The 56,626-nt window shown below is 48.3% G+C and carries 61 protein-coding genes, 3 tRNA genes and 1 pseudogene (2 of these 65 only partly in view); 46 read left to right on the forward strand and 19 right to left on the reverse strand.

All coding sequences use genetic code 11. From position 1 onward, the window contains the following. Together leuD and leuC are read right to left on the reverse strand one after the other, a co-directional pair. A protein-coding gene (gene leuD / locus FO446_RS13205) for a 3-isopropylmalate dehydratase small subunit (protein ID WP_173609455.1) crosses the window boundary here: on the reverse strand, positions 1–168 show its beginning. 417 nt of this gene lie to the left of the window's left edge; the window shows 168 of its 585 coding nt (coding positions 1–168); its start codon is at positions 166–168; its stop codon lies off the left edge, out of view. Then, a complete protein-coding gene (leuC, locus tag FO446_RS13210; RefSeq protein ID WP_173609828.1) occupies positions 165–1,595 on the reverse strand; it encodes a 3-isopropylmalate dehydratase large subunit in 1,431 nt (476 codons plus the stop codon). The genes leuD and leuC overlap by 4 nt, the downstream gene beginning before the upstream one ends. Positions 1,596–1,709: 114 nt before the next feature. On the opposite strand from leuC, the gene FO446_RS13215 reads away from it, so the two are divergent. After that, entirely contained in the window at positions 1,710–2,597 is an 888-nt protein-coding gene (locus FO446_RS13215; RefSeq protein ID WP_173609454.1) for a LysR family transcriptional regulator, read from the forward strand. 28 nt (positions 2,598–2,625) lie between these two features. Here FO446_RS13215 and FO446_RS13220 read toward each other — a convergent pair whose 3' ends face one another. Together FO446_RS13220 and FO446_RS13225 are read right to left on the reverse strand one after the other, a co-directional pair. Beyond that, positions 2,626–3,315, reverse strand: coding sequence for a class F sortase (locus FO446_RS13220; protein WP_232773257.1), 690 nt, complete (start codon positions 3,313–3,315; stop codon positions 2,626–2,628). 31 nt (positions 3,316–3,346) lie between these two features. Continuing rightward, positions 3,347–3,565, reverse strand: coding sequence for a hypothetical protein (locus tag FO446_RS13225; RefSeq protein WP_173609453.1), 219 nt, complete (start codon positions 3,563–3,565; stop codon positions 3,347–3,349). A gap of 150 nt (positions 3,566–3,715) precedes the next feature. On the opposite strand from FO446_RS13225, the gene FO446_RS13230 reads away from it, so the two are divergent. Genes FO446_RS13230 through FO446_RS13240 form a run of 3 tightly spaced genes read left to right on the forward strand, consistent with a single transcriptional unit; the run spans position 3,716 to position 6,183 of the window. Continuing rightward, positions 3,716–4,063: a thioredoxin family protein gene (locus FO446_RS13230; protein ID WP_173609452.1), complete on the forward strand. Its 348-nt coding sequence runs from the start codon at positions 3,716–3,718 to the stop codon at positions 4,061–4,063. Positions 4,064–4,096: 33 nt separating this feature from the next. Beyond that, entirely contained in the window at positions 4,097–5,005 is a 909-nt protein-coding gene (locus tag FO446_RS13235; RefSeq protein ID WP_221867081.1) for an RluA family pseudouridine synthase, read from the forward strand. 59 nt (positions 5,006–5,064) lie between these two features. Next, complete coding sequence (locus FO446_RS13240) at positions 5,065–6,183, forward strand: YheC/YheD family endospore coat-associated protein (RefSeq protein WP_173609450.1); 1,119 nt, start codon at positions 5,065–5,067, stop codon at positions 6,181–6,183. A gap of 66 nt (positions 6,184–6,249) precedes the next feature. Here FO446_RS13240 and FO446_RS13245 read toward each other — a convergent pair whose 3' ends face one another. From FO446_RS13245 to FO446_RS13255, 3 genes are all read right to left on the reverse strand, one after another. Beyond that, positions 6,250–7,050 carry a VOC family protein gene (locus FO446_RS13245; RefSeq protein WP_173609449.1) on the reverse strand — a complete coding sequence of 267 codons (801 nt, stop codon included), beginning with the start codon at positions 7,048–7,050 and terminating at the stop codon, positions 6,250–6,252. 84 nt (positions 7,051–7,134) lie between these two features. Further along, complete coding sequence (locus tag FO446_RS13250) at positions 7,135–7,587, reverse strand: GNAT family N-acetyltransferase (protein WP_173609448.1); 453 nt, start codon at positions 7,585–7,587, stop codon at positions 7,135–7,137. A gap of 18 nt (positions 7,588–7,605) precedes the next feature. Continuing rightward, positions 7,606–8,097 (reverse strand): NUDIX hydrolase, encoded by a 492-nt coding sequence (locus FO446_RS13255; protein WP_173609447.1) that lies wholly within the window; start codon positions 8,095–8,097, stop codon positions 7,606–7,608. Between the two features lie 163 nt (positions 8,098–8,260). On the opposite strand from FO446_RS13255, the gene FO446_RS13260 reads away from it, so the two are divergent. Next, positions 8,261–9,622: a D-serine ammonia-lyase gene (locus FO446_RS13260; protein WP_173609446.1), complete on the forward strand. Its 1,362-nt coding sequence runs from the start codon at positions 8,261–8,263 to the stop codon at positions 9,620–9,622. A 124-nt stretch (positions 9,623–9,746) separates the two neighbouring features. Here the strand turns inward: FO446_RS13260 and FO446_RS13265 are convergent, their stop codons facing one another. Further along, positions 9,747–10,493, reverse strand: coding sequence for a class I SAM-dependent methyltransferase (locus tag FO446_RS13265; RefSeq protein WP_173609445.1), 747 nt, complete (start codon positions 10,491–10,493; stop codon positions 9,747–9,749). 239 nt (positions 10,494–10,732) lie between these two features. On the opposite strand from FO446_RS13265, the gene FO446_RS13270 reads away from it, so the two are divergent. Next, the gene (locus FO446_RS13270) at positions 10,733–11,182 is read left to right on the forward strand and encodes a hypothetical protein (RefSeq protein ID WP_017248186.1); all 450 of its coding nucleotides are present in this window, start codon (positions 10,733–10,735) and stop codon (positions 11,180–11,182) included. A 66-nt stretch (positions 11,183–11,248) separates the two neighbouring features. On the opposite strand, the gene FO446_RS13275 is transcribed toward FO446_RS13270, so the two are convergent. Both FO446_RS13275 and FO446_RS13280 read right to left on the reverse strand, forming a co-directional pair. After that, a complete protein-coding gene (locus tag FO446_RS13275; RefSeq protein WP_173609444.1) occupies positions 11,249–12,700 on the reverse strand; it encodes an amidase family protein in 1,452 nt (483 codons plus the stop codon). A 139-nt stretch (positions 12,701–12,839) separates the two neighbouring features. Continuing rightward, positions 12,840–13,784: an oxygen-dependent tRNA uridine(34) hydroxylase TrhO gene (locus tag FO446_RS13280; protein WP_173609443.1), complete on the reverse strand. Its 945-nt coding sequence runs from the start codon at positions 13,782–13,784 to the stop codon at positions 12,840–12,842. 196 nt (positions 13,785–13,980) lie between these two features. Between FO446_RS13280 and dut the strand changes: the two genes are divergently transcribed. Further along, positions 13,981–14,517: a dUTP diphosphatase gene (gene dut / locus FO446_RS13285; RefSeq protein WP_173609442.1), complete on the forward strand. Its 537-nt coding sequence runs from the start codon at positions 13,981–13,983 to the stop codon at positions 14,515–14,517. Positions 14,518–14,608: 91 nt separating this feature from the next. On the opposite strand, the gene FO446_RS13290 is transcribed toward dut, so the two are convergent. Further along, positions 14,609–14,902: a DUF3846 domain-containing protein gene (locus FO446_RS13290; protein WP_229088217.1), complete on the reverse strand. Its 294-nt coding sequence runs from the start codon at positions 14,900–14,902 to the stop codon at positions 14,609–14,611. Positions 14,903–15,060: 158 nt separating this feature from the next. Between FO446_RS13290 and FO446_RS13295 the strand changes: the two genes are divergently transcribed. Then, positions 15,061–16,287 carry an NAD(P)/FAD-dependent oxidoreductase gene (locus tag FO446_RS13295; RefSeq protein WP_237900819.1) on the forward strand — a complete coding sequence of 409 codons (1,227 nt, stop codon included), beginning with the start codon at positions 15,061–15,063 and terminating at the stop codon, positions 16,285–16,287. A 151-nt stretch (positions 16,288–16,438) separates the two neighbouring features. Here the strand turns inward: FO446_RS13295 and FO446_RS13300 are convergent, their stop codons facing one another. After that, entirely contained in the window at positions 16,439–16,891 is a 453-nt protein-coding gene (locus FO446_RS13300; protein WP_221867075.1) for a VOC family protein, read from the reverse strand. Positions 16,892–16,985: 94 nt separating this feature from the next. Next, positions 16,986–17,121 (reverse strand): annotated as a pseudogene (locus FO446_RS13305) (IS1595 family transposase); the annotation flags it as partial. A gap of 261 nt (positions 17,122–17,382) precedes the next feature. Here FO446_RS13305 and FO446_RS13310 point away from each other — a divergent pair. The 5 genes from FO446_RS13310 to FO446_RS13330 all read left to right on the forward strand — a co-directional run bounded on the left by FO446_RS13310 (position 17,383) and on the right by FO446_RS13330 (position 23,272). After that, the gene (locus FO446_RS13310) at positions 17,383–18,444 is read left to right on the forward strand and encodes a sulfate ABC transporter substrate-binding protein (protein ID WP_173609438.1); all 1,062 of its coding nucleotides are present in this window, start codon (positions 17,383–17,385) and stop codon (positions 18,442–18,444) included. A 30-nt stretch (positions 18,445–18,474) separates the two neighbouring features. Beyond that, positions 18,475–19,311, forward strand: a complete 837-nt coding sequence (gene cysT, locus FO446_RS13315; RefSeq protein WP_173609437.1) for a sulfate ABC transporter permease subunit CysT — start codon at positions 18,475–18,477, stop codon at positions 19,309–19,311. 12 nt (positions 19,312–19,323) lie between these two features. Continuing rightward, positions 19,324–20,190, forward strand: a complete 867-nt coding sequence (cysW, locus tag FO446_RS13320; protein ID WP_173609436.1) for a sulfate ABC transporter permease subunit CysW — start codon at positions 19,324–19,326, stop codon at positions 20,188–20,190. Continuing rightward, the gene (locus FO446_RS13325; protein WP_173609435.1) at positions 20,187–21,308 is read left to right on the forward strand and encodes a sulfate/molybdate ABC transporter ATP-binding protein; all 1,122 of its coding nucleotides are present in this window, start codon (positions 20,187–20,189) and stop codon (positions 21,306–21,308) included. Before cysW ends, FO446_RS13325 begins: the two co-directional genes overlap by 4 nt. A gap of 350 nt (positions 21,309–21,658) precedes the next feature. Beyond that, entirely contained in the window at positions 21,659–23,272 is a 1,614-nt protein-coding gene (locus FO446_RS13330) for an ABC-F family ATP-binding cassette domain-containing protein (RefSeq protein WP_047069488.1), read from the forward strand. A 65-nt stretch (positions 23,273–23,337) separates the two neighbouring features. On the opposite strand, the gene FO446_RS13335 is transcribed toward FO446_RS13330, so the two are convergent. Together FO446_RS13335 and FO446_RS13340 are read right to left on the reverse strand one after the other, a co-directional pair. Next, the gene (locus tag FO446_RS13335) at positions 23,338–23,523 is read right to left on the reverse strand and encodes a hypothetical protein (RefSeq protein WP_048032716.1); all 186 of its coding nucleotides are present in this window, start codon (positions 23,521–23,523) and stop codon (positions 23,338–23,340) included. Between the two features lie 43 nt (positions 23,524–23,566). Then, complete coding sequence (locus FO446_RS13340; RefSeq protein ID WP_237900821.1) at positions 23,567–25,210, reverse strand: PucR family transcriptional regulator; 1,644 nt, start codon at positions 25,208–25,210, stop codon at positions 23,567–23,569. Between the two features lie 153 nt (positions 25,211–25,363). Between FO446_RS13340 and FO446_RS13345 the strand changes: the two genes are divergently transcribed. From FO446_RS13345 to FO446_RS13430, 18 genes are all read left to right on the forward strand, one after another. Continuing rightward, on the forward strand, positions 25,364–25,561 hold the full coding sequence (locus FO446_RS13345; protein ID WP_026043050.1) for a DUF3311 domain-containing protein: 198 nt from the start codon (positions 25,364–25,366) through the stop codon (positions 25,559–25,561). Further along, complete coding sequence (locus FO446_RS13350) at positions 25,558–27,048, forward strand: sodium:solute symporter family protein (RefSeq protein ID WP_237900823.1); 1,491 nt, start codon at positions 25,558–25,560, stop codon at positions 27,046–27,048. The genes FO446_RS13345 and FO446_RS13350 overlap by 4 nt, the downstream gene beginning before the upstream one ends. 27 nt (positions 27,049–27,075) lie before the next feature. Continuing rightward, positions 27,076–28,698 (forward strand): amidohydrolase, encoded by a 1,623-nt coding sequence (locus FO446_RS13355; RefSeq protein WP_221867070.1) that lies wholly within the window; start codon positions 27,076–27,078, stop codon positions 28,696–28,698. Further along, on the forward strand, positions 28,695–29,954 hold the full coding sequence (locus tag FO446_RS13360; RefSeq protein ID WP_237900826.1) for a M20 family metallo-hydrolase: 1,260 nt from the start codon (positions 28,695–28,697) through the stop codon (positions 29,952–29,954). Before FO446_RS13355 ends, FO446_RS13360 begins: the two co-directional genes overlap by 4 nt. A 128-nt stretch (positions 29,955–30,082) precedes the next feature. Continuing rightward, positions 30,083–30,940: a carbon-nitrogen hydrolase family protein gene (locus tag FO446_RS13365; protein WP_237900828.1), complete on the forward strand. Its 858-nt coding sequence runs from the start codon at positions 30,083–30,085 to the stop codon at positions 30,938–30,940. A 36-nt stretch (positions 30,941–30,976) separates the two neighbouring features. After that, complete coding sequence (locus FO446_RS13370) at positions 30,977–31,648, forward strand: GNAT family N-acetyltransferase (protein WP_237900830.1); 672 nt, start codon at positions 30,977–30,979, stop codon at positions 31,646–31,648. Between the two features lie 41 nt (positions 31,649–31,689). Next, entirely contained in the window at positions 31,690–32,361 is a 672-nt protein-coding gene (locus tag FO446_RS13375; protein WP_237900832.1) for a GNAT family N-acetyltransferase, read from the forward strand. A gap of 119 nt (positions 32,362–32,480) precedes the next feature. Next, positions 32,481–32,816, forward strand: coding sequence for a DUF4406 domain-containing protein (locus FO446_RS13380; protein WP_173609427.1), 336 nt, complete (start codon positions 32,481–32,483; stop codon positions 32,814–32,816). A 24-nt stretch (positions 32,817–32,840) separates the two neighbouring features. After that, positions 32,841–33,083, forward strand: coding sequence for a hypothetical protein (locus FO446_RS13385; protein WP_173609426.1), 243 nt, complete (start codon positions 32,841–32,843; stop codon positions 33,081–33,083). Next, positions 33,080–34,378, forward strand: coding sequence for a sigma-54 interaction domain-containing protein (locus FO446_RS13390; RefSeq protein ID WP_173609425.1), 1,299 nt, complete (start codon positions 33,080–33,082; stop codon positions 34,376–34,378). Before FO446_RS13385 ends, FO446_RS13390 begins: the two co-directional genes overlap by 4 nt. 162 nt (positions 34,379–34,540) lie before the next feature. Next, complete coding sequence (locus FO446_RS13395) at positions 34,541–35,410, forward strand: energy-coupling factor transporter ATPase (protein WP_237900834.1); 870 nt, start codon at positions 34,541–34,543, stop codon at positions 35,408–35,410. Next, positions 35,407–36,267, forward strand: a complete 861-nt coding sequence (locus FO446_RS13400) for an energy-coupling factor transporter ATPase (RefSeq protein ID WP_237900836.1) — start codon at positions 35,407–35,409, stop codon at positions 36,265–36,267. The genes FO446_RS13395 and FO446_RS13400 overlap by 4 nt, the downstream gene beginning before the upstream one ends. A gap of 13 nt (positions 36,268–36,280) precedes the next feature. Beyond that, positions 36,281–37,117, forward strand: a complete 837-nt coding sequence (locus FO446_RS13405; RefSeq protein ID WP_173609422.1) for an energy-coupling factor transporter transmembrane component T family protein — start codon at positions 36,281–36,283, stop codon at positions 37,115–37,117. 66 nt (positions 37,118–37,183) lie between these two features. Further along, on the forward strand, positions 37,184–37,741 hold the full coding sequence (locus FO446_RS13410) for an ECF transporter S component (RefSeq protein ID WP_056493023.1): 558 nt from the start codon (positions 37,184–37,186) through the stop codon (positions 37,739–37,741). Beyond that, positions 37,741–38,703, forward strand: coding sequence for a P1 family peptidase (locus tag FO446_RS13415; RefSeq protein WP_221867066.1), 963 nt, complete (start codon positions 37,741–37,743; stop codon positions 38,701–38,703). The genes FO446_RS13410 and FO446_RS13415 overlap by 1 nt, the downstream gene beginning before the upstream one ends. Before the next feature lie 37 nt (positions 38,704–38,740). Next, positions 38,741–39,958 (forward strand): M20 family metallopeptidase, encoded by a 1,218-nt coding sequence (locus tag FO446_RS13420; RefSeq protein ID WP_173609420.1) that lies wholly within the window; start codon positions 38,741–38,743, stop codon positions 39,956–39,958. A 144-nt stretch (positions 39,959–40,102) separates the two neighbouring features. Continuing rightward, on the forward strand, positions 40,103–41,890 hold the full coding sequence (locus FO446_RS13425; RefSeq protein WP_237900838.1) for a M3 family oligoendopeptidase: 1,788 nt from the start codon (positions 40,103–40,105) through the stop codon (positions 41,888–41,890). A 120-nt stretch (positions 41,891–42,010) separates the two neighbouring features. After that, positions 42,011–42,253 carry a hypothetical protein gene (locus FO446_RS13430; protein WP_173609418.1) on the forward strand — a complete coding sequence of 81 codons (243 nt, stop codon included), beginning with the start codon at positions 42,011–42,013 and terminating at the stop codon, positions 42,251–42,253. Between the two features lie 77 nt (positions 42,254–42,330). Here FO446_RS13430 and FO446_RS13435 read toward each other — a convergent pair whose 3' ends face one another. Then, positions 42,331–43,239 (reverse strand): C40 family peptidase, encoded by a 909-nt coding sequence (locus FO446_RS13435; RefSeq protein ID WP_173609417.1) that lies wholly within the window; start codon positions 43,237–43,239, stop codon positions 42,331–42,333. Between the two features lie 177 nt (positions 43,240–43,416). Here FO446_RS13435 and FO446_RS13440 point away from each other — a divergent pair. The 10 genes from FO446_RS13440 (at position 43,417) to FO446_RS13485 (ending at position 51,021) form a co-directional block, all read left to right on the forward strand. Next, positions 43,417–43,493 (forward strand) — tRNA-Asp (locus FO446_RS13440). 42 nt (positions 43,494–43,535) lie between these two features. Beyond that, positions 43,536–43,611, forward strand: a tRNA-Thr gene (locus FO446_RS13445). Between the two features lie 7 nt (positions 43,612–43,618). Then, positions 43,619–43,705, forward strand: a tRNA-Leu gene (locus tag FO446_RS13450). A gap of 179 nt (positions 43,706–43,884) precedes the next feature. Next, complete coding sequence (locus tag FO446_RS13455) at positions 43,885–44,931, forward strand: NAD(P)/FAD-dependent oxidoreductase (RefSeq protein ID WP_173609416.1); 1,047 nt, start codon at positions 43,885–43,887, stop codon at positions 44,929–44,931. A 158-nt stretch (positions 44,932–45,089) separates the two neighbouring features. Beyond that, a complete protein-coding gene (locus tag FO446_RS13460; RefSeq protein WP_237900840.1) occupies positions 45,090–45,719 on the forward strand; it encodes a VanW family protein in 630 nt (209 codons plus the stop codon). A 133-nt stretch (positions 45,720–45,852) separates the two neighbouring features. Continuing rightward, positions 45,853–46,398 carry a hypothetical protein gene (locus FO446_RS13465; protein WP_173609414.1) on the forward strand — a complete coding sequence of 182 codons (546 nt, stop codon included), beginning with the start codon at positions 45,853–45,855 and terminating at the stop codon, positions 46,396–46,398. A gap of 58 nt (positions 46,399–46,456) precedes the next feature. Further along, on the forward strand, positions 46,457–47,083 hold the full coding sequence (locus FO446_RS13470) for a fumarylacetoacetate hydrolase family protein (RefSeq protein ID WP_173609413.1): 627 nt from the start codon (positions 46,457–46,459) through the stop codon (positions 47,081–47,083). Between the two features lie 301 nt (positions 47,084–47,384). Then, on the forward strand, positions 47,385–48,287 hold the full coding sequence (locus FO446_RS13475; protein WP_173609412.1) for a C40 family peptidase: 903 nt from the start codon (positions 47,385–47,387) through the stop codon (positions 48,285–48,287). A gap of 225 nt (positions 48,288–48,512) precedes the next feature. Then, positions 48,513–50,096, forward strand: coding sequence for an acetate--CoA ligase (locus FO446_RS13480; protein WP_173609411.1), 1,584 nt, complete (start codon positions 48,513–48,515; stop codon positions 50,094–50,096). 109 nt (positions 50,097–50,205) lie between these two features. Next, positions 50,206–51,021: a transglycosylase domain-containing protein gene (locus FO446_RS13485; RefSeq protein ID WP_173609410.1), complete on the forward strand. Its 816-nt coding sequence runs from the start codon at positions 50,206–50,208 to the stop codon at positions 51,019–51,021. A 67-nt stretch (positions 51,022–51,088) separates the two neighbouring features. Here the strand turns inward: FO446_RS13485 and xerS are convergent, their stop codons facing one another. Next, positions 51,089–52,201, reverse strand: coding sequence for a tyrosine recombinase XerS (gene xerS / locus FO446_RS13490; RefSeq protein ID WP_173609409.1), 1,113 nt, complete (start codon positions 52,199–52,201; stop codon positions 51,089–51,091). 146 nt (positions 52,202–52,347) lie between these two features. Between xerS and FO446_RS13495 the strand changes: the two genes are divergently transcribed. The 5 genes from FO446_RS13495 to FO446_RS13515 all read left to right on the forward strand — a co-directional run bounded on the left by FO446_RS13495 (position 52,348) and on the right by FO446_RS13515 (position 55,835). Then, positions 52,348–52,725 carry a (2Fe-2S) ferredoxin domain-containing protein gene (locus tag FO446_RS13495; protein ID WP_237900842.1) on the forward strand — a complete coding sequence of 126 codons (378 nt, stop codon included), beginning with the start codon at positions 52,348–52,350 and terminating at the stop codon, positions 52,723–52,725. Between the two features lie 293 nt (positions 52,726–53,018). Continuing rightward, positions 53,019–54,212, forward strand: coding sequence for a glycine C-acetyltransferase (locus tag FO446_RS13500; protein ID WP_088907339.1), 1,194 nt, complete (start codon positions 53,019–53,021; stop codon positions 54,210–54,212). Beyond that, positions 54,209–55,171: an L-threonine 3-dehydrogenase gene (locus FO446_RS13505; RefSeq protein WP_048032750.1), complete on the forward strand. Its 963-nt coding sequence runs from the start codon at positions 54,209–54,211 to the stop codon at positions 55,169–55,171. The genes FO446_RS13500 and FO446_RS13505 overlap by 4 nt, the downstream gene beginning before the upstream one ends. 133 nt (positions 55,172–55,304) lie before the next feature. Then, the gene (locus FO446_RS13510) at positions 55,305–55,640 is read left to right on the forward strand and encodes a hypothetical protein (protein ID WP_173609406.1); all 336 of its coding nucleotides are present in this window, start codon (positions 55,305–55,307) and stop codon (positions 55,638–55,640) included. 36 nt (positions 55,641–55,676) lie between these two features. Next, positions 55,677–55,835, forward strand: coding sequence for a hypothetical protein (locus FO446_RS13515; protein WP_173609405.1), 159 nt, complete (start codon positions 55,677–55,679; stop codon positions 55,833–55,835). A 107-nt stretch (positions 55,836–55,942) separates the two neighbouring features. Here FO446_RS13515 and FO446_RS13520 read toward each other — a convergent pair whose 3' ends face one another. Both FO446_RS13520 and FO446_RS13525 read right to left on the reverse strand, forming a co-directional pair. After that, on the reverse strand, positions 55,943–56,497 hold the full coding sequence (locus FO446_RS13520) for a spore coat protein (protein WP_173609404.1): 555 nt from the start codon (positions 56,495–56,497) through the stop codon (positions 55,943–55,945). A 107-nt stretch (positions 56,498–56,604) separates the two neighbouring features. Beyond that, positions 56,605–56,626: the 3' portion of a YozQ family protein gene (locus FO446_RS13525; RefSeq protein ID WP_173609403.1), read on the reverse strand. Its footprint extends 206 nt past the window's final position; only the last 22 of its 228 coding nucleotides appear in the window; its start codon lies beyond the right edge, outside the window — the gene reads right to left on this strand; the stop codon is at positions 56,605–56,607.

Genomic DNA, 56,626 nt, shown 5'->3' on the forward strand with positions numbered 1-56,626 from the left:
ATCGATGGGCGCACCATCGACAGTAAAGCGCCATTCATAGAACAGGAATTGACCAAAACCGCTGCGTTCAATGCGCTTCAAGAACTGCTTAGGGATAATTGCATCCGTATCTACGTTTACACGATCGAGTGGGGCTACCACTCCGGTGTGGATGACAAATGGATTCATTGGAAGACCTCCTTGCTAGCGTTCTCGTTTTTCCATTCACGAACATCTACGAAGTGACCTGCGATAGCTGCTGCTGCCGCCATTTCCGGGCTGACCAGATGTGTCCGTCCGCCGCGTCCTTGACGTCCTTCGAAGTTCCGGTTTGAGGTAGAAGCACAACGCTCACCCTCGGACAGGATATCCGGGTTCATTGCCAGACACATGGAGCAACCAGATTCGCGCCAGTCAAAGCCAGCTTCTTGAAAAATGAGGTGCAAGCCTTCTTGCTCAGCGAGCTGCTTAACTGCCTGAGAGCCAGGAACGACCATCGCGTGTACGGAAGGGGAGACCTTGCGTCCTTTTGCCACTTCGGCTGCCTTGCGCAAGTCTTCGATCCGACCGTTTGTACAGGAGCCGATAAAGACGCGATCGATTTTGATTTCGCTCATAGGAGTGCCAGGGGCAAGGTCCATGTACGCCAGAGCATCCTGGGCCGCTTTGCGCTGTGCGGCTGTCTCGAATGACTCAGGACTTGGAACAGTGCTCGTAATGTTCGTCCCCATACCAGGGCTCGTTCCCCATGTCACTTGCGGTGCGATCTCAGCTGCCTCGATTTCTACACAGGCATCAAACACAGCGCCTTCGTCCGTGCACAGCTCTTTCCAAGCCTCAACAGCTGCAAGGAAATCTTCCCCTTGCGGAACATAACGCTTGCCTTTCAGGTAATCAAACGTAGTCTGGTCAGGAGCGATTAAGCCAGCACGAGCGCCACCTTCAATCGTCATGTTGCATACCGTCATGCGTTCTTCCATGGTCAGGTTGCGGATCGCAGCACCTGTGTATTCTACGACGTAGCCAGTTGCAAAGTCAGTTCCGTATTTTGCGATAATCGCCAAAATTAAATCTTTTGCACTGACACCGAATGGCAGGTCGCCGTTTACGCGCACTTCCATCGTTTTTGGTTTGGATTGCTGCAAGCATTGTGTTGCGAGTACATGCTCCACCTCACTGGTACCAATACCGAAGGCGAGGGCACCAAATGCTCCGTGAGTGGAGGTGTGGCTATCACCGCAGACAATTGTTTTGCCTGGATGTGTGAGTCCGAGCTCAGGACCAATGACGTGGACGATCCCTTGATCCGGGCTATTCAGATCCGCGAGTGTAATCCCGAACTCCGCACAGTTCGCCGTCAAGGTTTCCATTTGTTGACGAGAAATTGGATCCTTGACATTAAAACGGTCAGCAGTCGGTACGTTGTGGTCCATGGTTGCGAAGGTAAGCTCTGGACGACGTACTTTGCGGCCAGCCAAGCGGAGTCCTTCAAAGGCTTGCGGCGAAGTCACCTCGTGAACCAGGTGCAGGTCGATATACAAAAGGCTCGGCTTGCCTGCCTCTTCGTGAATAACGTGATTGTCCCAAATCTTTTCAAACATCGTACGGGCTGTCATCATGTTTTCCTCCTTCGTTCAAAAACTCTTAACAAGGTTGTAACATGGCAAAGAGAATAGTTCAAAGATATAATAATTATAAGAAGGATAGTTTTTGCCTATCGGGAGGTCTATATGGAGTTACGACAAATTCGTTATGTACTTGCTGTTGCGGAAGAACGCAGTTTCTCCCGTGCAGCCAATCGATTACATTTGGCCCAACCGTCGTTGAGTCAACAAATTGCGAAGCTGGAGAAAATACTCGGTGTCAGCTTGTTCCATCGCTTGCCGCAGCACGTAGAACTGACTGATGCGGGCCAACGCTTCATACAGGTGGCGCAAACGCTCGTCGACATGTCAGAGGGGCTAGAGAGGGAAATGCGCGCTTATGCCGTAGGTGAAAGTGGCAAATTGTTAGTCGGAAGTTTACCGATCACAGGGGCGTACGTGCTTCCAAGGGTGTTGCCTACGTTTACACAGCAATTTCCAGGTGTCGAGCTGCAATTGATGGAGGAAACGTCGAGTCATTTGGAGCAGCTACTTGTGCGGGGGAAAATTGATGTCAGCCTACTAACCATGCCCATTAGTGATCCGTCTCTGGAAATCATCCCCGCAATCAACGAAGAAATCTTTTTGGCGGTACCAGCCAATCATCCGCTCGCGAAACGAAAAGAAGTCGATCTCGCGGAGGTAGCCGATCAGCCTTTTATCCTGTTAAAAGAGGGGCAAGGCTTCCGCACGATCTCGCTTCGGCTCTGTGAGCAGGCGGGATTCCGACCGCGAATCGTGTTTGAGAGCTCAAACATCCAGACGGCTCAGTCACTTGTTGCAGCAGGCATGGGGTTGTCGTTTGCACCGAAAATGATTACACTCGCACCCGGAACGATCGAACCGCCAACTTATGTTCGGATAAAAACAAAACCTTCACGCACACTCGTCGTGGCGTATCGTAAGGACAAACCGCTGTCACGCCCGGCTGAAGCGTTTGTACGATGTCTCATTGAGCAGGGTGGAAAAATATAAAGGCAAACAAGAAACCCAGTCGCCGCAGTCATTTGCGAACACTGGGTTTTTCATCTTGCGGTTTTGTATCTTGAACAAGTTCGGAAAAGACGACGAGCCTTTGAGCGTGTTCCTGTGTTTTCTTGTTAAATTTGCCGGAGCAGGTAATCAAATTCAGATGGGAGCTCTCAGCCTTCCCAAAAATCTGATCGATGGGGGCCTCGGCTGTCTGGAAGCTATCTACTTTGCGAACCTGGAAGGTTAGCGTCCTTCCTTTTGCTTCACGCACTCTGATTTTGTCGCCGGGCTTTAGTTTTTTCAGATGGTAAAAAACAGCTGGACCCGTATAATGATCAAAATGGCCGGCGATCACTGCATTCCCCTTCATCCCGGGCTTTGTCCATGGCGCCAAAATACCGACGCGATCAAAAGCCTTTGGGACGTCCATTTGCCCATTCGGTAAAACGCCAACCGGTTCTACACGAGTTTGAAGGTTCAGTTTTGGAATATGTAGAAGGGTTGGCATGATTCCGTCTGGAAGAGGAGGGGCAGGAAGGAACGTCGGTTGAGGGGGCAGCGAGGGACCATAAACGGTAACCGTTTGTTTGATATGAATGGGCCCTGCTGGTTTTTGTATGGTACTTGCAATTTTTGGAGCTTCGACAGGTTCTTTAGTTGTATGGCCGCAACCAATTGTAACCAAACTAATGAATAGTAGGGACCCGAGCAGTTTTTTCATAGGCTGCAAAGAAAAGGGGGAAGCTCCCCCTTTAATTGCTTGCTCCACCCATACCGGTTTTCGGCATAGCCTTGATATGCACTTTGCCTTTATGTGCCTTGGTTTTCATATGGTGAGCTTTGGTCTTCATATGATGCGCTTTTGTTTGTACCTTGTGGTGTTTCTTGTGACCGTCATGAGTCTCAGCAGATACAGGAATTGCAGTAGTTACCAAGCATGCAACCATCAACAAAGCAGCGAATTTCTTCATGAGTAGCACCTTCCTTAAAAATTATTGGCTTACAACCACTAGGATTTCCGTTTGCTCGTTTGTTAGTGATGGCAATTGTTTCTCCTAAACGTCCCAAACAGCCCACACCTGTGGTACACTATTTCCAAATCATTCTGGGAGGAAGATAACATGAGAGAAATTAAGACAGAAGCTGAGTTCGAGCAAGTAATCGCAGCAACCAAGCCAGTCATCGTCAAATTCTTCACGGATTGGTGCCCAGATTGTCATCGGATTGATCCATTCATGCCTGCCGTGGAGGAAAAATACAAAGAACAGCTGGATATGATCGAAGTCAACCGGGATACTCTCCCGGACCTGTCCGAAAAGTACGATGTCTTCGGGATTCCAAGCTTTATTGCGTTCCATAATGGAAAAGAACTGGTTCGCTTCGTAAGCAAGCTCGGAAAGAGTCGTGAGGAGATCGAGCATTTCCTGGACCGTGCTATTCAAGTCAGTAAAGGTCTCGAGCAAGCATAATTGCATGAACATCGAACAGGGAGATAGACAGAAATGTTATTCATGAAAAAAGAAGGGGAATGGCTCGTTGCTCATTTACGAGACAATGACGATGCTATCCCGATTGGGAACCTGCTGCGCGAAGTGTGGAAGCTGCCTCGCAAGCAGGTCCATCTTTTATTCCAAAACAAAGAAGTGCTGCTGGACGGTGCACCTGTTGCTCAGCATGTTGCTGGAAAAGCAGGGCAGGAAATTCGCCTGCGGATGTGCAAGCCTGAGCCATTGGGGCTCGATCCGGCCAGTGAAGCACCGGAGATCTTGTACGAGGATGATCATTTGCTCATCGTGAATAAGCCGGTTGGCCTTCTGTTGCATCCGACCGAACGCTATCATCATGTGACGTTGGATCATCTTGTGTCGGGGCACTTTTTCCGTACGGGTTTGGAGGCAAAGGTCCGTCATGTCCATCGACTGGATCAAGATACGTCAGGCGTCGTCCTGTACGCGAAGCATGCGTGGGCCTCTGCACTTTTAGATGAAATGCTGCGTGAACGCACAATCAAGCGTACATACGTCGCGTATGTTTCGGGGCGAATGCCCAAAGAGCGCGGAAAAATTAATGAACCGATCGGGAAAGATCGGAACCATGGGACCCGCAGAAGGGTCACACCTAACGGCGACCCAGCGATTACCCATTATCAGGTGAAAGAACGTTTTCAAACAGCTACGAAAGTAGAATGTCAATTAGAGACCGGGAGAACCCATCAAATTCGCGTTCACTTCAGTCATATTGGGCACCCGCTTTTAGGGGATGAACTGTATGGTGGCAAGTGTGAACTCATTAAACGACAAGCGCTCCACGCAGCAGTGCTCAAATTTGTGCATCCATTCGGAGGAGAAGTCATCGAAGTCACGGCTCCGTTGCCACTCGATCTGTTTCATTTGGAAAAGAAGCTGAGATAATCGCCATTTGACGACGGACTGAATAAACTGCCAAGGAGGAAACGAGAGAGGGTGGTCTTTTGAAACGACCCATAATCGGCATCTTGACTTGGCGGGAAGGCAAACGTTTTGCAGAGCCAACCTATTTTCGGCGACTGCTCAAGGCTGGACAAGAACTGGGCTGTACCGTTTTCCTGTTTTCACCAAACGATGTACTTGGAGCCGGCAAACAGGTGAGAGGGTATGTCCCGGGGAAGAGTGGCGGCTGGCAAGCAAGGATATTTGACCGTCCAGACGCTGTTTTCGACCGATACCGCTATACACCGACACAATCGTTTAAGAACTATGTGGCCTTTCGGCGGACGAGTAATTTTTTGTACGCAAACAATCGCTTGGCAAACAAATGGCGTGTACATGAGGTGCTACATCGGGACCCCAGAATGCATCGGTGGCTTCCGGAGACGCACCTGTACAACCGACACAGCTTGGCCAACATGCTAGGCAAGCATCCATTGCTCTACGTAAAGCCACTCAATGGAACAGGGGGACGAAACATCCTGTCCATTGAAAAGCGTGGCGACGAACTTCGACTGCTCGGCCGGAACAAGCAAAGGGCGAAAGTGTCCACAGTAGTAAAAGACAAAGCCGCTGCCCAGAGATGGGTAGATCGTTGGACGAGACAGGAGAAATACATCGTTCAGCAAGGGCTTCGTTTGCAGTTGGTTCCTTCGCGGGCAGTAGACATGCGTCTCTTGATTCAAAAGAATGGGCAGGGAGAATGGAGCATTACAGGCCATGGGATTCGCGTAGGTCCAGAGCGCAGTGCCACCTCTAATCTGCATGGCGGCGGAAAAGCGATTCCTGTATCGGTATTTCTCCGACCGAGGTTTGGGGAGGAACGTACCGCGCAGATCGTGCATGATTGCGAGCAGCTCGCTTTTCAAACAGCGGAAACCCTCGAGGATCATTTTGGACGGATGGTTGAATTTGGACTAGATATTGGCATCGATGTAGAGGGGCGCGCGTGGCTGATCGAAGTGAATCCCAAACCAGCTCGGGAAATTTTCCGGGAGATGGGGGCAATGGAGCAGTACAAGGATGCCATTACTCGCCCGCTTGAATACGCCATCTACCTAGCCAAAACACAGGGACGCGAAGGTCGCGAGCCACTGTTGAAGAGAAAAGTCGCCAGGGGATAGTGTGAAAAAAGAACAGCGGCAGCCAGGGACAATGTCTGAAGCCAGTCCTCGCCTGCCGCTGTATTGCTAGGTGGAGATGGAAAGTGGTAATTGCAATTTGCTCGGGATGTCAGGGGCGAAATCGGGGGTATGAATAACAGAAAAAGAGTATCCTTCCCGGACGAATGTAAGCTCATGAGCATCCGAATGGAAGAGGACGTTACTTTTTTCAAAGCGCCTCCGCACCTTTTGCAGGAACGTTTGGTCAGGCGTTCCAAAAGTCACGTGCATTTTTGGTGGTAGCGCTTTCATCGCGATGGGAATCCAAGGCCTTTTTTTCCATGTGGCTACGATATGTGCCGTTCCCCCGATGACGAAGTTAAAAATTTCGCCATCCTCGTAAGTTTTCAGGCTTAGATTCGATTTTAGCCATTGCGTAAAAACAGGCACACTTTCTACGGGACAGCCCACTTCCCGTAAATACAAAATGTGCAGGGGAGTGGATGGCATAATGACCTTTTCTGACACATAGTCGTGGGCAATAATCTCAAGAAGATTCCCGTCTCCATCGCGGAAATACAGGTTCATCCGTCCTTTTTCCTGATCAATGTCATGCCCATCCTCCCATCGAACAATCAACAGACCAGATTCTCTGATCTTTTTCGCTGATTCATGAAAAAGGGTATAAGGCACTTGAAAAGTAATATGGGCGGGGGAGATTGGTTCATACACTTCATCAAAGGTTAAACGAAAATCGGGTGTGACTTGAAACGTAATCTGTTTGTCTGATTGAGACAAAATTGGAAAACCGAGACGGTCTGCGTAAACCTGGTGAACTCCTTGGATGGACACCGTTCGTAAGGTTAATTTAGAAAAGTGCGTAATCACCTGCCATCACCTTTTCCTATAAAAAGATAACATAATATAAATTATGTATACTCATTCGGTTCACACTGTTGCTAGACAATCTTCTCAAATATCTTGGGAGAGGCGAACCATATCTATCACCTGAATCCCGTTTTCGTAAATCTCTTCTTCATAATGCCGCAAGAAAAAGTCCCGATCGATCCAATTCATGCGAAATCCACACTTTTGATACAGGGCGAGCTGACTCACACTAGAATTCCCTGTTCCGACCTCGATTGTCTTATAACCGAGAGATTTGGCTACTGCTATGGAATGAAGAACGAGCTTTTTGCCAATGCCCTTGCCATGATAGGCTTCATCGACTGCAACATTCACGAGTTCAATCGTATCCGGTCTGGTTGGTATCAAGACGTAGACACCTACGATGCTCTCCTCCAGAACAGCGACATAGCAATGACCTCTTTGTAAATAATCCTCCACCAATCTGACAGAGGGGTCAGCCAATAAGAGTAAATCCATTGGTGGTTGTTCCTGTGCTGCAAGCTTGCGAATTTCCATCCGTGTTTCTCCTCCGATTCAAGTTGTTACTGGCTTTTGCAATGGAGCTGTTTCGTAGTTGACAACCAGGTTCTTTTCGTACGTAAAGATATGCCGACAAGGTTCAGCATCTTCCAACATGTATGGTAAAAATATGGGAAGGTTTTCTGGGACGCCAGCATTGTCAGGGTCCAAGATCCACGCTAGCTCTTTCCAGTCAAGGATGCCTTCTTCCACTACCTGTGGAGTTTGAGAGCGCTCGTAGTCTTCCGGAAGATGAGCGAGAAATGCATACATACCGCCTGTTTCAACTCCATCGACCAGCCAAGAGACAATTCCTTTGTAGCAAGCGGTTTCTAGTAAAATGCCCGTCTCTTCCCGAACCTCGCGAAGGACACTGTCCAGTGGAGTCTCTCCGTGCTCCAGCTTACCGCCTACGCCATTCCAAAGCCCCATTAACGGTGATTTGTTGCGATTCAGCATGAGTATTCCATTTCTATGTTTGAGAAAGCATATGGTATAGCGATACATGTTATCCCTTTCCTTTTTGTTGCAGTCGACTTCTTTAACACGACCATTGTATCAAATGAGTGCAATCATCAGTTATTTTTATTTGGTTTTCCAAAAGAAGTTTTGTAATATTTCGTTATAATAACAAAGAAGAGTGGAAGGATGAATAGGGGGTTCGTTCAAGATGGGAAACAATGAAAAGGTAGAAGGGCTAACAATAGAGGAGTGGAAAATGAAATATCCGCTTCTCCATAACATGATGGAGACAGAAGAAGTTTTCTGGACGAACCCATGCTATGATGAGATCGCAAAAGCAACACTCTCCGTTTCGCCAGAGGAAGTCCAGGATGCAGAAGAACGCTTGCGGCGTTTTGGCTCGTTCATTCAAGTGGCTTTTCCCGAGACGAAAGAATCTGGCGGACTAATCGAGTCTCCACTTGTACCGATTAAAGAGATGCAAAAGTACCTGGAGTCTCGTTTTGCATTGAATATACAGGGGAATCTCTGGTTAAAATGCGACAGCCATTTGCCTATTGCAGGGTCGATCAAAGCGCGTGGCGGTATCTACGAGGTGCTGGCACATGCAGAAGAATTGGCTCAAAAGCACCAGATGCTGCAACCGGACAATGATTATGCTATTTTGGCCTCGGAAGCGTTCCGCGAACTATTTTCCCGTTATTCCATTGCAGTAGGCTCGACAGGAAATCTCGGTTTGAGCATCGGGATCATCAGCGCAAAGCTCGGTTTTCAAGTCACCGTACACATGTCAGCAGACGCTAAAGTATGGAAAAAGGAATTGCTGCGGGCAAAAGGGGTCCATGTAGTTGAATACGCATCGGATTATGGGAAAGCGGTGGAAGAGGGCAGAAAGCAGGCGGAGGCCGATCCGAATTGTTATTTCATCGATGATGAGAACTCCAAGCGTCTATTCCTCGGCTATGCGGTAGCAGCCGGACGATTAAAGAAACAGGTAGAGGAGCAGCAGATTACAGTTGATAGCGATCACCCGCTGTTTGTCTACCTGCCGTGTGGGGTAGGGGGAGGTCCTGGCGGTGTGGCGTACGGATTGAAGCTTATCTACGGAGACAATGTTCATTGCTTTTTTGCGGAACCTACTCATTCTCCCTGCATGCTACTAGGTTTAATGACAGGACTGCATGACAAAGTTTCCGTTCAAGACTTTGGAATCGATAACAAGACAGAGGCGGATGGTCTGGCTGTTGGGCGTCCTTCTCGATTTGTAGGAAAAATGATGGAGGACTTGCTGAGTGGCGTGTTTACAGTGGACGACGAAGAGCTATATGCTTTGTTGCGTGCCTTGCGCGATCACGAGTCCATTCGATTGGAGCCGTCCGCATTGGCTGGAATGCCAGGACCTGTTCGATTGTTTCAGGAGACAGGACGTCATTATTTGGCAAAGCAAGGTCTAATGGAAAAAATGAAAAAAGCGACCCACATCGTATGGGCGACGGGTGGGAGTATGGTGCCTGGTAATATTCAAGAAGAATATTATGCGAAAGCTCTGGGTGAGAATGGAAAAAGATAACACGTTGCTTGTGAATACATAATATTTATTATGTCAACTCGATTCTATTTTCACATTCTTGCCTTATTCATAAGCATCGAAATGTTGCAGAAAGCCCGGAGCACTTCTCCGGGCTGTTGCTCATTCATTTCAAAGTCTTCTGGGTCTTGAAAATAATAAACGTTGGTCTTCTTACTTCTGAAATCTGATGCGGTTGCAAGCGGAGTCCTTCTGACGTGCAGGTTGGCTCGATGATCTCTTGCAGGGTAAGTCCGGCTCGGATTAACGTATTGACGGCAGTGGACATGGAGCGGTGGTAAAAAAGGGCCTTTCTGCCGTTCATCATGTACATTTCACGTTCTCCATCTTCCAGGTAGTTGTCCAAGGGCCAGAAATGCTTCTGTCCTTCTTCGTCGCGTACCCAGCCCTCGACCTTTTTGCGAGCGGTAATATGCGGATGGAGGGTAGAGTAAACGAAATGTCCTCCGTTGCGCAAGGCGCGGCTTACTTTGTTGATCACGTGCTCATAGTCACGAACGTAGTCCATGACGAGAGAGCTCGTTATTAGATCGTAGTCATGATCAGCAAGCGCAATGTCCTCCAGGGACCCATGCAGATATCGAATGTTTCTATGACTGTTATTCGTTTGCGCATACTCCAGCATATTGTGGGAGAGATCAACACCAATCACTTCACGTGCTCCTTGCTCCACACAGTACCTGGCAAACTGTCCGCCACCACACCCGAGGTCGAGTACACGCAATCCTTTTAGGGAGGGGAGGCATCCGCGAAAGGCAGGCTGTTCGATAATGTCATTCTCCGATTGACCGGACAGACGCAGTTTTTGATAGTCCTGATAAAAATCCGGTTGATCGTACAGATTTTGTTTCATCCTCTATCACCCGTTTCCAATTTTTCTCGGATTCCCTATTATGGATAAAGGATGATCATGATGTCAATTATTCGTTTAAAACGATTGAAAATGAGAGCAGGAGTTTGCTTTTTTTACGAGAATTAGTGAGAGACAACCCATTTTCGCGATTCCGTCCGCTTTGCTGTGACGGTTTTTTTCTGTAAGAAGATTTGGTTTCGGTATTTTTGGGCGAGACTGAAATCGAAGGAGGGATAGACGTGGACCAAATACTTCAACTGATCAAAGATTACTGGCCGATTGCGCTAGGTATCATAATCATCATCATGGCTGCCCAATGGGTGGTGCGAAGTATCATTCGAATCATTTCGCTTGCAGCTATTATTGGTGTTGTGCTCGTGTTGTTTTTCCAATTCAGTCCTGAAGAAGTGATCCAAATGGGACGCCAGGCAGCCGTAGCGACACAGGAAGTCGTCGATAAGACGATTACTCCGGTATTGGACAAAGAGCTTAAGGATGCGGATATTTCTTTCAAGGAAGATGGCACCTATGAAGTGAAGACAACGAGTATTCGTATCGTAGGGAAAAAAGGCGAATCCAAAGCGACTGTTTATTACAAGGATGAGGAATGGGAAGTAAATATCGGTCAATTGAGCAAGCTGTTCCAGGACCGACTCGGTAAAGCGGAGCAAGAAAGCAAGACCATGTAGAAAAAGAAAAACGCATGGGGCCAAAAAGGTCTCATGCGTTTTTTGCTGGATAGGAGAGTATTTCCTTTACACGGTAGTCATACTCGGCGCTACACGCAGTCGAGTTGCTTGCTCATAAGCGTAGGCCAGGCGAAGAAGAGTAGGTTCCTGGAATGCCAAGCCAGTCAGCATGATGCCAAATGGTTTGCCAGCGGAAGTATAGCCAGCCGGAACCGTAATCGAAGGGTAACCAGCTTTGGCCGGGATAGCATAACCAGTACTGCCCGGGTACAAAAGGGCATCGAGTTTGTGCTCTTTCATGACTGCATCAAGGCCTTGTTTCTGTGACATTTCCAAATCGAACAGGCGATTAGCGAGATATTCAGGCTCTGTCAACGTACCACTTGTTTGCTCGGATTCTTCCAGCAGCTCTTGCCCATATAGCAGTGCTTGTTCCTCATGTGCCCGATTAAAAGTGATGACATCCTGTAAGGAGCGAATCGGGTAGGAGGCGGGTAAGGTTTTTAAGTATGCATTTACCCCAACCTTGAATTCATGTACGAGAACATGGATGTCCCAGTTGGCATTTTCTGTAGGAATGGTAACCGAATCTATGACAGTTGCACCAGCCTCTTTGAGCTTTTCTATAGCTGCTTCGTACAAGGCCATTTCTTCTTCTTCACACTCAGCCAAAAAACTGGAGCGTACAACGCCGATGCGCGCCCCCCGCAATCCATCTGCATCGAGGAAGGGGAGGTAATCGGGATGACTTAGACCTTCGCTTTTTCCAGTTACCGGATCATTTACATCGATACCAGTAAGCGCGCCAAGCAAAATAGCTGCATCTGTCACGGTTCTCGCCATGGGTCCGGCTGTGTCTTGGCTATGTGAAATCGGGATGATACCCGAACGGCTAATTAAGCCAACAGTAGGCTTGATTCCCACAAGAGAATTGTGCTCGGCTGGGTGGAGAATCGACCCGGAAGTCTCTGTGCCGACTGCCACAACGGCAAAACCTGCGGCAATCGCAGCAGCTGAACCGGAGCTAGACCCGCCTACATCGAGTACGCCAGGGCCGTATGGGTTCAACACTTGTCCACCGCGAGAGCTGTAGCCATCGGGCATATTATAGGAGACAAAGTTAGCCCATTCCGTTAGATTTGTTTTTCCTAAAATAACGGCGCCCGCCTCTCGGAGCTTTGTCACAACAAATGCATCCGCTGAGGCAAACGAATCAGCCAAAGCTAGGGCTCCAGCTGTCGTGTGCATCTTGTCAGAGGTCGCAATGTTATCCTTGATCAGTACAGGGATTCCATGAAGCGGTCCGCGACTGCCTGACACCGCTCGTTCCCGATCCAGTGACTCTGCGATCGCCAGTGCATCTGGATTTAGCTCACAAATGGCATTGATTCGGATGTCTTGTTTGTTGTAGGTGGCAATCCGCTGTAAAAAGGCGAGGGTAAGTTCCCGGGAAGTCGTGGTTCCAGCTGTCATTGCAGCTTGCCATTCGAGTATGCTCGTTTCATGAATCTCTGACATAATGTATCCCCTTTTACGAATGATTTGATTTTTATTATAGTACCAAATTCAGGTAAAGGGAAAGAGAGGGGAGTGTGAGCCTTTTGCCAATAAAAAAACAAGCTGACTCTACGAGAGAATCAGCTTGTCTGTGTTCGTACTATGCGTTTGATCCAGTGGCTTGCAGCTTCGCATTTTCTTCCGCTTCTACATAACGGTTGCGAGGGTGCTCACGGCATTCATCGGAGCAAGAACGCTTGAATTTTGTCTCGCATTCTGTGCAGCAGAAGTGCTGTTTGTTACAGAATGGGTTGGCGCAGTTTACATAGCGGTCTTCCACAGTCCCGCAGTAATGGCAACGGCCAATGACGACGTCTTCTTCTGTATGGTTGATCGGTACAGAGATGCGCTCGTCAAACACGTAGCATTTTCCATCCCACAGGCGTCCTTGGACCTCTGGATCTTTTCCATATGTGACAATTCCGCCCTCAAGGTGGTAAACATTTTCAAAACCTTGTTGCAGCAATATACCTGTCAACTTTTCGCAACGAATACCGCCTGTGCAGTAGGTGAGGACTTTTTTATCCTTGAATTGGCTCATGTTTTCACGAATCCACTCAGGGAACTCACGGGATGAATCCACTTCTGGGCGAATCGCACCACGGAAATGTCCCAAATCGTATTCGTAGTAGTTGCGACCGTCAAGGATCACGACGTCCTCTTCCTGCATCATTTCATACCATTCTTTTGGTTTCAGATAGGTGCCGACTAATTTATTCGGATCAACATCCTCTTCCAAACGCCAGGTTACAAGCTCTTTTTTCGGTCGCACAAACATTTTTTTGAACGCATGTTCTTCCGATTCATCTATTTTAAACCACATATCACTAAAACGTGGATCTTTTCGCACATATTCCATGTAGGCGTCGGTTTGCTCGATCGTCCCGGATACGGTTCCATTAATGCCTTCCGGAGCTACGATAATCCGCCCTTTCAGCCCGTTATCCTTGCAAAATTGCAGGTGCTCGGCTGCGTACTCCTCATAATTTTCAATAGGAGTATACTTGTAATACAACAAAATGCGATATGGTTTTTGTACTTGCAAGGTACAATTCCACCTTTCTTTTCAATTGTGATTTTAGATGCAACGGTGATTATACCACATTCCATTGTTAAAAGCGCTGAAAAAGAAAGGGATTTGTGAGGTTTTTATGAAATTCGGTGCTTCTTGCTGGAAGTGGATGCATCCTGTACACTATGAATGGTATTCAGCCGACAGGCTATAGAGGAGAGACGATTACATGAACATGACAAATGAGCGCCTGGTCACACAGGTGAAAATTAAAAAGCTCCACCAAGACGCCGTGATCCCAGCGTACGCGAGAGCAATGGACGCGGGCTTTGATCTGGTCGCGGTAGAGGATACATTGATTGCCCCAGGGCAATCTGCAAAGGTTCCAACAGGCTTGGCTTTCGCGCTTCCAGAAGGATTTGAATTGCAAGTGCGCCCTCGCTCCGGGATTAGTGCAAAAACAAAGCTGCGGTTGTCCAATGCACCAGGGACTGTTGATGCAGGCTATCGCGGTGAAGTATGCGTCCTGATCGATAACATTCGGATCGCATCCGGAAAAAGTGGCAAGGTATGTCTGGGCGCGGGCGAAAACGAAGTAACCGTTGAACAAGAAGTCGATGCACATAGCTACTTGATCAAAAAAGGGGACCGGATCGCACAGGGTGTGATTGCAATCGTTCCAGTTGCGCAGTTCGAAGTAGTGGATGAGCTGGATGAGACGGAAAGAGGAGCGGGCGGCTTCGGAAGCAGTGGTATCAAGAGCTAATTCTATCGAGTAAAAATACAAGACCCCTGATCATCAGCCGTGTCAATGGACTTGAGCTGATGCGTCAGGGGTCATTGTTTTAATCAAGTCCTCATCCTTTGGCGGATAAAAACTGGTCAATTCTCGATAGGTCGTCAGCCGTCAGTGAACGACCATCCGCTTTGACGAATACGCAAGGTCCATAGACCCAGTCTAAAAAACCATCGGACGTGATGGGGAAATTGTTCGCTTCCACTCCGCGAGCATCTTCATTCACGACGAGGGAGATTCCCTCCAGATGGTCATCTTCCACTACCTCATAGTCACCACCCACCAGCTCCTGCAATTCATCCGTCCCATCGATTTCTCGGACAACTGCATTTTCATGCGGAAGTTTTATGTACACCGTAGTCAAGCGCAATCACTCCTTCTGACACCCATCATACCGTATAAACAATGAATTGGGCGATAGGGGAGCGGATGCCTGCTGGTGTGTTGGTTATCCTATGGTTGAGAATTGAAGAAACGACTGTATTGATACTTTCAGCTTGAGGGGACATGCTGATGATATTCGTGACCGGAAAACTGTATTGGCCAGAAACATTGCCAGCGCCACCCCTATATCCCGCGCTGACCGAGGACGTGAAGTGTGATGTTCTGATCATTGGTGGCGGTGAAGCAGGAGCACTCGTTTCCTATTATTTGAAACAGCATGATATGGATGTCATCCTCGTGGATAAACGGCGGGTGAGTGGGGGCAGCAGCAGCGCTAATACCGGTTTGCTGCAAATATGCAACGATAAAACGTTGACAGCCTGCATCCATTCGTTCGGTGAGAAAAAAGGAGTGCGTTTTTACGAACTAACACGACAGGCTGTTGATGAATTGGAAAAAATCTCAGGGCAGCTAAACCAATCTCCCGATTACATAAGGCGTGACAGCTTGTATTATGCCAGTGAATCAGCTCATGCAAAGAGCTTGCGGACAGAGTTCCAGTTATTGAAGAAGTACGGCTTTCCAGTCACGTATTTGGAGCGTTCAGATATAGAGCAGCGATTCTCCTTTTCGAAGGCAGGGGCTATTTTGTCCAAGGGAGATGCAGAGCTCAATCCGTACAAATTTGCCAACGGTGTGATCGCCCACTCTGTGAAAAAAGGGATGCGCGTATATGAAAACACGGAAGTCGTGCATCAAAAAGTGCAGGATGGAGGACTTTTGGTCTATACAAAAAGTGGGCACACAATCAAGTGCAGGCGTGCCGTGTTTGCTACTGGCTACGAAGCACAAAACATGAAACGCAATGCCAACGCTGTGATTTCCAGCTCGTTTTCCATCGTGACCAATCAAGTCGAAGAGCTTACGGGTTGGCCGCATGCCTGTTTAATCTGGGAAACAGCTCGTCCCTATTTGTATATCCGTACTTGTTTGGAAGGGAGAATCATTGTCGGAGGACTTGATGAGCCGTTGAGAGACTTGCAAAAGAGAGAGGCCTCCAGTCTCAAGAAGCGGGATCAATTGCTGGCAAAGATTCAAGAGTTATTTCCACAGATTCCGATGCGAGCCGAATATTATTGGGGAGCGACTTTTGTTGGAACACATGACGGACTCCCGCTGTTTGGGGAGCAGGAGGGCTATCCGCATTGCTTGTTCACACTAGGTTACGGAGGGAACGGAACCGTTTATTCCACGATCGGCGCGCAAATCATCAGTGATCTAATTACAAAAGGAAGCCATGCGGACGCAGATCTCTTTGCTTTTGACCGGGGGAAATATGCCAGTGCCACAGTCTGATCGAAACAAGCTTTCCCAATTTAAACGGGAAGGCTTGTTTTTTTGAATAGGCCATGTTAAATCCTGATGTTGATTTTTACGATAAGAAAACCGCCTCGTTGAAGAGGCGGCTTATTTAGCTATCGTATATTTCAGTTAATTTAAACGTCGCTTATTTATTGCCGAGTTGTTCCGCCAATCCAATTAGAAGTCCATCTTTTCCACGAATGTAGCAGAGCCGATAGGAGTCCTCGTACTGAACCACTTCGCCAACGAGCTGAGCACCATACTTGGTGAGTCTGGATACCATTTCGTCAATGTCTTCAACAGCGAACATGACGCGTAGATAACCGAGGGCATTTACTGGAGCAGTTCGGTGATCTGATATGGTAGGTGGGGTGAGAAATTGAGAAAGTTCAAGTCGGCTGTGGCCATCTGGGGTAACCATCATAGCAATCTCTACACACTGTGAACCCAGCCCGGTTACGCGACCAGCCCATTCACCTTCGACAGTAGCTCGCCCTTCGAGCTTCAAGCCGATCTCCTCGAAGAAAGAGATTGATTCATCAAGGGATTCTACAACGATGCCAACATTGTCCATTCTTAACAATTTGTTTTTTGCCATAGTTTTATCTCCTTATGTGAACAAATTTTTAACATCTGAGCAGAAAGCCGAAGTTTGTCACTCGTGTCGGTCACAGAAAACAGACATGATATCACCAACATATTTTTCTTATTCGATGCTGTATCCTCATATTCCTTGCTGTCAAAGTACCGAAACCAAGCCAAATAATGTTGCAATATCCACTTTTTTAAGCGGCTGTGGTAGCTGTTTGCGTTTTGGATATGGTACACGGTGCTGCTCACCCTCATTACAGAAAGATAATTCGTTTCTATCCACTATCAACAACAATGCTTAACATAGCCTTTTGAAAAAATCAGAACGGGCGGGCCCAAATTTGCTGGATAGGCGAATAACATTTGAACGTGGCCTACCTGCCTAGCATAGGGTAGATGGAAATATCGTTGACAGGAATGAAAAGGCAGGTATAATTTCAATAACAGAGTATTCCGAGTAAATTACTATAGATTAAAAGAGGAGTGAAGGTGAGCTGTATGAAAACCACGAAAGGCAAGGTCCAGACGATCCTGAAACGCGTAGGTATCGTTGTTATGGCGGCTGCAATGGCTGGCTGCTCGGCTGCTGCACCAGCAGAAACTGGTAGTGGAGCGGGGAGCAGCAATTCTATGGTAGAGCTGCTCAATGTTTCCTACGATCCTACGCGGGAGTTTTACCAAGATATCAACAAGGAGTTTGCCTCAGAGTGGCAACAAAAGACAGGTCAAACAGTGACGATCAAGCAATCACATGGTGGTTCAGGCAAGCAATCCCGTTCCGTCATTGATGGATTAGAAGCAGATGTAGTTACCCTCGCCCTTGCCTATGATATTGACGCGATTGCCGAACGCGGTCTGATTCCGGCTGACTGGCAAAAGAAGCTCTCAGACAACAGCTCGCCTTATACTTCCACGATTGTGTTTCTCGTGCGCAAAGGCAATCCCAAGCAAATCAAAGATTGGGATGATTTGATCAAGCCTGGAATCTCCGTAATCACTCCGAACCCGAAAACGTCTGGGGGAGCCAGATGGAATTACTTGGCTGCCTGGGGTTACGCCTTGAAGACAAATGGGGGAGATGAAGCGAAGGCACAAGAATTCGTAGCACAATTGTTTAAAAATGTCCCCGTTCTCGATTCTGGGGCACGTGGTTCGACTACTACGTTTGTCGAGCGTGGCATTGGGGATGTGCTGATTGCATGGGAAAACGAAGCGTATCTCGCGGTCAATGAGCTTGGGAAAGACAAGTTTGAGATTGTAAATCCGTCCGTGAGCATTTTGGCTGAACCGCCTGTCACCCTCGTTGACAAATACGCTGACAAACACAAGACAAAAGAAGTAGCAGAAGCATACCTTCAGTTCCTGTATACCAAAAAAGGCCAAGAGCTCGCAGCCAAGCATTACTATCGCCCTCGTTCGCAGGAAGTACTCAAGGCACATAAACCCGCATTCCCTGACATTCAATTGTTTACCATTGATGAGTTGTTTGGTGGCTGGACGAAAGCACAAAAGACTCATTTTGCAGATCAAGGCGTCTTCGATCAACTTTATAAACCATAGACCTACACTTTCCTCAGAGGAGTTACCTTCATGAGAAAATCACTCCACAACAGAGGGTTTCTGCCAGGCTTTGGCATGACCATGGGCTATACAATCATCTACCTGAGTCTTCTGGTGCTGATCCCTCTGTCTGTCTTGTTTTTAAAAGCCTCAACGATGAGTTGGGAGCAATTCATAGGGACGATTATGGATACGAGGGTCCTTGCCTCCATTCGTGTGAGTATTATGACTTCTTTTTTTGCGGCTTGTCTTAATGCAGTGTTCGGGGTTTTGGTGGCATGGGTGTTGGTTCGCTATCAGTTTATGGGGAAGCGGATCATAGACGGCATTGTTGACCTGCCATTTGCTTTACCTACCGCTGTAGGCGGGATTGCCCTGACTTCTATTTACGCTGAAAATGGCTGGATTGGGCAGTACCTGGCGGAGTGGGGGATCAAGGTAGCGTACACCCCGATGGGTATATGGGTGGCACTAACATTTATCGGTCTTCCTTTTGTCGTCAGAACCGTTCAGCCTGTTTTGCAGGATTGGGATTTGCAAATGGAGGAAGCGGCGGCTACGTTGGGTGCTACTCGATGGAATACATTTTGGCGGGTGGTTTTGCCGCATCTGTTACCGGCGATCATTACGGGTTTTGCGCTCGCCTTTGCCAGAGCATTGGGGGAGTATGGCTCCGTCGTGTTCATCTCCGGGAACATGCCGTTAAAAACAGAGATTGTACCCCTCTTGATTATGACCAAGCTGGAGCAGTTTGATTATGCAGGAGCTACGGCAATTGCAACTATCATGCTTGTGATTTCCTTCGTCATGCTTTTGATCATCAACTACTTGCAATGGAAAATCAATAAATTCGATGCGGCCCGTTAGGAGGTATGACGTATGAAGCATTTAACGGAGCCAGCCTATATCCGATGGACACTGATTATCGTGGCCTTGCTCTTTCTCGGCTTGTTTTTGATCCTGCCGCTGGTAGCTGTTTTTACTGAAGCGTTTCGGCAAGGGGCGGAGGTGTTCGTAGCATCCATTACAGAGGAGGAAACGTTATCTGCAGTCAAGCTCACCTTGCTAGTCGCAGCCATTAGCGTACCGCTGAATGTGACGTTCGGTATCGCTGCTGCATGGGCAATCGCCAAATTTTCGTTCCCGGGGAAAAATGTGTTGCTTACGTTGATAGACTTGCCATTTGCCGTATCTCCAGTCATTGCGGGCCTTATCTTTGTCCTCTTGTTTGGGAGTCAAGGTGTGGCGGCGCCCTTGCTTGAGGCTTGGGATTTCAAAATCATTTTCGCGGTTCCAGGTATCGTGCTCGCGACGACCTTTGTTACGTTCCCGTTCGTTGCTCGTGAACTGATTCCGGTCATGGAAGCACAGGGAAGAGATGAGGAGGAAGCAGCAGTTTCGCTCGGGGCGAGCGGCTGGAAAACATTTTTACGTGTCACGCTGCCAAACGTAAAATGGGGGCTCCTGTACGGGGTCATTTTGTGTAATGCCCGCGCCATGGGTGAATTCGGGGCAGTATCCGTCGTTTCTGGTCATATCCGCGGCATGACCAATACGCTCCCGTTGCATGTGGAGATTCTCTACAACGAATATCAATTCGCTGCTGCCTTTGCGGTAGCCACCTTGCTTGCTGCCTTAGCCTTAGTGACACTTATTCTGAAAAGCTTGATCGAGTGGAAAACCGAGCGGCAGGCAAAGCTGGATGAGGAACAACACTACGACGTGACAGGAGAGAGAGCCGGATGAGTATTGAGGTAGTGAACATTACGAAGTCATATAAAAGCTTTACGGCACTGAAAAATGTAAATCTGCACATCCCGGAAGGCGAACTCGTAGCGCTTCTCGGGCCTTCCGGATCGGGAAAGACGACTCTTTTGCGTCTCATCGCTGGACTGGAGCAACCGCAGGAGGGGAGCATTCTCTTTCACGGAGAAGATAATACGAACCGTGACGTGCGCGAGCGGCAGGTAGGGTTTGTTTTTCAGCATTACGCCTTGTTTCGGCATATGAACATCTTTGACAACATCGCGTTTGGATTGTCCGTGCGCTCCCGCAAAACACGACCGAGCAAGGAGGAAATCAGTGAAAAGGTTCATTCGCTGTTAAAACTCGTTCAGCTAGAAGGTCTTGCACATCGCTATCCCTCACAGCTATCAGGTGGGCAGCGCCAGCGTGTTGCATTGGCGAGGGCGTTGGCAGTGGAACCAAAATTTTTGCTGCTGGATGAACCGTTTGGCGCTTTGGATACGAAAGTGAGACAGGAGCTGCGTCGCTGGCTCCGTCATCTGCACGGGAAGCTTGGGTTAACGATTTTATTCGTCACACACGATCAGGAGGAAGCGATGGAATTGGCGGATCAGGTTGTTGTGATGAATGAAGGGCGAGTGGAGCAGGTCGGTTCGCCCGAAGAAATTTATCATTATCCGGCGAATCCATTCGTGTACAGCTTTCTCGGGCGGGTCAATCTGTTTCACGGACGAATCCAAAATGGCAAAATCAAGCTCGGAGAAGCAGAGTTCGAGACGGATTGGAAGGATAAGGCGGTGGAGGCTCCCGCTGTCGGATACATGCGGCCACATGATGTAGAGATTTCATTGCGCGCGCCAGAGGGGAAGTCTGCCAGATCTGTTCAGGCTGAGATCAACCATATTTCTCTCTTGGGGCCGATCGTTCGCCTTGACCTGAAGCGATTGGACACGGAGGAAGTATTTGAGGCAGAGATGAGCAGGCAGCGCTTTATGGAGTTGAACGTAGAAGAGGAGAGCATTGTATACGTGACGTTGCACAATGTATCGATCTATGTAGATTCCCAACCTGTACAGACACAACGCCCTGCCCTCGTTCCGTTGCAGGCCAGTGTTTGATCCAAGCATGGCAAATAAACCGGTCTGCATATGCCGCAGGCCGGTTTTTGATTGGAGGCACTCGCTACTCGCCGCGTTGCTTGGAGCGTGTCTGTTCTTTGCTAAGTGTGTTGGAAGACCGTGTTTGCGAAGGGTTTTCTTTCTTTCCCATCTCATTTTTTACACCATTTTGCTTGGACATATCGTAAGCCTCCTTCCCACTGGATTGCCATGGTAGTTTTCCCTGCCAAAGTCCATTTCATGAATCAAGTATTTTTTGCTGTGCGCCAAATCGTTTATCTTTTGCAAAATGAGGTCATCTCTGGTAAGATAAGTGTTTGAACGATTCAAAAAAGGCAGGTATTGCGACGATGATAAGCACTCAGAACGTGACGCTGCGCTACGGCAAGCGCGCACTGTTTGAAGATGTATCCATTAAGTTTACCCCAGGTAACTGTTACGGCCTCATCGGTGCGAACGGTGCAGGGAAGTCTACCTTCGTGAAGATCCTCTCCGGAGAGATCGAGCCGACGAGCGGTCACGTTTCGGTGACACCGGGCGAGCGTATCGCTGTATTAAAGCAGAACCACTTTGAATTCGACGAGTACGAAGTGTTAAAAACGGTTATTATGGGCCACAAGCGCCTGTTCGAGATCATGGAAGAGAAGACCGCTCTTTACATGAAAGAAGATTTCTCCGAGGAAGACGGCAATCGCGCGTCCCAGCTTGAGGGAGAATTCGAAGAGCTGAACGGCTGGATGGCCGAAGCAGATGCAGCTAGCTTGCTGATCGGCCTCGGTATCCCGACAGACCTGCACGACAAGCAGATGAAGGACCTCTCTGGTACGGAGAAGGTACGCGTTCTGTTGGCGCAAGCGCTGTTCGGTAATCCACACATCCTGCTCTTGGATGAGCCGACGAACCACTTGGACATCGAGTCAATTCGTTGGTTGGAAAACTTCCTGGCGGATTATGAGAACACCGTCATCGTTGTATCCCATGACCGTCACTTCCTGAACAAGGTATGTACGCACATTGCGGATATTGACTTTGGCAAAATCCAAATGTACGTAGGTAACTACGACTTCTGGTACGAATCCAGCCAATTGGCGCTGAAAATGGTTCGTGATCAGAATAAGAAGAAAGAAGAAAAAATGAAGGAACTGCAAGAGTTTATTGCGCGTTTCTCTGCGAATGCTTCCAAGTCAAAGCAGGCGACCTCGCGTAAAAAGCTGTTGGAGAAAATTACGTTGGAAGACATTCGTCCTTCCAGCCGTAAGTATCCGTTCATCAACTTCAAGCCAGAGCGTGAAGCGGGTAAAAACCTCGTAGCGATTGAAGGCTTGAGCAAGACGATTGAAGGCGAAAAACTGTTTGAAAACCTTCACCTCACCATCAACAAAGGGGACAAAGTTGCGTTTGTCGGACCAAATGAGCTGGCGAAAACAACCTTCTTCCAAATTTTGATGGGCGAAGTTCAGCCTGATAGCGGTTCTTTCGAATGGGGCGTTACGACTTCCCAAGCGTACTTCCCAAAAGACAATGCGGAGTACTTTAACTCTGACTTGAGTCTGGTTGACTGGCTGCGCCAATACTCCAAAGATCAAGACGAGACATTCATTCGTGGATTCCTTGGTCGCATGCTGTTCTCTGGAGATGAAGCGCTGAAAAAGGCAAACGTACTGTCTGGGGGAGAAAAGGTTCGTTGCATGCTGTCCAAGATGATGCTGGCGAGCGCCAATGTATTGATCATGGACGAACCGACGAACCACTTGGATTTGGAATCCATTACTGCATTGAACAACGGCTTGATTGAGTTCGACGGTACACTTCTGTTCGTATCTCATGACCACCAGTTCGTCCAAACGATTGCGAACCGGATTATTGAGTTCACGCCGAAGGGTGTCATTGATAAAATGATGACGTATGACGAATACCTGGAGAGCGATGAAATCAAACGCCTGCGTGACGAGCATTACGCGTAAGCTGCCTACGACATATAAAAAGCCCTTGGCTTCGCACAAATCGTGCAGAAGTCATGGGCTTTTTCTCATGTGACGGGGTCTTCCACGAACTCGATTTTGTTAAGAAACGCTTCCTTGCTCGAGAAAATAACACGCTCTTTTCGTGGGGAAGTAAAGAACACCACGATATACTGGTCATCGATATATTCTACCGTGCCGCGTTTCTTTGGTCTTTGTATCGTCTTCACGGGTTTATTCAACCACTCGTTCATCTGCTGTTCCTCCTACCTGACTTTCCCATTCATTATACCAAGTTTAATGACGATGCCCAATGACATGTGCAGTTATGGCGATGCGAAGCAGCATTTGATCGTGCCCGTTTTCCGCATTCAATCCGGTCCACTCGCGGATGAGCTGAATGCGGTATTTGATTGTATTTTTATGGACATACAAACGACGCGCGGCTTCGGCGTAATTACCATCGGCTTGCAAAAACACTTGCAAGGTTTGTAAGAGCTGTCCGTTTTTTTCTCGATCATAGCTTTGGATTTTACCCAGACATTCTTTTGCAAAGGCTTGGGCTTCTGTCGCAGGATCGACTGCGTACATGATTCGCTCAAGTCCCAAGTCGTGGTAGCTTTTGACGCGAAAAGAAGCGACGTTGGCTGGGCTTGCCGAATGTAATGCGGTTTGCAAGCTGACTACTGCTTCCCGATAACTGCGAACGATGCCTTCCCGTTCAGGATGATATCGCCCAATTCCTGCAAAGACGGGCTGATCCAATTGCTTGGTGAACGTCTGTAAGCACTGTTCTTGCAGCCATTGCGAGAGCGATTCAGTGGGTGCATGGTTAGATTTCGGCACGAGCAAGAGGACACGATTTTCCTGATCCAATCCATACAGAATCGCTCCATTGGAAGAAAAAAAGCTGTGAAACGCGTTCAGAAGATGATGATTTTCTTGCCAAAGTTCCATGCCGGTCTTGTCATGAGGGGAGGTGCTTAGGATCATCGCGACATAGTGATCGGACAACTCCCAGCCGACTTCATCCGCCTTTCGCATGAGCATTTCGTGTGAGACGATCTGCCCACTGATGAGTTGTTGCAAAAAATCATTGCGAAAACGTTGGAATGTTTCCTGGATGGCTCGTTGTCGCTGCATTTCAAGGGACAAGAGGGCAGCACTTTGCTCGATGGCGACTTTTTCCCACGCGTATAGATCACGCTCCCGCTGTCCAATGATGATGGTTCCCTGCACGATTTGGTCGTGGAGAAGCCACCGGACATGGATTCCCTCTTTTTGTTTGCTAAGCGGCTCTTGTGTTAGTCGGATCGGGGCGCGTTGACCGTACCGCTTGTCCAATGAATCATCGCGTGGGATCGAACCAAACGAGGAATCCCATTTCCATTTATGCTGGGGGACATGGATGGAGACAGGAGCAGCAAGGATATCGGACAGTAAATCTGTCAATGTAGAAATCGGAGCTCCTCCCGTCAAAAAGTGATGGAACCGTTCATAAATGGCATGGGTTCTGTCCAGCTCGATGCGCTGTTTGTCATTGATGTACTGAACGACTGGCACGATAACATCTGACCAAGCTTTTTCCATCGGAAAGGACAGGATGGGAAATGCTTTTTTCGTAGCGTGGGAGAGAACGGCTTCAGGAAGATTCTCGATGTATCGACCTAATTTGATGGCAAGCCCAGGTGTGCCGATGGCGACTAGCTCATCGATGAGTGTTATCAGTCGTTTTGTACATGTTTTTTGCTGAGAGAGGAATGGGAAGCCTGTCGTCAGAACGAATTCACCAGATCGCAACCACCTATGGCCATCGGGAGAATCAAAGGAAGTAACATTCAACAGCTCATTTTCTAAAGAGTCCGCGCCTGCAAGCACTGACGATTCATCAAAGCCACCAACTTGTATGAGCTCACGGACAGTAATCATTACGCTCACCATGCCTTCTTCATCTTTTGGCTACTCGCACAAAACCCCGTTCCGTTTTCTGGCCATGTGAACAAAGGAAATATTTGAATTTTTAGATAATACTAATGTACATGTCCAGGATGTGTACAGGCAATGGGACAAATCGAGCAAACTGGGGGGAGTCGTATGAAAGCGAGAGATTGGCTAGGGGTACTGCCATTCATTGGGATGCTGGGAGGAATTCCGTTTGTGAATCGGGTTGAGCCTTACGTATTAGGCATGCCGTTTGTCCTGTTTTGGATTGTTCTCTGGGTAGTCTTAACTTCCGTCATCATGGCATTCCTCAACAAAATCGATCCTGCTACGAAGGAGGATGGCCAATGAATATCGCCTTGATCATTATTTTTGCCTTTTTATTGCTATCCTTCTATTCCGGTATTCGTGCGCAACAAGGGAAAGACATGAATATGGAACAATGGACCGTTGGCGGCAGAGGATTCGGTTCGATCTTTATTTTCTTGCTGGTAGCAGGCGAAATTTATACGACATTCACCTTTTTGGGGGGCAGTGGTTGGGCGTACTCCAAAGGGGCACCTTCTTACTACGTTCTCTCTTATATTTCCCTCGCCTATGTCATTTCCTACTGGCTCTTGCCGCCGATTTGGCAGTATGCCAAAGAGCACAAGCTCGTCTCCCAATCCGATTTTTTTGTAAGCAAGTACAAGAGTCCGATACTCGGCATTTTGGTCGCAGCAGTCGGAGTCATTGCGATTATTCCGTATCTCGTCCTCCAATTCAAAGGGCTGGGGATCATCGTATCGGAAGCATCCTATGGCTCGATTTCGCCTGCTGCTGCGATATGGATCGGGGTCATTGTTGTGACCATTTACGTCATGATCTCAGGAATTCACGGTTCGGCTTGGACGGCGGCGATCAAGGACATCATGATTTTCTTTGTCGTCGTTTTCCTCGGGCTTTATCTTCCGTTTCATTACTACGGGGGCATCCAGCCAATGTTTGAAGCCGTACAAGACTCCAATCCTGGTTTCTTGACGTTCCCTGAGGAGGGTTTAAGCATTTCCTGGTACATTTCGACGGTGCTGGTAACGGTGTTCGGCTTTTACATGTGGCCGCATACGTTCGGCTCTGTGTTTTCTGCGAAAAATGCGAATGTGTTCCGCAAAAATACGATTATGCTGCCGCTCTATACCTTGATGCTTTTGTTTGTGTTTTTTGTCGGCTTTACGGCGATCCTGCAAGTCCCCGGTTTAAAAGGGGCGGACGGTGATTTGTCCTTGCTTCGTCTGTCGTTGCAAACATTCGATCCGTGGGTAGTCGGGATCATTGGAGCAGCAGGCTTGCTAACGGCACTCGTACCAGGCTCGATGCTATTGATGACAGGGGCGACGCTTTTGGCGAAAAATGTGTACAAAGTTATGGCTCCGCACACATCTGACGTACAAATCGCCCGGATTGCCAAATGGTTGGTGCCTGTCATCTCGTTGATCTCGCTGTATTTTGCACTGAGTGGGGGAGATACGCTCGTTACGTTGCTATTAATGGGCTACAGCTTGGTCACACAGTTGTTTCCAGCCTTGCTTTTTAGTCTTCCTGCCAAGCCGTGGGTGAATAAATACGGAGCGTTTGCCGGAATTTTATGTGGGGTGTCAACCGTTGCGTATGTGACTATTTTCCAAGTGACGATTGCGACCCTGTTCCCAAATTGGCCAGCCGTTGTTAAAGACTTAAACATTGGTGTCGTGGCATTACTAGTCAATCTTGTCGTGATGTTTACTGTGACGTTTGTGACGAGGAATCTTTTTGCACTGAATCGTCATGCCGCAAAGACAGAAGGGACACCAACTCTTTAATACTAATCCTTTAAAGGAGGCAGTTATATGGCAGATACTGTTTTTATCAACGGACAGGTGATCACGGTAGATCAAGAGAATCGGGTGGCGGCGGCGGTGGCAGTCAGAGGGAATCGCATTCTTGCTGTCGGGTCTAATGAAGATGTGAAGCAGTTGATTCAATCACATACAAACGTCATTGATTTGCAAGGGAAAAGTCTATTGCCCGGCTTCATCGATGCCCACCTGCATATTACGATATACGGTACGAACAAGCTGGGGGTTGATTGCAAAGCGAGAGGGATCAGGTCAATTGATGATCTGCTCACTGCACTGAAAGAACAAGCGGAAAAAACACCCAGAGGGGAATGGGTGAGGGCATGTGGTTTCGATGAAAATCTCATGCAAGAGCAACGCTATCCGACACTCGCCGAGCTGGATGAAGTGACGACAGCACATCCCGTTTTTGTCATGAGGACGTGCGCTCATCACTCTGTCGTAAACAGCAGAGCGCTTGCCATTGCAGGTTACGACAGAGACACAGCCGATCCACAAGGTGGACGCATTGAGCGTGATGCAGATGGTGAGCTAACCGGATTCCTCATCGAAACGGCACATATGAACATGTTTGAAAAAGCTGCTTTTACAGAAGCCGAGTATATCGAAGGTCTGCGATTGGCTTCGAAAGACTTTGTTGCTGCGGGCATTACGAGTGTCCATGATGCGGGAGGATACGGTCCAGAGAACTATCGGGCAATGCAAAAAGCGGTACAGAAAGGTGACGTAAAAGTTCGCATCTACGCAATGGTTTGTGCGCTGAATCAATCGGATGATTTTGTCCGCAGGATGATCGATGCGGGAATGGTAACGGGTACGGGGAATGCTCGCTTCCGTATCGGACCTGCGAAGGTTTTTACCGATGGGGCAAGCATTGCGCCCACGATGGCCATGCGTGAACCGTTCACCAGCCGACCAGATGATTACGGAATTCTCTACTATGAACAGGACGAGTTGAATACCATTTTGGGAGAGGCACATGCAAAAGGTTTTCAAATTACCGCTCATGCCCAGGGAGATCGAGCGATTGACATGCTGCTGACAAGCTTTGAAACGGCATTAGAAGCCCATCCGCGCGAGAACCACCGACATCGGATTGAGCATGCGGGTGTATCTGCGCCTGATCTGTTGGCGAGAATGGCTCGGCTAGGTGTCGTACCCATTCCGAATCCTGCTTTTATCTATGATTACGGCGATTCGTATGTAAAAAATATCGGAGAGCGTGTCGGACATATGTTTCCGGCGAGGGATCAGGTAGACGCGGGGATCATTGCGGCAGGCGCATCGGATAGTCCCGTGACTGATTTCAACCCGCTGATCGGGATTCATGCTGCTGTTAATCGGTTGAGTAAAACAGGTCAGGATGTGGGGATCAATCAAAGGGTCAGCATCATGGAGGCGATTCGCATGTTTACTTGGAACGGAGCGTACGCCAGCTTTGAGGAGGGGATCAAAGGGAGTATTGAAGTCGGGAAGCTGGCTGATCTCGTGGTGCTGGACGGCGATATTTTGGCAACGCGGGCAGATCGCATCAAAGAGCTGCGCGTAGACAAAACGATGATAGATGGAGAGTTCGTCTATCATCGCCAAGATGAGGAGGTTCTACAAGCATGAACGTAAAAGCGAGAAAGCTTGCGATCAATGAAGAACGCCTGCAAAAACGAATCGAGCAATTGGCGCAAATCGGGAAAATAGGTGAGACGGGTGTATGTCGACTCGCTTTGTCCGCTGAAGACCGGGCAGGCGTAGAGCTGGTGCGTAGCTGGATGGAAGAAGCCGGTCTTCAGACCCGGATCGATGACTTCGGCAATTTGATTGGCCGGATGATGGGGAAGGATGAGCAAGCCCCGATTCTGATGATTGGCTCTCATATCGATTCGCAGCCATACGGTGGACAGTACGATGGTGTGATCGGCGTATTGGGGGGACTGGAGGTCGTCCAGACGTTGAATGAACAAGGAATCATGCCCACACAACCTATTGAAGTCGTTGCGTTTTGTGACGAGGAAGGGTGCCGGTTTCAAAAAGGACTGTTTGGCTCCAAAGGCATTCTCGGCATGCTGGACCCGACAGACTTGGAGCGGACGGACAAAAACGGGATTACACGCAGGCAGGCACTGGTTGATTTTGGCTGCGATCCTGATCGCCTGGAAGCGTCTATTTATCCAAAAGGCAGCATTGGTGCTTATCTCGAACTGCATATTGAGCAGGGGCCAATTCTCGATGATGCCAAAGAAGCGATTGGAATCGTGTCGGCGATATCGGGGCCTTTGTGGTGGACGGTCGAGCTGACTGGCTTTGCCGGGCATGCTGGTTCCGTACCGATGCCGATGAGAAAGGATGCACTGGTCGGAGCGGCAAAAGTAATTTTGGCAGTAAACGAGTTGGCAAAGCTCGATCCACAAGCGCCGACAGTTGGTACAGTCGGTCATTTGGAGGTTTTCCCGGATTCGCGTAACATCATTCCCGAGCGGGTGCGTTTTTCGATTGATTTGCGCGACATTGATTTGCAGCGACGCGATGAGCGCGAACAAGCGTTGCGCGAGGCGATTGAGCTAGCCGCCGTAGAAGGCGGATTGCAATATACCATTACGGAAGATACGAATAGTGACCCGCGTTACTGTGCCGACTGGATAAAGGCAATCATGCATGAGGAGAGCAGCAAGCTCGGTGCCTCTGTGCGCGAACTGATGAGTGGTCCTTTCCATGACGCTTTGGCGCTCTCCTACGTCTGTGATTACGGGATGATTTTTGTCCGCTGCAAGGACGGTATCAGTCATAATCCAAAAGAATACGCAGCCTATGAAGACGTGGCGCTGGGAACAGAGTTGCTTTACAAAACCGTATTGCGGATGAGCACCAACCAATAAAAGAGAGGGTCGCCCGTCTAAGCGGATAGGCGACTTTTTTCATACAGTCTATGACGAGACTTTACAGACTGTTTTTGATATATTTTATTCTTAGAGGTTCTTATCACGTCTGAGGAAGGAAGAATGGCATGAAAATGCGTGTTTCCGCTGTGCAGTACCATCTGCATACCATACATAGCTTTGAAGACTTCGCCAATCAAGTTGAGCACTACGTGAAAAACGCGCAAGAGTACGACACAGAATTTCTCCTTTTCCCGGAGCTGTTTACGACTCAACTCTTGTCAATCGGAGACGAACAGGGCCATGCGCTGCCGATTACGGCATTGCCATCGTTCACGGCCCGTTATGTCGAGCTGTTTCGTTCCCTCGCTGCCAAATATGAGATGCATCTGATTGGTGGAACGCACATCATCGAAGAAAACGGCAAGCTTTACAATACGGCTTTTCTGTTCTACCCGGATGGACGTGTAGGCCAGCAGAAAAAAATCCATATCACGCCATGGGAAGTAAAAGGCTGGAACATGGGGGCTGGCGACTCGCTGCAAATCTTTGAGACCGACAAAGGGAAGGTCGCGATGATTATTTGCTACGACATCGAGTTCCCTGAGTGGGTGCGCATCGCCAAAGCACGGGGTGCAGACGTCATTTTCTGCCCGTCTTGCACGGATGATCGCCATGCGTTCCACCGCGTACGTTATACCAGTCATGCCCGGACGATTGAAAATCAAGTGTATGTGGTGCTGACTGGAACAGTAGGCTCGCTGCCGACAGTTGATTTCATGCGAGCGAACTTTGGACAAGCGGCGATCTTGACACCAAACGATGTGCCGTTCCCTCCGCGAGGCATTCTTGCTGAAGGGGAAATCAACCACGACATGATGGTAACCGCTGACCTGGATATTCAATTGCTATACGACGTGCGGGAAAAAGGTTCTGTCACAACCTGGCGCGACCGCCGCACCGATTTGTATACAGACTGGAAGTAAGCAACCCATCGTGATCAGGACAGCAGGAGGATGAATATGTACAGAAAAGAGCTGTATGTATTTGAAGGGAACAAGCCACGCAGAGCCGTCATACGCAACTACAATCGGGCAGACTTCTTCGAATTGATCCAAATACAGGCGGAGAGCTTTCCTCCGCCATTCCCGTCTGAGCTATGGTGGAATCAGGAGCAGCTGACGAACCATATTACGCTGTTCCCGGAAGGTGCCATTTGTGTAGAAGTGGATGGCGTTTTGGCAGGTTCGATGACAGGGTTGCTCGTGAAGTTTGATCCCGCTCAACCCGAGCATAAGTGGGAGGATGTCACGGATAGCGGTTATATCCGTAATCATGATCCGCAAGGGGACACGTTGTACATCGTAGATATTTGCATTCGCCCGAGCTTCCGCAAGCTGGGATTGGGCCAACAGATGATGCAAGCGATGTATGAGCTGGTGGTACAAAAGAAACTGCGCAGATTGCTCGGCGGAGGTCGCATGCCAGGATATGGTCGTTATGCAGACCAATGGTCGCCTGAGCAGTATTTAGAGCGTGTTCTGACAGGGGAAGTAAGAGACCCGGTGATTACATTTCTCATGCGCTGTGGTCGCACGCCTGTTCAGGTCGTATCGAATTATTTGGAAGATGAGGAATCTCGCAACTACGCGACACTCATGGAATGGAAAAATCCATTTCAGCAGCATCTGTAGGGCGTTTATCCGACATAATCGATCGAGAGGGGATTCGACTGATGGAATTCGTACGTATTCAACATATTGACAATCCGCTGTTTGCGAAGATGCACCGTTTGATGCAAGAGGTTTTTCCGCCTGAGGAAGTATTGGCGTACGATCTGTGGAAAGAACCACTGGAAGATCCGGGCATTCGTGTATTTGTAGCTGTACACGAAGGAGAAGTTGTGGGCGCTACCGAATACCGTTATTACACGGACATGAACGTAGCCATGACAGATTTTACGATCATTGGTCGCGAAGGACTCGGAGTAGGACGATTCCTCGCTAGAGAGCGTCAAAAGGACCTGCTCGCGATGGCTGCTGAAAACGGCAAGGAGTTGTACGGGATGTTTGCCGAAATCTACGACCCGTACCGTGTGGAAGAACACAGCTTTGGCGGAATTAAGCCCATGGACCCATTTGTACGCCGTGAAGTGCTCTCTCATCTGGGCTACAAACGTACGAACTTTACCTACGTACATCCATCCTGGCAAAATGACGGCGAAGCGGTATCCGGACTCGATCTGGGTTTCATGCCGACAAACGAAGAGCAAACGACGCTCGAAGCCGAACTGATCGTCACGTTCTTGAAGCGTTATTACGCTGTGCTTCCACAAAAGCCACAGGCATGGCTCGATATGGTGAAAGACTTGGAGAGCAAAGAAACGGTGGAACTGCTCCCCATCTAATCGAAAGACAACAAGAACCAACTCCCTGTGGAGCTATGTTCACGGCTCCATGGGAGTTTTTCGTAGTAGGCTAGTCAGATTATTACGAAAAAAACAGACCATATGGAGAGGGACATAAAATGAAAATCATCACCCTATGTGGGTCTACCAAATTCAAAAAGGAATTTGAGCAGGCGAATACGTATTTGACTCTCCAAGGAAACATCGTAATGAGTGTTGCCTTTTTCGAGCAGAGTGAGGGCTTTGCAATATCACAGGAGCAAGCAGTTTTACTCACAGACATTCACTTTCGAAAAATCGACTTGTCCGACGAGATATTTGTCATCGATGTAGAGGGCTATATCGGGAACAGTACAAGACAAGAAATTGCGTATGCGAAAGAACAAGGAAAGCCCGTTCATTATTACTCCAAGAGTGGGATCAACGATAAAGTGATTGCCGCATTCTTTCTCTAACCAGAAACAACAGAGGTGAAACAGGTGAAAGCTCAAAATCTAGCATCGATCTTCCTTTACATAGCCGTCATCTTTCACTTGCTGGGCATGAGCGGCTGGACTTCTGCCAAGCTGGCACAACCGATTGAGCTGGCCATTCTCGCGCTGATGCTCCTGTCCATTTTCGTTTTACGGAAAAAGAAACGAAAAAAGCGTCGGGCAAGAAGGCCAGCACCAGAAGTAGCCGTTCTGCTTGAGCAAGCCGAGGAAGGAGAGCCAGGCAAATGATTCACGACATCCACATGCAGGCGATTCTGGACGCTTCTCACGACGGGATTATCGCGGTCGATCGGGATTCCATGATTATCGGGGTCAATAAAAACGCGATGGAAATACTCGGTCTGCCAAGCAATATCGTTGGACAAAAAATTACCCGTTATATCCCCAATTCAGATATGTTGAGGATTTTGGCAACAGGAAAAAAAGAGATTGGGGACATTGCGACGATTCTGAATCGACAAATTATCATTAACCGTTTGCCGATTGTCGTGGAGGGTGAAATCGTGGGTGCTGTGTCTACTTTTAAAGAGATTACCGACATTCAAAAAATGGAGATGCGCATTCGCAAGCAGAGCATGGAAAGCGGCTTGGAAGCCAAATTCCGCCTGGAGGATATCGTGGGAGAGTCTTCTGCGATCCGGGAAGCGAAGGAATGGGCGGAAACATTTGCGCGGACAGATGCGACAGTTCTCATACAGGGGGAGACTGGGACAGGCAAGGAGCTGTTTGCCCAAGGGATTCATTTGAGCAGCCAGCGTGCAACCGGACCGTTCATCCCGGTTAACTGTGCGGCACTCCCTGGCAATTTATTGGAGAGCGAGTTGTTTGGATACGAGGAAGGAGCTTTTACAGGCGCACGAAAAGGCGGAAAGCCCGGGCTGTTTGAATTGGCCCACGGAGGCACTCTGTTTCTCGATGAAATCGGTGAGTTGTCAATCCCGATCCAAGCATTGCTCTTGCGTATCTTGCAAGAGAAAAAAGTGCGCAGAATCAGCGGGGAGCGCATCGTCCCGGTCGATGTGAGAGTCATCGCGGCAACGAATCGGGATTTGGAACGGCTGGTAGAAGAAAACCAGTTTCGATCAGACTTGTACTTCCGATTGAACGTGTTGACGCTTGAGTTACCTGCTTTGCGAGAGCGAATTGAAGATATTCCGCTATTGGTGGCGTCGATTATGGAAGAAATCAAGGAACGGGAAAATAAAAGGCATTTGAAAGTAGAAGAGGCCGTTTTTCACGTTTTCAAACAATATGACTGGCCAGGCAATGTACGAGAGTTGCGCAACGTGGTGGAAAGAATGGTCTTGCTTTGCAAGGACGACGCACTTGGCAAGAAGGACACAGCTTTTTTTGCCAAGAAGCTGTATCAGCGACAATCTTACCGAGACCAAGAAGAGGGAGAAGCAGAAGTCATCCGAAAGGTGTTGGCGGAGACAAAGGGAAACAAGGGGGAGGCGGCGAAAATTTTGGGAATGGATCGGTCCACCCTGTGGAGAAAAATGAAGCGCTACGAAAGGTCGTAGAAATTGATGCAAGTGCAACATCAGCGATGCATGTTTGCAACAGAGTAAGCACCGTTAATTGCATAATTAACAGAAAATTAAAAACACATTCATTTGGCATGGTAGTTGCTTATTTATGGGGATCACAACATAACGACTTTTACGAAGAGGCGAGGGGAGAGCATGACACCACAACCGATTATTCGTGTAAAAAATGTCTCGTTTGCCTATCAGGTTAACCAAGATCAACAAATTCCTGTCCTGCAAAATGTCTCCCTAGAAGTGTTTCCAGGAGAATATGTCGCCATTATCGGTCATAATGGGTCCGGTAAGTCAACGCTGTCTAAGCATCTCGATGGAATTTTGACTCCAAAGGAAGGTGACGTCATCGTTAACGGCATCAACACGCGTGAAAAACAGCGCATCCATGAAGTGAGGAGCCGTGTCGGGATGGTTTTTCAGCATCCGGACAATCAGATTGTCGCGACGATTGTAGAGGACGATGTGGCTTTCGGATTGGAGAACATCGGGACATCGGCGGAAGAGATGAAAACACGAGTGGATTTTGCCTTAGAGGCAGTAGGAATGAGTGCATTTCGCCATCGCCCGCCTCATCATTTGTCTGGCGGACAAAAGCAGCGGATCGCCATTGCGGGTATATTGGCGATGAAGCCCCAAGTCCTTGTCATGGATGAAGCGACGAGTATGCTGGACAGCTACGGTAGACAGGATATTTTGGCAGTCGTTCGCAAGCTGCATCGCGAAGGAATGACGATTGTCACAGTGACCCATCACATGTCAGAGGTAGCAGAAGCAGATCGCGTCATCGTGATGGAGGGCGGCAAGATCGTATTGGAGGGGACTCCACGAGAAGTATTTTCCCATCAGGAAAGACTTCGCGAACTCCATCTGGATGTTCCAGACGCGAGCCGAATCGCTCATCTCGTCCACTCCGAATATAGCGAATTTACCCCTGATCTCATCCACAATGAGGAAGTTGTTGCGGAGGTTAATCGTCTATACGTCAGACAAGCGGAGGCGAGTGGTTCATGACGCAACCGATCGTAAACGTAGAAAATCTTTCTCATGTCTATATGCAGGGAACACCTCTCGAACATCGGGCTCTCGATCAGGTAAGCATCCAGGTGGCAGAGGGCGAATGCTTGGCCATTATCGGTCATACCGGATCGGGAAAATCGACGTTAATCCAGCATTTTAACGGTCTGATTCGCCCGCAGTCCGGTACGGTCATCATCAATGGAATGGACGTATCTTCACCCAAAATCGATATTCGTACATTGCGCAGACAAGTAGGGCTCGTTTTTCAAAATCCGGAGGATCAACTGTTCGAAAAACTGGTCGGTGATGATGTAGCCTATGGCCCTTTTCGGATGGGGCTGCCTTTAGAGGAAGTGCGGCGACGTGTTCAGTGGGCGATGGACTTGGTCGGCCTCTCGTTTCAGGAGATGAAAGATCGTCCGACATTTGCCCTAAGTGGAGGGCAGAAGCGCAAGGTGGCGATGGCTGGTGTCCTTTCCTTGCAACCCAAGGTTCTCGTGCTTGATGAGCCAACTGCCGGGTTGGACCCGCGCTCTCGTCTTGAGCTATTGGAACGCATCCGCAGTCTCAATCGGGAAGAAAAGCTAACGGTTATTTTCGTCTCACACAATATGGAAGAGGTCGCCAAGCTTGCAGATCGTGTCTACGTTATGGCAAACGGCCAATCAGTCTGCGAAGGGACACCACGACAAATTTTTAGCAATCAGGAATTGCTGCGACAGCATCACATCGGCACACCGGAATCAGTCGATATTTTATACAGGCTCCGTGAGCATGGCTACAGCATCGATCCTAGCGCTTTTTTACCCGAAGAGACAGCGATGGAAATTTTGAAACTGTTGAACCGCTAAGGAGGGGGTCCACATGTCAGCAGAATTTGAATTGACGCGAAATATTACGATCGGTCAATATTTGCCCACTGCTTCGGTCGTTCATCGTCTCGATCCTCGTTTCAAGCTTGGTGCTTTCGTCATTCTCATCTTAGCGATTGCCATCTGCGATACATATGTGGGCAATCTGTTTGCTTTAGCCATTTGTATCTGGATGTTTCAAATCTCGAAGATCCCTCTGCATTACGGCATATCCGGGATCAAGCCCGCTATCCCCTTTATCATTATATTGGCGATCATGCAGTTGCTTTTTTACGGGGAGGTTGTCAATGGCGGAACGGTTTATTTGAAATACGGCTTCATCACGATCACGAGTGAGAGTGTACGCCTCGTCATTGTGTCTGCCATGCGCTTTGTAGAAGTGATCTTCTTATCGAGTGTCCTCACGCTCAGCACTTCTACGACGGAACTCACGCACGGCATGGAGCGACTGCTGGGGCCTTTGGAAAAAGTGAAGTTTCCCGTTCACGCGTTTGCATTGATCATTACGATTGCTGTGCGCTTTGTACCTACCTTCGCGATGGAAATGGAAAAAATGATGAAAGCACAAGCGTCTCGCGGTGCAGACTTCGGTACAGGAGAATGGTGGCGGATTATCCAGAGAACAAAAGATATGTTTCCTATCATTATCCCGCTGTTTAATGTGGCGCTCTCCAGAGCTGAAGATTTGATTTTGGCAATGGAAGCCAGATGCTACACACCAGGTGCCGCACGGACCAGATACACCCAGTACAAGGCAGTAGGCAAGGATTACGTCGCGCTGATCGCAAGCATAGTCATTTCTGCCGCCATGCTCGCCATACCTTGGTAAGGAAGACTAGCGGGAACTCGCCCGAGTAGGGCATTCCACATAAAACTCGTAAAAGGAGGAGTATGCATGGAAAAAGGCTTGACCGTTCGCAAGATTGTCATTGCAGGCGTTTTGGGGGCGATCGCGATTTTGCTCGGGGTGACTCGTCTCGGCTATATTCCGGTTCCGACAGCAGCGGGCAATGCCACTATTATGCACATCCCGGCAGTTATCGGGGGCATAATGGAGGGCTGGGGCGTTGGTATGATCATTGGCCTTATATTTGGAGTCTCTTCTTTCTTAAATGCCACCGTCCCGCTGTTTAAAGACCCTCTTGTCGCCATCCTGCCACGGTTGTTCATCGGCGTGACTGCTTACTTGACCTATGTTGGTTTGAAAAACGTCAATCAGTACTTGGCGATTGGTGCCGCTGGTTTTATCGGGGCGATGACAAACACGATCCTGGTACTGGGCATGGCCGTTATTCGAGGCTACATGACGCTTGGTGTAGCGACAACAGTCGCAATCACGAGCGGCTTGCCAGAAGCAATTGTTTCTGTCATTGTGACATTGGCAGTCGTGGCGGCCTGGAAGAAGTTAGGCTCAGCGGGCAGGCAAAAATCAAAAATTTCAGGAGACTTATAATGACCGGAACGATAGTTGACGTACCCGGCGTTCTTGTCGGGCATGCACAAAACGAAGAAACATTAACGGGATGCAGTGTGATTATGCTGGAAAAGCCGTCTGTCTGCGGCGTGGATGTCCGGGGTTCAGCCCCGGGCACTCGTGAGACGGATCTCTTGGACCCGCTCAATCTGGTGAGTGTCGTCCATGCAATTTGCCTTTCGGGTGGTAGTGCATACGGCTTGGATGCTGCCTCAGGTGTCATGCAGTATTTGGAGGAACAAGGCATCGGGCTAGATGTTGGCTATGGCGTCGTTCCTATCGTTCCAGCAGCAGTCTTGTTCGACCTGGCTGTAGGCGACTATCGGGTTCGTCCAGATCGTCATATGGGCTATGAGGCAGCACAGGCAGCAAGCCGTGAGACAGTAGCACAAGGAAACGTCGGTGCTGGTACAGGTGCGTCAGTAGGCAAGCTAAATGGATTTGAGAATGCGATGAAGAGCGGGGTGGGCACAGCTTCCGTGATTCTACCGAAAGGACTCGTCATAGGCGCAATCGTTGCTGTAAATGCAGTCGGTCATGTCGTAGATCCACAGTCAGGGACGATCATAGCCGGACCGAGAGATGAACAGGGTACCATTCGGGATAGCGTGGAGATGATGCGCCAGCAAGCTTTTGCCCCAATCCCTCCAGGTACGAACACGACAATTGCCGTAGTCGCGAGCAATGCCCGCTTGTCCAAAGCAGAAGCAAACAAAGTTGCGCAAATGGCTCATGACGGGCTTGCCCGTACGATCCGTCCGATTCACACCATGTACGATGGCGATACGATCTTTGCTGTAGCAACAGGCGAAGTAGAGGTGAGTGTAGACCTGGTGGGCGCGTTGTCCGCAGATGTGCTGGCAGAAGCCGTCGTCCAAGCGGTTAAGCAAGCTGAGGAAGCAGGGGGGCTGCCATCTTATCGCAGTTACTTCCAGGAATAGGTGTAACAAAATTGGATGCAGAGGAGAGGGTTGGCGGATGAATCAGGTAATATCCTTTGTTGACGAGCAGGAAGTTGTACGCCTTACGCAGGAGCTGGTAAGAATTCCGAGTGTATTTCGCCCTGATCAGGCAGGAGCGAATGAAGAGCGGGTCGCGCTATTTGTCGCCGATTATCTTCGCAATATGGGTTTGCAGGTCTTCTATGAGGAGGTTGTTCCGGGCAGGCCGAATGTCATCGCTTTTTACGATTCGGGTAGACCTGGCAAAACGCTTTTGTTCGAAGCCCATACAGATGTCGTAACAGAAGGGGACCGGGATGCTTGGAGCTATGACCCTTTTGGCGGGACAATATCTGGTGGGCGTATCTACGGGCGTGGCTCCTGTGACACAAAAGGAAATCTGGCAGCTGCGATATGTGCCGTCAAAGCAATCCAACGATCCAAACAGTCTTTTACAGGAAAAATCCTCCTGTGCATCCCTTGCGATGAGGAGAGCATGATGATCGGGATCAAAGATTTCATCCGCCGTGGCTGGGCCAACAACGTTGATGCTGCGATCATCTGCGAACCGGAAGAAAATCAGCTCTGCATCACGCAAAAAGGAGCCATGCGAGCGATTCTTCGTACGTTTGGCAAAATGGCGCATGGTGCCATGCCACTGACAGGAATCAATCCAAACACAAGGATGGCACGCGCCATAGTCGCATTAGAAGAGCTGGAGCGCAAGGAAATGGCTCGTCTGGGAGAGCACCCGATGTTGGGGTGGCCGAGTATCACTCCGACGATTTTGCAGGCACCGGTCAAAGGAGACGCCCAGATCAACGTCGTACCCGATCAATGCATGACCACGCTTGATATTCGCACGGTACCCGGGCAGGACCACCAGGCGCTGTATAAAGAAATCAGTGAGATATTAGAAGGATTAAGCAAAGAAGATGACAAGTTCAAAGCCACCTTGGAAGTCATCGAAGAGCGCCCATGGACGTTGACTGGCATGAAGGAAGAAGTCGTGACTGCTGTCGCTAGCGCGTATCGGGAAATTACCAAAAAAGAACCCGTTTATAATGGCGTCCCAGGTGCGACAGATGGTACCTTCCTGCACAAGGCCGGCATACCGATTTTGACGACAGGCGCAGGCGATCGTCACATCCCTCACCATGCAGATGAGTACGTAGCCATTGACCAATTGGTGGAATCCACCCAACTTTTTGCCTTGTCAGCGTTGACGTTTTTGACGCAGCCAGTTCGAGCTTGATCGCCCTATAAAAGAACTCTGCTTATGGTAGCGGCAGAGTCTTTTTATTCTCGAAAAAGAAGTTTTCATAGTAAAAACTTGCAGAATCCATCTAATTTTTTTTACAATAGGCTTGTTACATAAGCGAAAAGGAGGCGCGTGCCCATGAATATGCGTTGGAAATTGGATGTCTTGTATTCCTCGTTTGATGCACCAGAATGGAAACAAGATTGGGAGAAGTTAGTACGTGAAACAGAAGAGATCAAAAGCTGGGCAGCGCAAAACTTGCAATCTTCAGAAGATGCAGTAGCGAAAATGGAGAAATACATCACCATGATGACCTCTGTCCTGCAAACGCAATTTCGTTTGTACGCCTACGGAGAGTTGACTGCTAGCGTGGATGCCAAGAATGAAGCAGCACTGCTCGCAATTGAAAAAGTACAGAATCAGGCTGTTGAATTGGTTGAACCGGGCGTACAATTCCAAAAATGGTTAGGATCGTTGAGCAACCTGGACGAGTTGATCAGCCAATCGGAGCTGTTAGAGACACATCGCTTTATGTTGACAGAAATGTCAGACAAGAGCAAATATATGCTGAGCGAAAAAGAAGAAATCGTTCTGGCAAAAATGAAAAATACAGGGTCAAATGCATGGACAAAGCTCCATGAAATGCTGACTTCCACATTACTGGTAGACATTACAGTCGATGGGGAGCACAAACAGCTTCCATTGCCAGTAGTACGAAACATGGCGAACGAAAAAGATCCGCAGCTTCGTAAAACGGCATATGAGGCGGAACTTGCCGCTTACAAAAAAATTGATGAGGCTGCAGCTGCCAGCTTGAATGGAATTAAGGGTGAGGTTATTACCGTAGCGAAGCTCAGAGGCTATGAATCGCCGCTGGATAAGACGTTGCAAGACTCCCGCATGGACCGCGAGACGCTCGAAGCGATGCTTCAGGCGATGCGTGAGAGCCTTCCATCCTTCCATCAATACTTCCGTACAAAGGCGAAGTTGCTCGGTCATGAGAGCGCTCAGTTGCCGTTTTATGATTTGTTTGCGCCAGTTGGTGAGGCAGACATGCGGTTCTCGTATGAGAAATCCCGCGACTTCATCGTGAAGCACTTTGGTAGCTTTAGCGAAAAGCTCGCCAACTATGCAGCACGAGCTTATGACAATCAGTGGATTGATGCAGAGATTCGAGAAGGCAAACGTGGAGGGGCATTCTGTTACAACCTGCACATCGTAGGGGAGAGCAGAATTATGTCCAACTACACAGGCAGCTACAGCGATGTGAGCACAATGGCACATGAATTGGGACATGGTTATCACGGAGAATGTCTCGTAAACGAAGCATTCTTGAATAGCGAATACCCAATGCCAATCGCCGAGACTGCGTCCATTTTGTGCGAAACCATCATTGCCAATGCAGCGCTGGAACAAGCGACAGCCGAGGAAGCATTTGCGATTTTGGAAAATGATATCAGCGGGGCAAGTCAGGTGATCGTCGATATTTATAGCCGTTACTTGTTCGAGACTGCTGTATTTGAGCGCAGAACAGAAGGTGCCTTGTCTGTTTCCACGCTGAACGAACTGATGCTGCAAGCGCAAAAGGACGCGTACGGAGATGGTTTGGATCCGGCGGCCCTACACCCTTACATGTGGGTATGCAAACCGCACTATTATAGCGCGGATTACAATTTCTACAACTTCCCGTATGCTTTTGGGCTCTTGTTCGCAAAAGGCCTGTACGCAGAGTATCTCAAGCGCGGGGAGGCTTTTGTTGAGCAGTACGACAAGCTCTTGTCAGTAACGGGCAAAATGAGCGTTGCGGACGTTGCAGCTATCATGGATGTTGACGTACGCTCAGTTGATTTCTGGCGGAATTCTCTCTCTTTGGTTGCAAAAGATATCGACAAATTCGTTGAGCTCGCATCTGCTCGCCTGAACTAAACAGGAAGAACGTCCGCTATGTCATGAGCGGACGTTTTTTATTTATGATACAAAGCGTTTTTGTGCGCATAGGGAACAGAGGGGAAGGAGAAAGTAAGAAAAAACAGATGAGGTGATTACGTGGTAAACGGATTGCAGTTACTCGACCTATTACGGGAAACGGAGAACAAGATGCTGCATTTACATAGAGCCATCGACAGAGTAAGCAGCGAGCCGGATTTCAAGGAATCTGTCAGTGTTCTTACCGTAGTCGTTCGCGATTATCAACTCCAACTCGACAAAATGAAGCAAGCGTTGGGCAAAATCGAAATCGGAGGGCAACAACAACAGAATCAGCAGGCCCATAATAACGAAATACATTAAGCACAAAAAAGACAAACAGCCCTCGACCTGCTGTAAAAGCAGAGAGGGCTGTTGTTTGCTTATTTGTGTAGGAAAGCTTACTGGAAATTAGCGTAACGCTTCACGCCGTAAAACGGGTAGAGCTTATGCATGTATTCGACTTTGCCATAACGAACATCTTCGCCATTCGCATGCACGATTGCCCCATTACCCAGATAGATCGCTACGTGAGACACGCGTCCTTTGCCAAGCGAATCGTAGAACAAGAGGTCACCAGGCTGTGCTTGATCCAATGATACTTCTTGACCACCACGGAATTGATCTTCAGAAGTGCGCGGAAGTGTAACCCCAAGCTGCTCAAAAACGTATGAAGTAAAGCCACTACAATCAAAGCCATTCGGAGTAGTTCCGCCTAAGACGTATGGTGTATTAAGCAATGGTTCAAAAATTTCCTTCAAACGACCCAGATCTTCTGCATTTACCTCGGCAGGCAGCGAAACGGTAGAAGTGAGGTTTGGACTTAGGAACTCTGTAGAAACGTATGCTTCACGATCTTCGAATTCGATTTTCGTCCATTCACTACCCGTCTCTACGACTTCTACAATAGAACCGAATCGTAGCTTGCCTAATACTTTTGCGTCAGTCGAAGGCTTTTTACGAACATTCAGCACGTCACCAGTGACGCGGGCTTTTTCACCAGCTGTTAGTTCTTTAGACTCAGTGGTAGCGTTATCATTCTGATTGACAGCTACATCGGAAGGAGTGTCAGTCGCAATGGAGCCAGAAGTGTTTTCACCATGAATAGACAATGTTTGTCCAATTGACAATCTATCATCATTCAGTTGGTTCCATTGAATGAGTTGTTCCACTGATACTTGATGCTCGCGAGCGATTTTGCTCAGCGTATCACCTGCTGATACCACATATGCCGATGAGGAAGCATGGGCAGCAGTAGGCAGCAGAGTGAAGAGGGCGAGGAAGGTGAGTAGCCTCGAAGTCTTTTTCATGTCATCGTCTCCACCAATCTACTAAAATCTGCATATCTAGCTAAAATTCTATCGGATTTTGCTTGGTAAATCTATGAAAAAAATAATCTTTATTTTATTTTTTAAAAACTATTGCATCACGAGATAGGATCGTGCTATATTACAGAAGTCGCCGCGAGATGGAGACAAAAACCACATGGAGCTGTGGTGAAGTTGGAGTTCACGCCGGTCTGTCACACCGGAGGTCGCGGGTTCGAGTCCCGTCAGCTCCGCCATTCTTTTACGAGAATGTGCGAATTTAATAGTTTTTCTAATGTGCCGGTATAGCTCAATTGGTAGAGCACCTGACTTGTAATCAGGGGGTTGTGGGTTCAAGTCCTATTGCCGGCACCATTTTTATGCGGTCGTGGCGGAATTGGCAGACGCGCTAGATTCAGGTTCTAGTGGTGGCAACACCGTGGAGGTTCAAGTCCTCTCGACCGCACCATATGGCAAACAACAGGTTCGTACATTAGCTGATGAAGCTAATGACGAGCCTTTTTATTTTTCTTGCATGTTGAATCCTCCTCCATTTTCCATTACAATCACATTATGATAATGAATCTCATTTTCACTATCGTTTTTGATGATTCATAAACAAACAAGAAAGACAGTGGAGGGGTAGTTGTGGGAGAAAAGTTGGAGCTGTTTGATGTAACCATTATCGGCGGTGGCCCTGCGGGGATGTACGCTGCCTTTTATAGCGGAATGCGCGATATGAAGACAAAACTCATTGAAGCGAAAGAAGAACTCGGTGGACGAATGTTGATCTATCCAGAAAAAATGATCTGGGATGTAGGCGGTGTACCACCACAGTTATGTGAAAAGCTAATTGCCAATCTGGTACAACAAGCAAAGACGTTTGATCCTACCATCGTCTTAGGTGAGGCGATCATTGGATTAGAGCCACAAGAAGATGGAACTTACATACTCGTTGCAAAATCGGGGAGACGACATTGGACCCGCACGATCATATTGGCTTTGGGTCGAGGTATTTTGAAGATGGCAAAGCTGGAGATCGAAGGAGCCGAGCGCTACGAGGTGACAAATCTTCATTATACGGTGCAGGAACTGGAGCCATTCCGTGGGAAGCATGTCCTCATCTCAGGGGGCGGGGACTCCGCGGTCGATTGGGCAAATGAACTGGTACAAATCGCAGCATCCGTCACTATCGTGCATCGCCGAGATGTATTTGGAGGACATGAGCGGAATGTAAAGCGCATGAAAGAGTCCTCTGCGATCGTTCGTACGCCATATGCGGTCACGCAATTGCAAAGCTCAGACAAAGAAACGATCGATAAAGTGACGATACGTCATCTGGAGACAGACGAGACAGAGCAAATCGATGTAGACGCCATTATTGTCAATCACGGATTGAAGGCCGATTTCACTGGAATTAACGAGTGGGGCTTGGACATGGATGAGTGGAACGTGTTTGTCAGTCCTCGTCTGGCAACGAATCTGCCAGGGATTTTTGCGGCGGGAGATTTTGCTAGCTTTGACAGCAAGATTACGCTGATTGCGGGAGCATTCACCGATGCGGCTGTGGCTGTAAATAGTGCCAAATTGCATATTGACCCGGTAGCAGACCGAATGGCGTACGTTTCTTCTCATAACCAGCGCTTTAAAGAAAAGAACAAAGCCCTTGGGGTTATCGATGAGGACGACGAGTAGAATTGATGTAGGACAAAAAGCCCAACATTTGCAGGTTGATCGTCGCTTTTCCCATACGTTACATTGTAAGAGGCAAGGTATAAAAATATTGACAGTCTATATAAATAGGGAACTTCGCGTCAGCAAATCGATCAACAAATGTGGGAGAGGAAGTAGAGATGAAGAAAGTTCGGCATTGGCCGATCACTATGGCGATTGTAGCCCTTGTGTTCTCGCTCGCTATGAACTATGCGCCTGAGCATGCAATGGCATTACAAGTAGACCGGTTATCTCCTGCTATCGAGTTGCAGGATAAGTTACAGGAAAAGTATATGGAGAAGATGGGCCTCAAGGAAGAGGAGGTTCTTGGCTTTTATTACTCATCGATGAAAGACAGCACAGATGCTCGTAAACATAACATCAAGCAAGCATTGAGCAAGATTCATAATGAAAAAATCAAGCCGCAACAGGTGTTTTCTTTCAATGAAATAGTGGGAAATTCAAATTTGCCAGAGGATGGTTGGCAACAGGCCGGAGTTATTCAGAACGGCCAGCTCGTCGATGACTATGGAGGCGGGGTTTGTCAGGTTTCCAGCACGCTTTACAATGCAGTTGCTGAAGCGGGAATGATCATGGTGGAACGGCATAACCACAGCAAATCAGTGAGATATGTGCCAGTGGGTCAAGATGCCACAGTCGCGTATGGCTATAAGGATTTTAAATTTACCAACTTGTACGATTTCCCTGTGAAAATCAAAGCAAAATCATATGATGACGAACATGTTGTGATTGCGATCATACGTGCGTAGCTAAGCAGGAATAAAGGGGGCATCCTATGGATGAACCCTGTTTTTTTCGGTATTTCTTCAGGGAAAAAATGGATGGAGATTTGGTTTTGAGTCATGCATTCCTGACCATACTGTTTTAGAGGGAGGTGCCGTGATGTTCGTTCAGGTGACAGGTGATTCACACAATCAAGAGGTTCTCGTCTTGGGAGAACGGTTAGATCGCCAGCAGGATGGTTGTTATCTCTTGCCTGGGAGACTTGTCCACGCATTGAAGCCACATGATTTGCCGGTAGGAATCCCGTTCAAGCTCTCAGGTGCGCTGCCCTCTGGCTACGGGTTTTATCGGGAGGATACTGTTGTTTTCCGGCGGACGAATGATACTCCCTCCCTGTGGATTGATGTTACTTCTACATATATGGTTGCGGAATGGGATGGTTTGTTCTCGGCAGAAGCGACGGTTGAAGCCAGAAAGCATGTCGTGGAACAACAACAGCAGTTTGCCTTTGTCCTCTCCGAAGCGACAGAGCAGCAAGTGATTTTCCATTACGAATTTTCCTGGAGCTCTGAGCAAGAGATGGATTTGGAGAGTGCGTTGGAATCTATTTGTGATACCGTGATTGAAGTAGAAGCACGAGGAAATGCCCGTCTTTGGCCTGGCTATGGAAACTACATGGAAGAGGGCGAACAAGACAAGCTGTAATACACCATGCAGCCATGATATAGTGAAAAAAGAGACAGCCACCAAAGGAGAGGACGAGATGGAGCCAGTCAAAAATATTTACTGTATCGGTCGCAACTATCGATTGCATGCTGCGGAGTTAGGGAACGATGTGCCAACCAAGCCAATGATCTTTGATAAGCCAACACATGCGCTTGCGATGGCAAATGGTGAGGCCATCGAGCTTCCGGCATCTCGTGGAGAGCTTCATTATGAGGCGGAGCTTGTGATTCACATCGCGAGACCGTATGAGGCTGGGGTTACACTTGACGAAATGATTGACAAAATAGCACTCGGGATCGACTTTACTTTGCGTGATGTTCAGAGCGAGCTGAAGAAAGCTGGGCATCCATGGTTGTTGGCAAAAGGGTTTAAAAATTCAGCCATTTTGACATCATTTCATCCTTTCCCTGGTATCCATGAGCTGCACCAAACGGATTTCTCGTTGCTGAAAAATGGAGAGCAGGTGCAACGAGGCAATCTGCGTGATGTGATTTTTGATTTGGAAACCATTATTGCCTATATTTCCGAAAATCTGGGACTGGATCAAGGAGATATCATTTACACGGGTACACCAGCAGGGGTAGGCCCGGTTTCGGATGGAGATGTGCTCACTCTCAAGTGGGGAGAAGAGACGTGGGGGCAGTTTACAGCCAAAATGAAATAGAGACGAATCGCGAACCATCTTCTGACAGAAACAAGCAGAAGATGGTTTTTGTTTGGGGCTCAGGCCAGGAAAATAGCCACTTTTCGCGAAGAAAATCAACTTTGAAACCGTTTTGTAACCTTTATGGTTCCATGGAACTAAGAAGTAACAACCGCCTACTTTGCACACCGTTTTCTGACTAGTCCCATGCTACCAATTCCATCATTGGAAAATTTTACGGTCTTATCCTCCTGTTTCCTCCTGCGCTATTCTGTCCATGTACCCAAGACGGGTGCCACAACATGACAAGGAGGAAAAGAAAGTGACGAAACGAGATTGGGTAATGAGGTCAACAGTAGCAGTCATGCTGAGTACGTCCCTGTTAATGGGTGGTCAAATTGGAGAAGTGGCCGCTAAGACACCAGATTCAAAACAATCAGAGATTGCGAACATTGCTACTTCTTTGATCGGGAAGGATTATGAGTACAAAGCAAAGGGACCGAAGCAATTCGGATCAGCAGAGCTGGCTACGTATGCGTACAAACAAGTAGGGATTTCCATCGGGAGCACAATCTCTAGCCTGTACAAGACCGGGACTAAAGTATCCGAAAAAAGCGTGGTGCCAGGAGATTTGGTGTTCTTCGCCTCTAGCGGAAGCGGCAGCCCAACTTTTATGGGAATATACATAGGCAGTGATCAATTCGTTTATTCTTCAAAAGGGGAAGACGAGGTAGTTGTAAAAAAATATTCGGAGTACAGTGACAAATTTGTAGGGGCTCGTCGTGTTATTGATAGCAATTCCTCAGAGACTACGCCTACTAAGCCAGAAAAGCCGGCAAGCAATCTTGCTGACCAAGTCATTAAAAATGGCGAAAAGTATATGGGTACCAAATACAAATACGGGTCAAGCAGCAGTACGACCAATACATTCGACTGCTCTTCCTTTACACAGCGCGTGTTTAAAGAAGCCGGCATTACATTGCCGCGCGATTCCCGCCAGCAATCAACTGTGGGGAAATCTGTTTCCAAGAGCAATCTGCAAAAAGGTGATCTGATCTTCATGAAGGCATCCGTAACCACTTCTTCTGATCGGATTACACACGTAGCCATTTATGCAGGGGATGGGAAAATCCTGCACACATACGGCAGTCCTGGTGTGACTTATTCCAAGTACGACGGAACGAACTGGGAAAAGCGCACAGTTAAAATCAAGCGCGTCATTTAAGCATCAAATCCATTTCAGCTCTCATGCACTTGCATGGGGGCTTCTGTATTATATAGGACGCTTGTTCGCACAGATCGTTTCGCGTCAATTTTTGCCAATAGTAGTACGGAGCAAGTAGCGTCATAGGCCTTTTTTTGTCCCAATTTTTTGTCGAAAGAAAAAGGTGAGAAATATAGTGATGTCGAATTATTATTCATCAATCTTAGAAAAGGTGGAGATGTGCCTATGGAACTAAACATGCCAGTGAACTATAACTTCGCTGCCCAGGTGGACGAATGGGCGAAAAAACACCCAGAGAGACGAGCGGTTTGGGAGTTAGATGAACAAGGTCAGGAACATATCCTTACGTACGAAAATTTGCGCCAATATTCAAACAAAATTGCAAATGGACTAGGTTCCATTGGAATCGAGCATGGGGATCGGGTACTCGTTCTGGTTTCCAGGGGAACATTGGCTTATGGTCTCTATTTGGCTCTGCTGAAGCTGGGGGCAGTGATTTTGCCAGGGTCTGAGATGCTGCGTTCCAAAGATATTGAGTACCGGATCAATCATGCAAAAGTAAAGGCTGTGATCAGCTTCGGGGGAGCAATGAGTGAGGTTGATCTGACGAGAGGCAACTGTTCTACGCTGCAACACTACATCACGACGGGAGAAGTGAAAGAAGGTTGGATTTCGCTTGAGGGGCTACTCCAAGGGCAGGACACAGAATTTGAGGTAGTAAACACGAAGTCGGATGAGCTGGCATTCCTGTCTTATACATCAGGCACGACTGGGGGACCAAAAGGAGTTATGCACGTTCACGGTTGGCCGTTTGCGCATCTGGCTGTAGCCGCTACACAGTGGCTGGACGTTCGAGAAGGTGACGTGGTTTGGGCAACCGCTGGGCCTGGTTGGGCCAAGTGGATCTGGAGCCCGTTTGTCTCTACGTTAGGACTGGGAGCGACCGCATTTGTCTATAAAGGAAAATTTTCCGCGGAGAATTATTTGACGATTCTGCAAAATTATCCGGTTTCTGTCTTGTGTGCGACGCCAACCGAGTACAGAATCATGGCAAAAGTAACGAACCTGGAACAATACAAGCTGTCCGCCTTGCGCTCCGCATGTTCCGCCGGTGAACCACTTAATCGGGAGGTGATCGACACATTCCGCCGAGTATTCCAGTTGACCGTACGAGATGGATACGGACAGACAGAGAACACGTTGCTGGTAGGTACCTTTGTTGGCATGGAGCCAAGGCCAGGTTCAATGGGCAAGCCATCGCCAGTTGTGAGGATTGCCATTATTGACGAAGAAGGAGCGGAGCTGCCGGTAGGCAAAGTGGGCGATATTGCAATTGATCGTCATATGGTGGCGCTGTTCAAAGGCTATCTGGATGATCCCGAGCGCACTGCCAGAGCATTTCGCGGAGACTGGTACGTGACGGGTGACCAAGGTCGCATGGACGAAGATGGCTACATCTGGTTCGAAGGACGTTCAGACGACATTATCATCTCAGGCGGATATACGATTGGTCCGTTTGAGGTTGAGGATGCGTTGGTGAAGCATGCGGCAGTAGCGGAGTGTGCGGCGGTTGCCAGTCCTGATCCAGAGCGTGGGCATGTGGTAAAAGCTTTTGTCATCCTGAAAAAAGGGAATGAGCCATCCGAAGAGTTGATCGCGGAATTGCAAAACCATGTCAAACAATTAACTGCTCCTTATAAATACCCGCGCAAAATCGAATTTGTTCAGGAACTGCCGAAAACGACCTCCGGTAAAATCAGACGGATCGAGCTGCGTCAGCAGGAGGTACAGCAAAATCAGCATATGTAGTGAATAGTTTGTCTTACGAAATTGTAAGATTGCTGTAAGTGGATTCGATGGGACGAAATGCGCGCATCCCCTACAATGTGAGTAGAAGCAAGGCAAGGGGGAATGCAGCATGAACCACCTTCCAATCCCATTAGGAAGAAACACCGACTTGTATGAAGTGGCGAGCATGCCTAAGAGCATGAAGAAGCTCGGTGTTCGTTGGAAAAAACGACTGCGTATCAGTTTTCTCGTGATCATGATGGCAGCTATCTTGGCGCCGATCATGCTTGCGTGGACAGGGAATATATGGATAGATGAAAATAAGCTGGCTGCTGTTCAGCAATCCAACAGCTATGTAAAGCTGGACGAAATGCCTGATTATGTGTGGAAGGCGTTCGTTGCGATAGAGGATCATCGGTTTATGCAGCATCCAGGAGTGGACCCGATTGGATTGAGCCGCGCTATCTGGGTGGATATCAAGGAAGGTGCCTACGTGCAGGGCGGAAGTACAATCACCATGCAGTTGGCGCGGAACCTGTTTCTGACAAACGACAAAACGATGACCAGAAAAGTGAAGGAAGTTGCGATCGCTTTGCAATTGGAACAGCGATACAGCAAAAAAGAACTGCTCGAAATGTACCTCAACGTCATTTATTTCGGGCACGGAAAATACGGGATCGGCGAGGCTGTTCCCTTTTACTTCGGAAAAAAAGCAACAGAAACAGGGGATCGAGCGGTAACACTGGGAGAAGCGGCAATGCTGGCTTCTTTACCGAAAGGACCAGAGCGCTACTCACCGGTAAAGAACTGGGGCCGAGCCAAACAACGGCAGGAGGTAGTGCTGAATCGGATGAACGAATTGGCCGTGATCGACCAAAGCGAAAGTACATTGGCGAAGAACGAACAGATATCCGTTGTGCCTACTGTCAAACGCGCAGTGAAATAATCGAATGTGATGGAAAGTGACCAGTCCGCAGTTGATGCAGATTGGTCACTTGTTTGTTGAGGACTTCTTACGTCGTTCGGTTCACAGCCTTGCCCAGCGCATCTTCTAATACATGGGCATACTGCATGGTCGTCTCGATTTTGGAGTGCCCCAGCTGTGCTTGGAGCTGATGGGGGTCAGGGTTCAACCGAAGAAACTGTGTAGCAAAGCTGTGACGAAGCTTATGTACGGACAAATCGGGGATGCCGAATGCTTTCGCGTACTTTTTGACCAGCTTTTGGACAGACCGCACTTCGATGCGATGCCCATTCGGATTGGCAGGGGAAACAGCGAGAAAAACAGCGTCCTCTTGTGGGTCGGGATTGTATTTGTCACGCAGCTGCAAGTATTTGGCTAAGTACTCTTTGCCCCAGTCACTGAAAAAAGGAGCGTCTTCTTTCTTTCCTTTGCGGATCAATTTCAACTGGTTCTTTTCCATAATAATATCGGATAGATCGAGACTGACGATCTCTGACACACGGAAGCCACCGGATAAAATCATCGCGATCAAGGCAGTATCCCGGTCGCGGTTTTGCATGTGATACTGCTTCTTTTTTTCCGTATCGCAGTGAGCCAAATATCCGTTGTAGACAAAATCGACGAACTGATAGATTTCGTCGTCAATCAGGATTTTTGCCCGAATGGCATGGGCGCGTGCAAGGGGAGTCAGCTCCGTGATCTCCAGCTCGATTTTGGCGAGTACATTCCGCGTCAAATACGATTCCCCATTCTCATCCTCAGCAAGAGCAGACAAGTAATGAAAAAGCGATTTCAGGCTCGATATTTTTCTGCTGATGGTGCGGTCGCTGTACTCTTTCTTCGCGCTTTTGGTAGGGTTCGAGAGCAAAGCAGATCGCTCATACAGATGCGACTCCTGCAAGTATAATATGTAGCTTTCTACCGTTTCCTTCTTCAAGTCATTCAAATCGCTTAACGGGATGTCCTTCATATCCGTCGCGGTACTCAAACCTTCTGTCATCATCCAGCGAAAGAAAAAAGAGAAATCGCGGAGGTAGCCAAGCAAGGTGGAGGGTGAATTCTTTTTTGCTTTTTTATGCTCAATAAACTTTTCGACATACCAAGGGTAGGAGCCCACTGTTTGCAAAAGCTGCAAGGCATCGCGCTGTTTGGTAACGGACATGCTTTCACCACCAACATCTTTTTGTAAATCGTATACGAACATATATTCTATCAAAAACCAAACGTTCTGGGAATTGCAAATTGAACAAGAAACCGTCATGATGGGGAGTGTGGATAGATGTTGGACAAGAACGGAGTGGATTTGTAGTGGCAACATGGGACTTATCTGAGACGAGACATCACGTGTTGATTTGCAACGGTGGAAGCTGTATGCGCAAGGGCGGCGAAGAGGTTACGGTAGCGATACGTGAAGCAATTACCACCGCAGGCTTGGATGACTATGTACATACCACCCGCACGCGTTGCAACGGACGCTGTGAGGACGCATGCGTGATGATCGTGTACCCCGAGGGAATCTGGTACGAAAACGTGACGCCAGAAGATGCACAGCTGTTGGTGGAAGAGCATTTTCAAAACGGCAGACCAGTAGAGTCCTTGATGACGCATCGCTTTGAATCGAACGGTTTTGTGCGTACGATTGACAACAAGCCTGGCATCTTAAAATCACAAAAGGCAAAAAAATGAGGAAAGAGCCACGATCTGCTTATAGGAAGCAAGAGAGTGGTTTTTTCATTTTCGGGAGTCTACGAATATCGACAAAAGGAGAAAGTAGGAGAGATGACATTATGGAAAGGAAAATGATTGAAAACGTTAACAATATGTCTTTGTGATGTGGACGTTTTAAGTAAATGGTGGTAAAATGTCTGTAGATTAAGTTGATTTTATGCGAATTTTATCAAAATGATATGTCCATACAGTGTGAACAATTGTTTTTGTGGAAGTTACTAATCGATGGCTGAATAATGGAGGGATTCTCGTTGGCGAGCAAAACACTTGAACATTTTTTACATGAAAATCTGGCAGATTTGAAGAGCAAGGGACTGTACAACGTCATTGATCCTTTGCAAAGCGCAAATGGTCCTGTCATTACGATTGCAGGAAAAGAACTGATCAACCTCTCCTCCAATAACTATCTGGGCCTGGCTACTGACCAACGCCTTGTGGACGCTGCGATTGCAGCAGCGAGCAAATACGGCGTAGGAGCAGGGGCTGTGCGCACAATCAATGGTACCTTGGACTTGCATGTGAAGCTGGAAGAAAAGCTCGCTGCCTTCAAGCATACGGAAGCTGCAATCGCTTACCAATCTGGTTTTAACTGCAACATGGCTGCGATCTCTGCTGTCATGGACAAGGACGATGCGATTCTTTCTGACGAGTTGAACCACGCTTCCATTATTGACGGATGCCGCCTGTCTCGTGCGCAAATTATCCGTGTAAACCACTCCGATATCGATGACCTGCGTGCGAAAGCGAAGGAAGCGAAAGAATCCGGCAAATATAAAAAACTGATGGTCATTACTGACGGCGTATTTTCGATGGATGGCGATGTTGCCAAGCTGCCGGAAATCGTAGAGGTAGCCGAAGAATATGACTTGATTACGTATGTAGACGATGCCCACGGCTCTGGTGTTCTCGGCAAAGGCGCAGGAACGGTTAAGCATTTTGGCCTGTCGGATAAAATCGACTTCCAGATCGGCACACTTTCCAAAGCAATTGGGGTAGTCGGCGGTTATGTCGCGGGACGCCAAGAGCTGATCGACTGGCTCAAAGTACGCAGCAGACCGTTCCTGTTCTCGACCTCGCTGACGCCAGCGGACGTGGCTGCTTCGATTGCGGCTATCGATATTTTGATGAACAGCACTGAGCTGCACGACAAGCTGTGGGATAACGGACACTACCTCAAAAAAGGCTTGAAAGAACTCGGCTTCAACATCGGGGAGAGCGAAACGCCTATCACTCCTTGCATTATCGGAGACGAACAGCAAACCCAGGAGTTCAGCAAGCGACTGTATGAAGAGGGCGTGTATGCGAAAGCGATCGTGTTCCCGACTGTCCCAAAAGGAACTGGTCGTGTACGGAATATGCCAACAGCGGCGCATAGCAAGGAAATGCTGGATCGTGCCCTTAGCATCTACGAAAAAGTTGGGAAAGAAATGGGGATCCTGAAATGAAAAAAATTCTGGTAACCGGGGCGTTAGGACAAATTGGTTCCGAGCTCATCATGAAATTACGCGATATTTACGGAGCGGATCAAGTCATCGCTACAGATATCCGGAAAAACGAAGACGATCCTGTGGTGCAATCGGGTCCATTCGAAGTTCTTGATGTCACAGACGGGAACCGGATGTTTGAACTGGCGAAGAAACATGGCGTGGATACGATCATGCATTTGGCTGCCTTGTTGTCTGCAACAGCAGAAGCAAAGCCTCTCTTGGCGTGGAACTTGAATATGGGCGGGTTGGTTAACGCTCTGGAAGCAGCGCGTGAGTTGAACTGCCAGTTCTTTACGCCGAGCTCGATTGGTGCATTTGGTCCGACTACCCCGAAGGACAACACGCCGCAGGACACGATTCAACGCCCTACGACCATGTATGGTGTAAATAAAGTTTCCGGTGAGTTGCTCTGCGATTACTATTATCAAAAATTTGGGGTAGATACGCGCGGTGTACGCTTCCCAGGTCTGATCTCGTATGTAGCGCCTCCGGGCGGTGGTACGACCGACTATGCAGTTGACATTTACTACAAGGCGATTCAGCATGGGGCGTATACGTCCTACATCGGCAAAGGCACGTACATGGATATGATGTATATGCCTGATGCGCTGAATGCGATTGTTTCCCTGATGGAAGCAGATGCCTCCAAGCTCATTCACCGCAATGCGTTCAACGTGACTGCGATGAGCATTGAGCCAGAAGATGTAGCAGCAGCGATTCGCAAACACATTCCTGAGTTTACGCTCTCTTATGAAGTCGACCCTGTGCGTCAGGCGATTGCCGATAGCTGGCCGAACTCGATTGATGCTACGGCTGCCATGCAAGAGTGGGGCTTCAAAGCGGAGTACGACTTGGACAAAATGACCGAGGACATGCTCGCAAAACTGCGGGGAAAGTTGCTCCAGCAAGTCGGATAAACGAATAGAGAAAAGGAAAACTGCTACTTCTTCTTGTGCGAGATGCGAGAGAGGTGGCAGTTTTTTTGAATGCCTTTCCTCTTCTAAGGGCACATTAACAAAGGATGCTTGGAGGAAAGGATGAACGAGATCGATGAGCAAAAAGGATTACATCCTTACGATTATTGAAAAATTCGAGAAACACAACGATATGATGCCAGAACGGTTGCAGGCTGTGATAAAAGAGGTGAAGCAGGATATTGAAAATGTCCCCGCAGAAGCCTTCTATTTGCAAACGAATGGGGTAGTGACACATTCTGCAACGAGTGGTGATTCTGAGCGTAACAACCCTCTATTTCGATTATCAGAAGTGTATTTCGATCTGAAAAAGCTCGCTGAGACAAATAGAGATACTCATCCAGATTTGATTTCAGCCATTACCCAGTATGAGGGCTTGCTGAACGAATCCGAGGGGTATTCTCCAGAGTAGCTAGCTCAAGCCAACGAAAAAGAGAGGGGGAGAGCCATGGACATGCAAAAAAACCTACATGGCAACCATTCGAAGCACGGCAAAGAAGGACAGGTCATCCAAAATCTTCCGGATGCGAAGGTCAGTAGTCCTGAGGAACAAACAATAGAGAGCTGGGGCTGGTCTAATAATACAGAGACCGTTCGAGATCGCTGACACATCGTAACAAATAAAACCTTCCGGAAGCGGGAAGGTTTTTCTTATTCCAAGATGCCATGACACACATAATATGAAAACCGTCCAAACGAGGACGGTTTTTTGGCTTACAGGAGCATTTGTTGTTGGGGCTGGTAAGCGTTAATCATCGTGTTCATCGTGTGATCGGCAAGCTGCGGAGCTTGGTAGTAGCCTTTGGCATTCATGTATTGCCAGGTTTCATAAGCCATTTGCTGGCAAGCATTTGCACCATTTACGTGATATTGGCGGATTCCTGGATCGACGCACTCAGCCGCCCAAAGCATGCCAATTGCCGAACCCGCTTTATGCCAGTTCAGCATGAGGGTAGCAATTGTCATATCTGACAAGCGGGTCGGGTGTGGGTTGGGAGCAGCCATCTGCGGGTTATTAAGACCAACTGCTGTAGGTTGTGCTACACGCAATTGAATAGGAGCTGGTGCAATGTTGAAACCTTTTCCTTGCAAGAGGCTAATCCCTTGCTGGTAGGCGTTCATGATTAATTGCTGATGTCTGTTAATGATGCCTGTTAATTGAGGGTCCTGTGCCATCTCGGCAAGTACACCGTGCATTTCAATCGCGGCGTGTTTGGAGCGGAGTGCTTCTTGTGTTTCCAAAAACTCATGAGCAGCAAATCGTTGCATAATGGCCTCCTGAAATTGAATTGGGTTACTGTCAACCTTTGATAGTGTTTGTATAGAATCAATGGATATTCAGGAAAAAAGTGGGGAAAGGGGATGTCAACCGGGCTCTAAAACATGTTTTCGTAGCCA

Source organism: Brevibacillus brevis, assembly GCF_022026395.1.
Lineage (GTDB): Bacteria > Bacillota > Bacilli > Brevibacillales > Brevibacillaceae > Brevibacillus.

Excerpts from the sequence above, each read along its gene's own strand:
- leuC (WP_173609828.1), bottom strand. The coding sequence starts at position 1,595 with ATGACAGCCCGTACGATGTTTGAAAAGATTTGGGACAATCACGTTATT.
- FO446_RS13215 (WP_173609454.1), top strand. The coding sequence starts at position 1,710 with ATGGAGTTACGACAAATTCGTTATGTACTTGCTGTTGCGGAAGAACGC.
- FO446_RS13220 (WP_232773257.1), bottom strand. The coding sequence starts at position 3,315 with ATGAAAAAACTGCTCGGGTCCCTACTATTCATTAGTTTGGTTACAATT.
- FO446_RS13225 (WP_173609453.1), bottom strand. The coding sequence starts at position 3,565 with ATGAAGAAATTCGCTGCTTTGTTGATGGTTGCATGCTTGGTAACTACT.
- FO446_RS13230 (WP_173609452.1), top strand. The coding sequence starts at position 3,716 with ATGAGAGAAATTAAGACAGAAGCTGAGTTCGAGCAAGTAATCGCAGCA.
- FO446_RS13235 (WP_221867081.1), top strand. The coding sequence starts at position 4,097 with ATGTTATTCATGAAAAAAGAAGGGGAATGGCTCGTTGCTCATTTACGA.
- FO446_RS13250 (WP_173609448.1), bottom strand. The coding sequence starts at position 7,587 with ATGGAAATTCGCAAGCTTGCAGCACAGGAACAACCACCAATGGATTTA.
- FO446_RS13255 (WP_173609447.1), bottom strand. The coding sequence starts at position 8,097 with ATGTATCGCTATACCATATGCTTTCTCAAACATAGAAATGGAATACTC.
- FO446_RS13260 (WP_173609446.1), top strand. The coding sequence starts at position 8,261 with ATGGGAAACAATGAAAAGGTAGAAGGGCTAACAATAGAGGAGTGGAAA.
- FO446_RS13265 (WP_173609445.1), bottom strand. The coding sequence starts at position 10,493 with ATGAAACAAAATCTGTACGATCAACCGGATTTTTATCAGGACTATCAA.
- FO446_RS13275 (WP_173609444.1), bottom strand. The coding sequence starts at position 12,700 with ATGTCAGAGATTCATGAAACGAGCATACTCGAATGGCAAGCTGCAATG.
- dut (WP_173609442.1), top strand. The coding sequence starts at position 13,981 with ATGAACATGACAAATGAGCGCCTGGTCACACAGGTGAAAATTAAAAAG.
- FO446_RS13295 (WP_237900819.1), top strand. The coding sequence starts at position 15,061 with ATGATATTCGTGACCGGAAAACTGTATTGGCCAGAAACATTGCCAGCG.
- FO446_RS13300 (WP_221867075.1), bottom strand. The coding sequence starts at position 16,891 with ATGGCAAAAAACAAATTGTTAAGAATGGACAATGTTGGCATCGTTGTA.
- FO446_RS13310 (WP_173609438.1), top strand. The coding sequence starts at position 17,383 with ATGAAAACCACGAAAGGCAAGGTCCAGACGATCCTGAAACGCGTAGGT.
- cysT (WP_173609437.1), top strand. The coding sequence starts at position 18,475 with ATGAGAAAATCACTCCACAACAGAGGGTTTCTGCCAGGCTTTGGCATG.
- cysW (WP_173609436.1), top strand. The coding sequence starts at position 19,324 with ATGAAGCATTTAACGGAGCCAGCCTATATCCGATGGACACTGATTATC.
- FO446_RS13325 (WP_173609435.1), top strand. The coding sequence starts at position 20,187 with ATGAGTATTGAGGTAGTGAACATTACGAAGTCATATAAAAGCTTTACG.
- FO446_RS13330 (WP_047069488.1), top strand. The coding sequence starts at position 21,659 with ATGATAAGCACTCAGAACGTGACGCTGCGCTACGGCAAGCGCGCACTG.
- FO446_RS13335 (WP_048032716.1), bottom strand. The coding sequence starts at position 23,523 with ATGAACGAGTGGTTGAATAAACCCGTGAAGACGATACAAAGACCAAAG.
- FO446_RS13340 (WP_237900821.1), bottom strand. The coding sequence starts at position 25,210 with ATGGTGAGCGTAATGATTACTGTCCGTGAGCTCATACAAGTTGGTGGC.
- FO446_RS13345 (WP_026043050.1), top strand. The coding sequence starts at position 25,364 with ATGAAAGCGAGAGATTGGCTAGGGGTACTGCCATTCATTGGGATGCTG.
- FO446_RS13350 (WP_237900823.1), top strand. The coding sequence starts at position 25,558 with ATGAATATCGCCTTGATCATTATTTTTGCCTTTTTATTGCTATCCTTC.
- FO446_RS13355 (WP_221867070.1), top strand. The coding sequence starts at position 27,076 with ATGGCAGATACTGTTTTTATCAACGGACAGGTGATCACGGTAGATCAA.
- FO446_RS13360 (WP_237900826.1), top strand. The coding sequence starts at position 28,695 with ATGAACGTAAAAGCGAGAAAGCTTGCGATCAATGAAGAACGCCTGCAA.
- FO446_RS13365 (WP_237900828.1), top strand. The coding sequence starts at position 30,083 with ATGAAAATGCGTGTTTCCGCTGTGCAGTACCATCTGCATACCATACAT.
- FO446_RS13370 (WP_237900830.1), top strand. The coding sequence starts at position 30,977 with ATGTACAGAAAAGAGCTGTATGTATTTGAAGGGAACAAGCCACGCAGA.
- FO446_RS13375 (WP_237900832.1), top strand. The coding sequence starts at position 31,690 with ATGGAATTCGTACGTATTCAACATATTGACAATCCGCTGTTTGCGAAG.
- FO446_RS13380 (WP_173609427.1), top strand. The coding sequence starts at position 32,481 with ATGAAAATCATCACCCTATGTGGGTCTACCAAATTCAAAAAGGAATTT.
- FO446_RS13390 (WP_173609425.1), top strand. The coding sequence starts at position 33,080 with ATGATTCACGACATCCACATGCAGGCGATTCTGGACGCTTCTCACGAC.
- FO446_RS13395 (WP_237900834.1), top strand. The coding sequence starts at position 34,541 with ATGACACCACAACCGATTATTCGTGTAAAAAATGTCTCGTTTGCCTAT.
- FO446_RS13400 (WP_237900836.1), top strand. The coding sequence starts at position 35,407 with ATGACGCAACCGATCGTAAACGTAGAAAATCTTTCTCATGTCTATATG.
- FO446_RS13405 (WP_173609422.1), top strand. The coding sequence starts at position 36,281 with ATGTCAGCAGAATTTGAATTGACGCGAAATATTACGATCGGTCAATAT.
- FO446_RS13410 (WP_056493023.1), top strand. The coding sequence starts at position 37,184 with ATGGAAAAAGGCTTGACCGTTCGCAAGATTGTCATTGCAGGCGTTTTG.
- FO446_RS13415 (WP_221867066.1), top strand. The coding sequence starts at position 37,741 with ATGACCGGAACGATAGTTGACGTACCCGGCGTTCTTGTCGGGCATGCA.
- FO446_RS13420 (WP_173609420.1), top strand. The coding sequence starts at position 38,741 with ATGAATCAGGTAATATCCTTTGTTGACGAGCAGGAAGTTGTACGCCTT.
- FO446_RS13425 (WP_237900838.1), top strand. The coding sequence starts at position 40,103 with ATGAATATGCGTTGGAAATTGGATGTCTTGTATTCCTCGTTTGATGCA.
- FO446_RS13435 (WP_173609417.1), bottom strand. The coding sequence starts at position 43,239 with ATGAAAAAGACTTCGAGGCTACTCACCTTCCTCGCCCTCTTCACTCTG.
- FO446_RS13460 (WP_237900840.1), top strand. The coding sequence starts at position 45,090 with ATGAAGAAAGTTCGGCATTGGCCGATCACTATGGCGATTGTAGCCCTT.
- FO446_RS13465 (WP_173609414.1), top strand. The coding sequence starts at position 45,853 with ATGTTCGTTCAGGTGACAGGTGATTCACACAATCAAGAGGTTCTCGTC.
- FO446_RS13470 (WP_173609413.1), top strand. The coding sequence starts at position 46,457 with ATGGAGCCAGTCAAAAATATTTACTGTATCGGTCGCAACTATCGATTG.
- FO446_RS13480 (WP_173609411.1), top strand. The coding sequence starts at position 48,513 with ATGGAACTAAACATGCCAGTGAACTATAACTTCGCTGCCCAGGTGGAC.
- FO446_RS13485 (WP_173609410.1), top strand. The coding sequence starts at position 50,206 with ATGAACCACCTTCCAATCCCATTAGGAAGAAACACCGACTTGTATGAA.
- xerS (WP_173609409.1), bottom strand. The coding sequence starts at position 52,201 with ATGTCCGTTACCAAACAGCGCGATGCCTTGCAGCTTTTGCAAACAGTG.
- FO446_RS13505 (WP_048032750.1), top strand. The coding sequence starts at position 54,209 with ATGAAAAAAATTCTGGTAACCGGGGCGTTAGGACAAATTGGTTCCGAG.
- FO446_RS13510 (WP_173609406.1), top strand. The coding sequence starts at position 55,305 with ATGAGCAAAAAGGATTACATCCTTACGATTATTGAAAAATTCGAGAAA.
- FO446_RS13515 (WP_173609405.1), top strand. The coding sequence starts at position 55,677 with ATGGACATGCAAAAAAACCTACATGGCAACCATTCGAAGCACGGCAAA.
- FO446_RS13520 (WP_173609404.1), bottom strand. The coding sequence starts at position 56,497 with ATGCAACGATTTGCTGCTCATGAGTTTTTGGAAACACAAGAAGCACTC.